The organism is Sinomonas notoginsengisoli (assembly GCF_021554725.1).
Taxonomy (GTDB): Bacteria; Actinomycetota; Actinomycetes; order Actinomycetales; family Micrococcaceae; genus Sinomonas; species Sinomonas notoginsengisoli.
Window position 1 is genome coordinate 115,343 of sequence record NZ_JAIZDP010000005.1, and the last position, 55,676, is coordinate 171,018.

Here is a 55,676-nt window from a genome sequence, read left to right on the forward strand (position 1 = left end):
CCGTGTTCTCGAGGCCTGCCGCGAGGCGGGCCTCGGGCTCCGGGTGCACGGGAACCAACTCGGGCCCGGGGCCGGGGTGCGGCTTGCCGTGGAGGTCGGTGCCGCGAGTGTTGACCACGTGAACTTCCTTCAGGACGCCGATGTCGAGGCCCTCGCCGGCACGTGGGCGGGCTGGACCGGGGCCGCCGCGCCAGATTCGGTGGACACGGCCGGGACGGTCGCGACGGTCCTGCCTGCCTGCGACCTCTCGACCCGCGCACCGCTTGCACCCGCCCGCCGCCTGCTTGACGCCGGGGTGCAGATCGCGATCGCGTCCAACTGCAACCCGGGCACGAGCTACACGAGCGCTGTGGACTTCTGCGTCACCACCGCAGTCCTGCAGATGGGACTCTCGGTCCAGGAAGCGGTCCGGGCCGCGACGTTCGGGGGCGCCCTCGCCCTACGGCGGCATGTGGGGACTGACGAGGACGAGCGGCGGGCGGTGGGGTCTATCGCCGTCGGCCATCGTGCGGACCTCCACCTCCTCGACGCTCCTTCGGCCACCCACCTCGCCTACCGCCCCGGTATGCCCCTCACGCACGCGGTGTGGCGCGCTGGGGACCGGGTGCGGTGATCCGGCCGCGGACCAGCTCCTCGAAGGTCGCCTCGAGGACGGTTCCCGCCGTGGTCCGCGGCGTCCGCGAGCCAACCCTAGGGCAGGCTGAGAGCGGCGGCCGGGCGCGGCAGGCAAGATAGACGCATGCCGCAAGAACGCGCCGTCGCCCGTTCCCCCTCCCGCGCGCGGTGGGGTGCCCAGCTCCTGATTGTCCTAGGCCTCTCGCTCGGGCAGTCCGCGGTGTACTCGGTAATCCAGCTGCTCGACAAGGCCACCCGGGCGCCCCTCTCGCAGGGGACCAGCACGCTCAACCGGTCGCTGAGCTCGCGCGAATACTTCGACCTCGCGTACCAGCTCCTCGACATCCTGTTCGCGCTCGTGCCGGTGGCGCTCGTCCTGTATTTCGTCTGGGACGCGTCGGCGCGCATCCGGCGCCCCGTGCTCTGGACCACGCCGTTCGGCCGCCTCGGGTTCAACCTCGCACGGCCTGGACGCGACTGGCTCTGGGGCGCGGGCCTCTTCCTCGCGGTCGGCATTCCGTCGCTCGGGCTGTACTGGGCCGGGCGCGCGCTCGGGATCACCACTGCGATTATTCCCAGTGGGCTCGACCAGTACTGGTGGACCGTGCCGGTGCTCATCGTCTCTGCGGTGCGCCACGCCGTGGTCGAGGAGGTCATCGTTGTGGCGTTCATGCTCGGGTGGCTGCGCCGGCTCGGGTGGGGCGTCCCTGCGGCAATTGCTGCGAGCGCCCTCCTGCGCGGGAGCTATCACCTGTACCAGGGGATCGGGCCGTTCGTGGGCAACGCCGTGATGGGTGTGGTCTTCGCGCTCGTGTACCGGAAGTACGGGCGGGTGATGCCGCTCGTGATCGCCCACGCGCTGCTGGACATCGCCGCATTCGTCGGCTTCAGCGTCGCGGGCAAGGCGATGGGCCTGGGGTAGAAGGTGGCCAGAGAGCGCACGGCAAGATGCCAGAGACCCCGCACCTCTTGGTCGGGTGCGGGGTCTCTGGGCGCCCCTTTCGGGCTCCCTGGTCAGATGGTGACGGCGCCGCCTGCGGTCTGGAACGTCACGGACATGATGCCGGGGGTGCCCTTGGGGGAGACCCACTCGACCTCGACGTCCTCGAGCGGCTTCTCCACCGGCTCCCCGAGCCATTCGGTCACGCGCTCGGCAGACCCGGCGATGGTCAGCTTGCTCATGCGTACGGTGCCGGGGTACGCGTTGGACGGGTGGAGGGACGGATCGCCCTCCCACTTGAGCATGTAGGGCACTTGGGGATCCGCGATGAGTCCGAGGATGCCGATCTGCTTCCATACGAGCTCGCGCCCGTCCGGGAACTTGCGGTTGCCGGGCACGGCATGGCGGCCGAGGCGCTCCTCGAACGGCGCGAGGTCCTCGACCTCGACGCACCAGCCCATCCACCCGCCGCCCGCCGCGCTTCGGGCACGCACCGCCTGCCCGAACGGTGCCTTGTCCGACGCCGGGTGGTCCAGGACCTCGACAACCTCGAGGTAGTGGTGGTCCGTGAGGGGAATGATCATGTTGCGGGTACCGAACCGCGGGTGGACCCCGCCCTTGACTGCCTCGACACTGAGGGCATTGGCGATCCGCTCCGTGGTGGCCAGCAGACCGTCCGCTTCGCAGGCATAAGAAACATGGTCCATACGCATGGAAGTCATGGTGCCACGTTGTGATGGGCGCCTCAGCTTAGGGTTACCTAACCGAGGGTCGGTGCCTAGCCGCGGTGCTCACGTTGGCGTGGTCGGCTCTACGGCACGACCTGGATGTAGCCCATCATGCCGTGGTCCTCGTGGGCCGCGATGTGGCAATGGAACATCCACCGGCCGGGGTAGTCCGTGAACGCCTGGCGCAGGACGACTGTGCCGGGGACGCCGTTGACGGCGTGCGGCACCACCACGGTGTCCTGGCGATGGATGGATGCTGGCGCGGCGCCGTTGACACTCATCACCTGGAACGCGTTGCTGTGCATGTGGAACGGGTGGTCCTCGCCGGTGACGTTGGTGACGGTCCATTCCTCGACGGTGCCGAGCTTCGCCGCGAGGTCGAAGGTCGGGGAATCCATGCCGAACTGCTTGCCGTTGATGAAGAACTGCGAGGTGGACTCCTCCTCGGACAGCACGACCCGGCGCCTCTGGGCGATCGGGGCGCCTGCGAGGTCGGGCTGGGCACCGGCGATCCGGACGTCGGCGGCGGGCAGGGAGGCCGTCGGCGCGCCGCCGATGTCGAGCCGCGCCAGCTGGGTGTCCGGGTACTGGTCGCCGCCTGGACCGTTGCTGTACGCGAGCGTGCGCAGCACGGCCGAGCCGGCAGTCTGGGAGGCCGTGACGAGGACGTCGAAGCGCTTGCCCGGGGGCAGCAGGAGCTCGGTGGCGTCAGCCGAGACGGGGAGCGGGTTGCCGTCCTCGGCGACCACGGAGAACCGGTAGCCGTCCAGCCGGAGGCGGTAGAAGATGTCCGCTCCGAGGTTCGCCACGCGCCACAGTTCGGTCTCTCCCGGCCGCAGGGAGAGGACGGGCCGGAGTTGACCGTTGACGAGTCGCACAGTGTCCGCGTTCGAGTCGATGGAGGTGTTCGCCGTGTTCTGGACGATCTTCCCCGCGACGTCGATCTGCGCGTCCTTGAGCGCGATCACCCGCTCGGGGACGTCACGCAGCCCGCCGGGCAGGCCGGTGCGCGAGTCTCCTATGACGATCGCGCCCGAGAGGCCGGCGAGGATCTGGTTCTCGGTATCGGCGGGCATGAAGCCGGGCGTCGCGTGCGAGTGGCCGTTCGCCACAGCGTTCGGGTTGGGGCAGGAGGTGCTCATCGCGTGTGAGTGGTACCAGTACGTGCCCTGAGGATGGTCGGCCGGGATGCTCAGCCGGTAGGTGTAGGCGGCGCCGGGCGGGATGCAGACCATCGGATTGTCAGAGCTTCCCTCTGGCGAGACGTGGAGCCCGTGGAAGTGCAGGTTCGTCGCGGTCTGGAGCCGGTTGCGGACGGTGATCGACGCGGTGGTGCCGGGGTCGAGCCGCAGCGTGGGCGCGACGATGGCCCCGGCGTACGAAGCGCCCCACACGTCCTTGCCCGAGATCGAGAACCGGGTCTTCGCAGGGTCGAGCGTGACCTCCACGCCGGCGGACGCCTCGATGACCGGCGGCTCCGTCAGCGGCGCGCCGGGGGCCATGCCCCGCTCCTGCTCGGCTGCCGTGAGGGCCTGCGGTGGTGTCGCGATGGCGGCCACCGTACCGCCCGCTGCTAGAACGACCGCGAGCGTGCCGGCGGCGAGAAGGCGCCGTCGGCTCCGGGGACGGGGGAGGACGGCACGCGGCATGGTGAGCTCCAGACTGGAATAGCTAACGGAAACATTCCGATATTAGCTTTGCCTAACCTGAGCATTGGCTGTGTTTACTCCACGTTTGCCTAACTCACGGGGAACTCCCAGTCAACAAGCCGCAGAAAAGCGGAGCGGCCACGTCCCCGCGTCAGCGCGCGAGCGGCAGCGAGACCTCCATCGTGGTCCCCTCCGCCCCGGTCGAGGCAATGCGCACAGAGCCGCCATTGCGGACGGCGATGTCGCGCACGAGCGCGAGACCCAGCCCGAAGCTGCGCTGCCCGCCCGGGGCCTCGCTCCCAGCCCCCGCGTACCGCTCGAACACCCGTTCCGGTGCTGGTCCCGCGATCCCCGGGCCTGTGTCTGCGACGGTGAGGACCGCCGTCGTCCCTCCCGAGCCGATGGTGACGCCCATCGTGACCCGCCCGCCGGCAAGGGTGTACTTGAGCGCATTGTCGGCAAGCGCCACGATCACGCGCCGCAGGGCGGCGGGCGCGACGGCGACCGGCACCGCCTCGCCTGAGTCCTCACAGCTCAGGGCGATGTCCCGCTCACGGGCGATCACGGTGAGGTCGGCCACGACGTCGCGCGCGAGGGCCGTGAGATCCGTGGGCGTCTCGGGGACATCCGGTCCGCCGGAGATGCCGTGGAGGAGGTCTTCGATGATCGCGGCAAGTTTCGCGGAATCCGCACGGAGCTCGGCGAGAACTGCTGCGGCTTCACTGTCCTTGGCGAGGCGCCGCTGGGCGAGCTGGATGCGCGTGTCGATCACCGTCAGCGGCGTGCGCAGCTCGTGGCTCGCGTCCTGGACGAAGGAGCGCTGGAGCGCAAGCGACTCCCCGAGCGGCTTGACCGCCTGCCGCGCGATCAGCACTCCCACTGTCCCCGCGAGCGCGATCCCGAGCACGCCGCCGACCACAAGCGCGCCGAACACGTCGACGGAGTCCAGCACAATCTGCGGCTGGCTGCGCTCGAGGTGCGCGATCATCTCGGCCGGCTGGGACTTGGCCCAGACGAACAGCGCCGCTGCCGCGAGCAGGAGTACGACGACGACCGCCACGGCCGCCGCGATCTGCAGCCCGACCCGCAGGGCAGCCCGCCTGAGGGCCAGCTCGTCCGAGTTGAGAGGCCGCCGCGCTCGGGCTGTCCCGCGCACTGTGCGCCACCGCGGCGTCATTCGAGCCCGCCCAGCTGGTAGCCGAGGCCGTGCACGGTCCTGATCACGCCCCGGTCCGTCTTCTTCCTGAGGTAGTGCACGTAAGTGTCCACGACACCGGGGGTGTCTGCGGGATCGAATACCGAGCCGAGGAGCTCGGCGCGGGAGTGGACGCGCGCAGGGTCCGCGGCGAGGCGGGCCAGAAGGGCCGATTCGGCCGCGGAAAGTTCAACCCGGTGCCCGTAGGGCGAGGTGAGGACGCGCGTTCCCGGGTCGAGGTCCCACGAGCCGACTGCGAGCAGTGCCGAGGTGCCCTCGCCCTCCCGCCGCTCGTAGGTCCGCGTGAGCGCACGGAGCCGTGCGGCGAGCTCCTCGGAGTCGAAGGGCTTGACGAGGTAGTCGTTGGCTCCGGCGTCGAGGCCCTCGACCTTGTCCGGGACGCTCCCGAGCGCGGTGAGCAGCAGGATCGGCGCCGTCAGGCCCTTGGCCCGCACCGACTTCACGAGCGAGACCCCGTCCAGGCCGGGGAGCCCGCGGTCCACGACGAGCGCGTCCCACTCCTGCGCCAGGGCCAGCTCGAGCCCCTCCCGGCCATCCGCGGCGAGCGCCACGTCGAAGTCGTCCTCGAGGAGCGCGGCCACGAGCGGGCCGAGCTGCGGGTCGTCCTCAATGAGCAGCACGCGCCGCCTGGTCGGGGGCTCCGTGGGGTCCATGGCTGCCATTGTGCCAACTCGCCTCCGGAAAGCGACTCCCAGTCTCGCCCCAGAGCGCGGGCCCGAGGGGTGGGCACGAGCGTGGAGCGGATCAGCGAGGGTAGCTATCGACCTCGGCTGGGCCGCGTTCGTCATCGTCGACCCGCGCAGGGGCCGGCTGCGGCTGTCCTGTCAGCGATGCCTTGCGGCGCCGGCGCAGGATCTCGATGCCGATCGGGATGACGGAGGCAGCGACGATGAGCACCGACAGGATGTCGATGTTCTGCGCGATGACATCGACGTGCCCGAGCCACACGCCGAGCAGGGTGATGGACACCGACCAGGCGACTCCGCCAAGCACGTTCCAGCCAAGGAACTTCCGGTACGGGTAGTGGGCCATGCCCGCGACGAGCGGCACATACGTGCGCACGATCGGCACGAACCGGGCCAGCACGAGGGCGCGCCCGCCGTACCGGCCGAAGAACTCCTCGGCGCTTGCCAGGTGGCTGAGCTTGAGGACCTTTGCGTCCTCGCGGAACCAGCGCTTCCCCACGAACTTGCCGAGCAGGTACCCGGCCTGGTCTCCTGCAACGGCGGCGATGGCCACGACCAGGATGAGCACCGGGAGGCTGAGGCCGAGTTGGGCGTGCAGGAGCCCCACGGTGAACAGCAGGGAGTCGCCGGGCAGGAATGGGAAGAGCAGCCCGGACTCGATGAAGACCAGGAGGGCAACCACGCCGAGGACCCAGGGCCCGGCACCGATCAGGAGGGAGGTTGGATCGAGCATAGGGGTGTCAGCGGCTTTCGAGACGGGTGATGAAGGGCAGCTTCGCGAGCATGGGCGGCGCGAACCGGTTCCAGAGTCCGGACCACAGGAGGATTCCCGCGATCGAGGCGGGGAACGAGGCGATGACGTCCATCGGGTAGTGCACGCCCACGTAGACGCGCGTCCACGCGACAAAGGCCGAGACGATCAGGCCCACTACGAGGATCCACGTTCCGGCGCGCGTGTGCCGGAAGAGGAAGTACAGCGCGATGGTCAGCGACACGGCGAAGCACACATGTCCGCTGGGAAAGCTGTTGGGGTCCATGTCCGGGGAGAGGGGGTTCGCGAGCAGGCTCGAATCCGGGCGATGGCGGTGGATCACGTATTTGAACAGCAGGCTGTAGACCCAGCCGAAACCGGTGATGCTCACTACGGCGAGCGCGTCCACGGGCGTGCGGCGCACCGCCCAGAGGACCACGAGCAGGAGCACGAGGATCACGATCGCGCCGCGTGGGCCGAGGATCTGCTCGATCGCCAGCGCAACCGCATTGAACCAGCCGACGTGCTGATTGCTCATCCACTGGTCGATGGCGAGCTCGGAGTTGGTGTAGGGCGTCGTCGTGGCGGCGAGTCCGATGGCGAGCAGCACGACACTCAGGATGACGGGCACCGCGATCCAATGCCTGAGCGTGGGCAGGCGCAGAAGCCCGCTGCGGGCCGGCAGGTGGGCCCAGGCCCTAGGCCTGGAGGTCGCATAGTCCGAGGTGGTCATGTGCCTATGGTGCGCCCCTGGGTCTAAGACGGTTCTAAGAATCACGCCGTGTCTCGGCCGTTACCCGCTACCGGTACGAGCGTGCCGATTCCTGCATCCTTCGTGACTTGACTCACGAGAATGTTCCGCGCAAGCTGTGAAGCGGAACGTTCGTGCCGTTTCGAGCGGAACAGGGTTGCGGTCCGGCTCCTGGGGAAGCGAGGAATCCGTATGGAGCTCCTGAGTCGAGCCATCGCCGCTGAGGTGAGGCAACGGCGTCGTGCGCTCGGGCTGACGCAGCAGGACCTGGCCGAGCTCGCGGGCGTGAGCGAGCGGTTCGTCCGCTTCGTCGAGCAGGCCAAGCCAAGCGTCCAGCTCGACGCGCTTGAATCGGTGCTCGGCGCCCTCGGCCTCGAGCTTCGGGTCGCGGCCCGCGGAGGGAGGCCATGACCCGGCACCGGACCGCGGATGTGTACAAGGGCGGGGTCCTCGCCGCCCGGCTCGAGCGGTTCGAGGGCGGCACCCGCTTTACATACCTGCCCGCCTACGTCGCCTCGGGCGGAGAGCCCGTGGCCTCGACGCTCCCGATCACCACCCGACCCGTCGTCACTGGTGCCGGCGCGGTCCCGGCATTCTTCACCGGCCTGCTCCCCGAGGGGCGCCGGCTCGCTTCCCTGCGGCGCGCCGTGAAGACGAGCGCCGATGACGAGTTGGGGCTCCTCATGGCTGCCGGCTCGGACCCTGTGGGCGACGTTCAGATCGTCCCCCACGGCGAACTCCTGGCGGGCTTGGGCGGCGAGGGGGGCGGGGACGCCCAGAGCGGTGGCGACCAGCACGCCGTTGTGCTCGACGCCCGCCGCACCCCGGACTTCGCCGCGCTCGTCGACGACCCCTTGCTCGTGGACCCCAAGGCGCTCGCCGGCGTGCAGGACAAGGTGAGCGCCGGCATGATCTCCCTTCCGGCAGCCCAGTCCGGGCGGCGGTACATCCTCAAGCTCAACGCTCCCGAGTTCCCCCACGTGGTCGAGAACGAGCACCTCATGTACCGGTACGCGGCCAGGCTGCGCATTCCGGTGTGCCGGGTCAAGCTCGTGCGGGACGTCGCGGGCCGCGCCGGGCTGCTCGTCGAGCGGTTCGACCGGCCGCCGCAGGCCGAGGGAAGGGCGGTGTCCCGTCTCGCCGTCGAGGACGGCTCGCAGTTGCTCGGCCTGTATCCCGCGGACAAGTACAACGTCAGCTATGAGGAACTGTGCCGCGCGGTGGCCGCCCACTGCGCCGCGCCGCTGCCCGCGCTGCGCAGCCTCGCGCTCCAGGGTGCCTTCGCGTGGCTGACCGGCAACGGGGACCTCCACGCGAAGAACGTCTCAGTGGTGCAAGGGCTTGCCGTGCCGGGGGAGTGGGGGATTGCCCCTGTGTATGACATCCCCTCGACCGTCCCGTACGGCGACAAATCCCTGGCCCTGCCGCTCGGGGGCAAGCGCACGGGGATCTCGCGGCGCCACTTCTTGGGTTGGGTTCGGGAGCTCGGCCTCCCCTCCCGGGCAGCAGAGGGGGTGCTCGCCTCGGCCCTGCGGGCTTCCGGGCCGCTGCTGGAGGACCTTTCCGCGCACGACGGCGGCCCCTCGCCCTTCCTTCCCGGTGTCACCCGGGCGTGGGTCAAGGAACTGCGGCATCGTCGGCGGCTCATGGAGGGCTGAGGCGGGGCGTTGTTCACAGTCGGTCACACTCTTGGCTGCCGGGCTTGGCCCACCCTTACACTCGCCAATAGGTCATGAGTGCCAGCGCCAAACCCCGGTTTGCTGGCCGGCAACCCTCCGCCGCGGTGGGGTGCCCCGGGTGAAGACCTGGACCGGCGAGAGCCGCCGGTCAAGCGCAGCGCAAAGGAGCTTGCTATGTCCAGCAATCCCCAATGGTCCTTCGAGACTCGCCAGATCCATGTCGGCCAGACTCCGGACTCCGAGTCGGGCGCCCGTGCCCTCCCGATCTACCAGACCACCTCGTTCGTGTTCCCGAGCGCCGAGAGCGCCGCAGCACGCTTTGCCCTCGCCGAGCTTGAGCCCATCTACACCCGGATCGGCAATCCGACCCAGGACGCGGTTGAGCAGCGCATCGCCAGCCTCGAGGGTGGCCTCGCCGGGCTGCTGCTCTCCTCGGGCCAGGCCGCCACCACGTACTCGATCCTCAACGTCGCAGAGTCGGGGGACCACGTCGTCGCCTCCGCCGCGCTCTACGGGGGCACGTACAACCTGCTCAAGCACACCTTCGCGAAGTTCGGCGTCGAGGTCACCTTCGTCCAGGACCCGGACAGCCTCGAGGAGTGGACGTCCGCCGTTCGGCCGAACACGAAGGCCTTCTTCGCCGAATCGATCTCCAATCCGCGCCAGAACGTGCTCGACATCGAGGCTGTCGCGGTGATCGCCCACGGGGCCGGCGTGCCCCTCATCATCGACAACACAGTGGCGACCCCCTACCTCCTGAACCCGCTCGCGCATGGTGCGGACGTCGTCGTGCATTCCGCGACCAAGTACCTCGGCGGGCATGGGACGGCGATCGCAGGTGTCATCGTCGACGGCGGCACGTTCGACTACGCCCAGGATCCCGCGCGCTTCCCGGGATTCAACACTCCGGACGAGAGCTACAACGGTCTCGTGTTCGCGCGCGACCTCGGGGTCACCGGGATCCTCGGTGCGAACCTGGCATACATCCTCAAGGCCCGCGTTCAGCTCTTGCGCGACCTCGGCTCGGCCGTGTCCCCGTTCAACGCCTTCCTCATCGCGCAGGGCATCGAGACGCTCTCCCTGCGGGTGGAGCGGCACGTCGAGAACGCACAGAAGGTCGCCGAATGGCTCGAGGCGCGTTCTGACGTCGAGTCGGTCGCCTACGCGGGCCTCGAGTCCAGCCCGTGGTACGCCCTCGGCAAGAAGTACGCCCCGAAGGGCGCAGGCGCCATTGTCTCGTTCGAGTTGGGCAGCGTCGAGGCGGGCAAGGCTTTCGTGGACGCCCTCACCCTCCACTCCCACGTGGCGAACATCGGTGACGTCCGCTCGCTCGTCATCCACCCGGCGTCCACCACTCATTCGCAGCTGAGCGAGGACCAGCAGCGCGCCGCGGGCGTGACCCCGGGCCTCGTACGCCTGGCTGTCGGGCTCGAGAATATCGCGGACATCCTCGCCGACCTCGAGACGGGATTTGCCGCAGCGGGCACGGTGCCGCAGCACACGGAGGGTGCTGGCGCTGTCGCGGAGGCCGTCGCGTGACGATGGTGCGCAGTTCTGGGATCGGCAGCACCGCGCCTGAGAAGGACGGCGAGCGGACGATGCCCGGACCGAACGGCGGCAGGGGCCAGGACGGCGTCGTCCGCACCGTCGCGGTCGGTGCACTCCAGCTGGAAGGCGGCGGGGCCCTGCCCGAGGTGGAGCTCGCGTACGAGACGTGGGGGACGCTCAACGGGGACGCCAGCAACGCCGTTCTCATCCAGCACGCGCTCACTGGCGACACCCACGTTGCCCAGGGCGACGGCGACGAGCCCGGTTGGTGGGATGCCCTCGTGGGCCCGGGCAAGCCGGTGGACACGGAGAAGTACTTCGTTGTCGCGGCCAACATGATCGGCGGCTGCTACGGTTCGACCGGCCCGAGCACCCTCGACCCCGAGGGCGTTCCGTGGGGTTCGCGCTTTCCGTTCGTGACCATCCGCGACTCCGTCCGTGCGGAGGCCAGGCTCGCCGACCGGCTGGGGATCCGCCGCTGGCACGCCGTGCTCGGCGGCTCCATGGGCGGTGCCCGCGCGCTGGAATGGGCCGCGACTTATCCGGACCGGGTGAGGCACTGCGTCGTCGTCGCCATCGGCGGTTACTCCACTGCCGAGCAGATCGCGCTCGCACAGGCCCAGCTGCTGGCCATCCGCCAGGACCCCGCCCACAACGGCGGCGACTACTACGGAGGCCCCGTCCCTGCGGCGGGCCTGGGGCTTGCACGGCGCATAGCGCACATCTCCTACCGCTCGGAGCCCGAGCTCAGCTTCCGGTTCGGCCGGCGAGGCCAAGGCGCAGAGAACCCCCTCGAAGCACCGGGAGCTGCCGCTGAGCGCGGGCGCTACCAGGTGGAGAGCTATCTCGACCACCAGGCCGGCAAGCTCGTGGGCCGCTTCGACGCGAACAGCTACGTCGTACTCACCGAGGCCCTCATGAGCCACGATGTGGGCCGCGGCCGCGGGGGGATGGAACGCGCACTCGCGGGGACCAAGGCGGAATTCTTCATCGCCTCGGTCAACTCCGACCGCCTCTACTTCCCCGAGCAGAGCGACGAGCTTGCGCGCGCCCTCCCCGGCGAGGTCCCCGTCCACTCGATCGATGCCAAGATCGGGCACGACGGGTTCCTCACCGAGATCGGCCAACTTGGCGGCGAACTGCGCAGGCGGGTCTTCACGCTCTAGGCGTGCCCCATCCGGCACTCCTCATGCGGCGGGGGGTCAACCGCGCATGATCTCGCTCCGGGCCTTCATGTACTCCTCGAGCGATATCTTCTGCTCCGAGAACTTCTGATCCAGCTCCGCGAGCTTCCTCGCGCGGTAGCCCTGCGGTGCGTCGTCGGGCGCTCCCGGGAGGGTCGGGGACCACGCCGACTGGTCCGGCGACGCGGCCTGCGGCGCCTGCCCTGGCGCCTGCCGAGGTGGAGCCGGCTGGTCCTGCGGGGCAGGCTGGCCGGGGAAACCCGGCGGGAGCGGTTGCTGCCACCACAGCGTCGGGGGATCTTGGGGCGTGGCGGTGTGGCTCTCAGGGAGCTGTTGCGGAGGCGGTGCGTCGGGATACTGGCTGCCGGGGTACTGTCCGCTCTGCGGGGATCGGCCCGGGTACTGCCCGTACTCGTCGCGCCTGCCCGGCGGGTACGGCGGCCGGCCGCCCCGCTGCCCGGACTGGCTCATCCTTCGGAGGACGAAGGGGACAACCCAACCGAGAACGATGAACCACATGAACCAGCTGTTCATCAGTCCAGCCTACGCGCCGCGCATGAGTGGACGCTGGACGTCAGCTGGGTTCCCCCGAGCCCAAGGGGGCGCCCGCGCCGAAGACGGGCTCCGCCGTCGGACGCTTCGCCAGGACGCCGTCGCCGCTCGACTTGTGCCGAAGCCTTCGGATCACCCACGGGACGAAGAACTCCCGAGCCCACACGAGGTCTTCCGCCCGCGCGGCACGCCAGCTGCGCGCAGGCATCGGGCTGGGTTCCATGGGCGTGAGCCCGTGCTTCACATTGAGGGCCTCAAGCGCCATGATCGCGATCGTGTGGTGGCCCAGCGGCGAGAAATGGAGCCGGTCCGTGTCCCACATCCGCGCATCCGAGAGTTGGCGGAGCCCCCACATGTCCGCGATCACGGCGTCGTGCCGCGCGGCGACCACTCTCAGATTCTCGTTGTAGATGGCCACCTTGCCCCGGATGGCCGCAAGGACCGGGGTTGAGCCGACGTCCGGGCCGTTGAAGAGCAGTACGGTGGCCCCTGCGTCCGCGAGACGGCCAACGGCGTCGTCGAGCCTGACGGCGAGGGCGTCCGGATCGCTTCCCGGCCGCAGCAGGTTGTTGCCGCCCGCGGAGACCGAGACGAGGTCCGGGAGCAGCTCGAGGGCCGGTTCGAGCTGCTCGTCGAGGATCTTCCCGAGGAGGCGCCCCCGGATGGCGAGGTTGGCATAGGCGAAGTCCTCGGAGCCGTGGGCCAGTTCCTCGGCCACGCGGTCGGCCCAGCCGCGGTGGCGGCCCGGGTGCCGAGGGTCTGGGTCGCCGATCCCTTCGGTGAATGAGTCCCCGATGGCCACGTACCGGTGCCATGGGTGACGGTGCCCTTCGGGGAGGTCCGCCTCCGAACGGGTCGTCGGAGTCATGTCGCTCACGAGACCATTATGCGCCGCACAGCATATCTTGTTCTACTCGAAGGTAACATGAATTGAGTTTCAGTTTTCTCTTCCCTTGTCCGCTTCGGCTGAATAGCGTGGCGCCATGCTCTTCGATGGCATCACCTCGCGACGCGTCCCCACGGCCCGCTATGACGCCCAGATTCTCGAGCGAGCCTCGGATTCGCCGGGCGCCGCAGACGCCCCGGCGGTCGTCTTCGTCCACGGCAACGTTTCCTCGTCCCTATTCTGGCAGCAGGCGATGCTCGATCTCCCGCCCGGCTTTCGGGCGGTGGCCGTCGACCTGCGCGGCTTCGGGGGCAGCGAAGTCCTGCCGGTCGATGCGCGCCGGGGCCTTTCGGACTACAGCGATGACCTCGCTGCCGTGGTCGAAACGCTCGGCCTCGGGGTGCCGCACCTGGTCGGGTGGAGCATGGGCGGGGGCGTCGTATTGCAGTACGCCCTGGACCATCCGGTGCTCTCGATGACGCTCCAAGCACCGGTCTCACCGTACGGCTTCGGAGGGACCGCTGGGCTTGACGGCCGACGCCTGACGGAGGACGACGCCGGCACGGGGGCCGGGGGAGTGAACCCCGACTTCGTTGCCAGGCTGAAGGCCAAGGACACCTCGGCCGATGCGCCGACCTCGCCCCGCTCCGTCTACCGTGCAGCCTATGTCCACCCGGGCTTCGAGTCGCCCCATGAGGATGTCTGGGTCGCCTCGATGCTGACCACAGCGATCGGCGACGGAAACTACCCGGGCACGTCCGCGGCGTCGTCCTCATGGCCAGGATTCGCCCCCGGCGATTCTGGAGTGCTCAACTCCATGTCGCCGGGCCACCTCGACCTCTCAGGCATCGTTGACCTGCCGGACAAGCCTCCGGTCGTGTGGATCCACGGGGACGCCGACGCGATCGTCTCGGATGCTTCGATGGCGGACCTGAACTACCTAGGGCAGCTCGGCGTGGTCCCCGGGTGGCCGGGCGAGGAGATGGCCCCGCCGCAGCCGATGGTCGCCCAGACACGTCACGTCCTCGAGGCGTACCGGGCGGCGGGCGGGGCCGTGACCGAGGTGGAGCTCCCGGGCTGCGGGCACTCGCCGCACCTCGAGTTCCCGGAGGCGTTCAACGAGGCGCTCCACGGTCTCCTTGGCGGATGAAGCCGTAGATTACTTGATACTTCAACTATGTGGAACAATGGGTCTATGACAGACGCCGCGACCCACGCCCAGCGAGCCAACTACCCGGCCCACTACCCCGAGCACTACGCGCTCTGGAACCGGCCTGAGGACGAGCGGGCGGGCACGCCGCTCATCGTCCTGTTCCATGGCTATGGTTCCAATGAGGCCGACCTCATGGGCCTTGCCCCGTACTTCCCGGAGCAGTTCACCGTGGCCTCCCTGCGCGCGCCTCAGGTCCTGGCCCCGGGCGCGTACCAGTGGTTCCCCCTCATGGCAGCCCAGGACTTCACGATGGACTCCGTCGAGGCCGCGACTGAGTATGTCCTCGCGTGGCTCGATGGAGTCCGCTCGCAGCACACCTCGGTCACCGTCCTCGGATTCTCCATGGGCATGGCGATGGCGACCTCGCTCGTGCGCCGCCGCCCCGCCGACTTCGCCGCGGTGGTCGGCCTCTCCGGGTTCGCAATCGACCCCGTCGCAGCGGGGGAGGAGGACTACGCCTACTTCCGCGACTCCGAGCTCGACGCCGCCCTGCCGATGTTCTGGGGCCGTGACCAGGCCGACCCCATCATCACTCCGGACAAGGTCGAGTACACGATCGGGTGGGTCCGCGGACATGTCGATCTGACCAAGGTCACGTACCCCGGGATCGGCCACAGCATCAGCGGCCCCGAGATCGCGCACGTCAAGGAGTTCCTCGAACTCACGGTGGCAAAGGGCTGAACGTCCTCGAGGGCGGTCAGGGGCGCCGGACCAGCCGGACTGTCTGCCCGTTCACCTCGACGACGTCGCCGACGATGAGCTGGCGCCCGCGCCTTTCCTCGATGTCCCCATTGACCTTGACGAGGCCATTGCGGATGAGGTCCGCGGCCTCCACGCCGTCCTCCACGAGCGAGGCCAGCTTGAGCAGCTGCCCGAGCCGGATGGTGCCCTCCCGGACCTCGACGTCCTGCGAGTCGGAGGAGGAGCCAGATGCGGCAGGTGATTCGCGGCGCGTCATGGTGCAACTCTAGGCTAGGCCCGCGACCCGCACCCGCCGACTGCCCGTGCCTCTGGGCCTCGCGGCCGCCATAGCGGCAGGCCTCGCCCTTCCGGCACAGGGCCGCATCAACGGGGCGCTCGGGATGCGGCTGGGCGATGCCTTCGCGGCCGCCCTCACGAGCTTCGGAACGGGACTCGTGCTCATGCTCGTCGCAGCCGCGGTCCTGCCTTCCGCGCGCTCCGGCGTCCGTGAGATCCTGCCTGCCGTCCGCGAGGGCCGCATCCCCTGGTGGTACGTCGGGGCGGGCTTCCTCGGGGCACTCTTCGTCCTCGCCCAGACCACCGCAGTCGGAATCCTCGGGATCGCGGTGTTCACGGTCGCCGTCGTGACCGGCCAGACCGTGAGCGGCCTGCTCGTGGACCGCGTCGGCTTCGCCCAGGGGCGACGCCGCCCGCTCACCGGGATGCGCGTGATCGCGACCGTGCTGACGCTCGCCGCCGTGGCCCTCGCGGTGGCCCCGAAGTTCGTCGTCTCCGACGCCGCGGCCCTCCTCGCCCTGATCCTCCTTCCGGTGCTCGCGGGCTTCTTCCAGAGCTTCTCCTCGGCGATGAACGGCGCGAGCGCCCTGGCGTACCGCAGCCCGCTCACAGCCACCCTTGTGAACTTCATCTCCGGGACGGCCGCCCTCGCGGTGGCCTGGGGCATCACGATCGCCGCCGGCGGGAGCGGCAGCACACTGCCCTCGGCACCCGCCGACGCGTGGCTGTACGCGGGCGGCGCGCTCGGCGTCGCGTACATCGCGCTCACGGCCGTGCTCGTGCGGCACCTCGGCGTCCTGGTCACGGGTCTTGGCGTGATCGCCGGCCAGCTCCTCGGATCCCTCGCGCTGGATGCGCTGGTCCCCGTCGCGGGAAGCGCCGTCGCCCTCCCCACCGTGGTCGGCACCCTCGCGACGCTTGCGGCGATGGTCCTGGCGACGTTGCCCTGGAACCGTGCCCAGCTCCGCGGGCGCTGACCACGCGCCGTCGTGCGTCGCCACGTGAGCAGCCCCTGCCGCCCGCCGGTAGTCTTAGAAGCGCATACCTTGAGGACCGCACCCAGCGGCCTGACTCTCTGGAGGAAACCCTTGGCACCGAAGACCCCACTGGACTCGATCGTCTCCCTGGCCAAGCGCCGCGGATTCGTCTTCCAGGCGGGTGAGATCTACGGAGGCTCCCGCTCCGCCTGGGACTACGGCCCCCTCGGCGTGGAGCTCAAGGAGAACATCAAGGAGCAGTGGTGGCAGACCTTTGTCCGCGGCCGCGAGGACATGGTGGGCCTGGATTCCTCCGTCATCCTGCCCAAGCAGGTCTGGGAGGCCTCGGGGCACGTGGCGACGTTCACCGACCCGCTCGTCGAGTGCCTACAGTGCCACAAGCGGCACCGGCAGGACCACCTGATCGAGGCGTATGTGGCCAAGAAGGGGCGCCAGCCGGAGAACGGCATGGAGTCGATCACCTGCCCTGACTGCGGCACCACCGGCAAGTGGACCGAGCCGCAGATGTTCTCGGGCCTCATGAAGACCTTCCTCGGTCCCGTGGACAACGCCGATGGCCTCCATTACATGCGCCCGGAAACGGCCCAGGGCATCTTCGTCAACTTCAACAACGTGCTCACCACCAGCCGCAAGAAGCCGCCGTTCGGCATCGGCCAGATCGGCAAGGCGTTCCGCAACGAGATCACCCCCGGCAACTTCATCTTCCGCACGCGTGAATTCGAACAGATGGAGATCGAGTTCTTCACCGCACCGGCCGACGCGCACGAGTGGTTCAAGCACTGGGTGGACGCGTGCTGGAACTGGTTCGTCGATCTGGGCATCGATCCGGAGAACATGCGCAAGTTCGACGTCCCCGAGGACGAGCGCGCCCACTACTCCGCCGGCACGATCGACATCGAGTACCGCTTCGGATTCCAGGGGAACGAGTGGGGCGAGCTCATGGGCATCGCCAACCGCACTGACTTCGACCTCTCGAGCCATTCGAAGGCCTCCGGCCACGAACTCGCCTACTTCAACCAGGCCAGCAACGAGCGGTACATCCCGTACGTCATCGAGCCGTCGTTCGGCCTGACCCGGTCCATGATGGCCTTCCTCGTGGACGCCTACACCGAGGACGAGGCCCCCAATACGAAGGGCGGCGTGGACAAGCGCACCGTGCTCCGCCTCGACCCGCGAATCGCGCCCGTCAAGGCTGCGGTGCTGCCGCTGTCCCGCAATGAGGACCTCTCGCCGAAGGCACGGGACCTCGGTGCCGAGCTGCGCAAGCATTGGAACATCGAGTTCGACGACGCCGGCGCGATCGGCCGGCGCTACCGCCGCCAGGATGAGATCGGCACCCCGTTCTGCATCACGGTGGACTTCGACACGCTCGAGGATCAGGCAGTGACGATCCGCGAACGGGACACGATGTCCCAGGACCGCGTCTCCCTCGACAAGGTCTCGGGCTACCTGTTCGAGCGCCTCGGAAAGTAGGACCTCCGTGGCCCAGCTGACCTACCGGCCCTGGCGCGAGGGCGACGACCGGACGCTCCTCGAGCTGTGGGGCGATGCCGAGGGCGCAGCTGCCGAACAGTTCCGTGGGGCGTTCGCGCCGGACGCGGATGGCGTAGCAGCGCACGACGGCGCGGCCTCGGCCGCCGCACCCGGCTCGACCCAGGTGTGGCGCCGGTGCATCGTGGCGGAGGATCAGGGCATTCCTGTCGCGGCAGCCGTCGTGTACCGGGCGGTCCTCCACCCGCAGCGGTTATGGGCGTACGTCGAAGTGGCGCGCGACCATCGTCGAGCCGGAGTCGGCAGCGAGCTGCTGCGCAGGCTGCGTGCGGCGGCAGCCTCAGCTCCCGACGAGGCGACCGGCGGAGGGGTGAAGCTCCGCACCAAGGTCACCGAGGGCACGCCGGGAAAAGCGTTCGCCGAGGATGCCGGGTTCGCCCTGCTCCAACGCTCCCGAGAGGTCCTCGTGAAGCCGGGGGTCCTGAAGCTGCCCGTGCTCGGCGACGGTACCGATGCCGGCGATTCCTCGCCCCTTGTGGAGGACCTGGCGACCGGCTCGGTCGAGCTGAGCGACGCCGTCGGCCGCTATTACGCCCAGGTCCATGCGTGGGACCCCCCTGCGCCGATCAGCGTAGGGCGTGCCCAGCAGCTCTTCCTCTCCGATGCGGCGGGCGCCCACGGAGCCGTCGTGCTCCGAGCGCCCGCAGTGAGCGCGTTCGGGGCCGGTGCGACGCCGTCACGGAAGAAGGGGCGGCTGAGGGCATTCGCTGTGAGCTACGCCGGACCGGCGAGCGCCGCGGCCGAGCAGCCGAGCGAAGTGCTGCTAGGCCATGACGTGCGCCTCACGCCTGACGACGCACAGGACGCCGTGCGGGGCCTCCTCGCGCTCATCGCGTACCAGCACCCTGTCCGGCTTGAGATCGATGATTCCATGACAGCGCTCCGTGCCACGGTCGATCCGCTCCTCGCATCGGGGTCCGCCGAGCAGATCGGGCCGGCTATCCTGACCCTTGGGGACTGACCGGTGCGCGCCGGGGGAGGGGTCGCGCCGTGGGTCGCAGGAGCAGGGCGATGGACGTGAGGTGCCGCTGAAGGCGGTCTAGCGTGCGGCCTCACATCTTGTCGCGCTCAGGCCGCAGCCCGTTGACGGCGTCCCTGGCATCCCAGATATCCCGTTCCGCCTCCGTCGGTGCGCCGCCGCCGAACTTCGCCGGGACCCACCAGGCGCCAGCCGGATGGCCAAGCGGGAAGTCGAGGACCGCGACGTCGACCGCATCCTGCAGCGCTCTCTGGAGGCGGCGCGCGGCGTCTGCGGGATCGGCGGCGGCAGAGAGGTCCACCGGCGCGCCGAAATGTGTACGGATGGGTGCCCTCCAGAGGTCGGCAAGTGAGCCGCTGCCGCGCTCCGGCGTTGTCCCATGCCCGCGGGTCGTGATGCGGTGCCCGCCCCAGACGCCCACCGGGATGAGCGGGACGCCGGTCTGCTGCGCCATGCGCACCGCTCCCGTATGGCAGCGCCGCACGGTGAAGCTTCGGCTCACGCCGGCCTCCGGGAAGAGGGCAATGCTCCAGCCCGCATCCAGTGCCCTGAGCGATGCGGACAGGCTCGCGTGGTTCGGCCTGCCCACGACCGCCAGGCCCCCGCATGCCGTGATCGCGGCGCCCAGCAGGCGGCTCCGGTAAGGGCGCGGGCCCACGAGAAACCGCAAGCGGTCCTGCCTCCTCTCCCACCACAGCAGCGCCACGGCCACGAAGTCGAGATAGCCGAAGTGCGTGATCGCGAGGACAACCTGGCCGGGCGGAACGCCCTCAAGACCGGTGGGGAGTACCTCGACCCGGAACAGGTCCTTCAGCCCCGTGAAGGCCCGGCGCGCAGCATCGTAGAGCCACAGGCTGCCGGGCTGCAGTGCTCGCGGCCTGCGCTCGGGCCGGAGACGGCGGCCGTCGCCTAGGGTGGCCATACGCCCACCCTATCGTCGGTGCCGACCTTCTGTGCTGTTGACCCAGAGCTAGCGATTGGCCTTTTGTCGACGGGTTATCCACATAGGGGAGTATTGGGCTCCCGGGCCGTGTGCAGGCCTGCGTACCGTCTGGAACGGGCATCCGAGGAGGCGCCCGAGGCACGGGATAAGGGAGTTCGGTATGGGAAAGGCCCAGCGCAACCGCGCGCGGTCCACGGGGAACGTGATGCGAGGAGTCGGCGAGCGGCCGCGGGGGAGCACTCGTCCTCCGGATGAGCCGGGCGACCCGCACCTGCCCGAGTTCAGCGTCCGGCAGGCGGATGCACTCAGACGCCATTGCGCGGACGCGGTGCGCAGTCTCGGGTTCCGGGCGAAGGACCTGGGCACGCACATCGCGGTCATGGGCGGTCCCTTCACGGGAGCAGGCGCGCAGCTCGGGTTCCGAGCTATCGCGACAGAGGCGCGTCAGCTCCCTGAGTCAGAGTGGGGCGCAATGGCAGAGGCGATCGTGAGGCAGGTCATCGGGGCGGCAGTCCAGGGGAGCACCGCGCCTGGGAGCATCGGATATGCCGGCCCGGCCCTCCGAGAGCGGCTCTTCCCACGGTTCGTCGCCCCGGACCGGATGCCGCCTCACCAGCTCATCGAGGACTACACGTACGCGAAGGATGTCGCAGGCCTGCCGCTCATCATGGCGATCCGACGCGAGCAGGCGTCCATGCTCCTCTCAGACGTCCACCTGGCCAAAGCAGGAGGGCTCGAGGCAGCATGGGACGCCGCCGAGGAGAATCTTTTCTCGGCTGGCCTCGGTGAGGCCCAGGCCTTCATGAAGGACGGGACGGCCGTGCTCCTCCTCGAGTCCGAGCACCCGCAGCAGGCCTCATGGCTGGCCTATCCGGAGCGGCTCATGGAGCATTTCGGCATCGAGCCGGGCCCGCTCGGGGTCTTCTTCGGCGTACCGGCTCTGAGGATGATCACGTTCAGCGTCATCGAGGAGAGCATGACGCTCAACGGGGTTGAGTCCATGCTCGAGCTCAACTCCATCCTCGGTCAGGACGAACTCGCGCCCCTGAGCCCGCACGTCTACTGGTGGCGCCCTGGTGATCCCGTGCGTCCCGCGACGTCGTTCGAGGACGGGCACCTGACCCTCACGCTCCCGCAGACCACCACGGAGAGGACGGCTGGTGCCGGCGGCAACGCGGAGGAGGCAGCCTGAGCCCCCGGTGTGGCTGCCCATGCTCGATTTGCGCTGTTTGACACAATGGAACGGTGACTGCTGTGCCAACCGTCCTTCCTCACGCGCCCTCGGCGGCCTCCGCTGCGGAGCCCGTGCGGCTTGAGCTGCCGCCCCTGAAGCTGGGTCGGCTCATGATCGACACACCCGTGGTGCTCGCGCCGATGGCCGGCATCACCAACACCGCGTTCCGGCGGCTCTGCCGTGAGTTCGGAGGCGGCTTGTACGTCTCCGAGATGGTCACGTCGCGGGCGCTCGTCGAGCGGCATCCCGAGTCGCTGAGGATCATCAGGCATGACCCGGACGAGGCGGTGCGATCGGTCCAGCTCTATGGTGTGGACCCGCTGACGGTGGGTCAGGCCGTGCGCATGCTTGTCGAGGAGGACCGGGCGGACCACATTGACCTCAACTTTGGCTGCCCTGTGCCCAAGGTCACCAGACGCGGCGGTGGCTCAGCCCTGCCGTGGAAGACGGACCTCTTCACCCAGATCGTCCGGACTGCGGTCCGCGAGGCGGACAGGGGCGGCGTCCCGCTGACCATCAAGATGCGCAAGGGGATCGACGAGGATCACCTCACCTACCTCGACGCAGGGCTGATCGCGAGGGACGCAGGTGTCGCTGCAGTAGCACTGCATGGCCGCACGGCCGCCCAGTTCTACTCGGGCACCGCCGACTGGAGCGCTATCGCGCGGCTCCGCGAGGCCCTGCCGGATATCCCGGTGCTCGGCAACGGGGACATCTGGAGCGCCGAGGACGCTGTGCGCATGGTGAGCGAGACGGGAGTGGATGGCGTCGTCGTCGGGCGCGGATGCCAGGGTCGCCCGTGGCTGTTCGGCGACCTGCAGGCGGCGTTCGAGGGCCGCGCGGACCGTATCCGCCCTCGTCTGGGCCAGGTGGGCGAGGCGTTCTTCCGCCACGCGCAGCTCCTCGTCGAGTACTTCGAGGAAGAGGGCAAGGCGCTGCGCGACATCCGCAAGCACGTGGCCTGGTATTTCAAGGGATACGCGGTGGGCGGGGAACTACGGGCGCGCCTCGCGCAGGTCAACACGCTCGAGGAGCTGGCGGGCTTGCTCGACCTCCTGGACTCCGACGCACCGTACCCGGGCGTCGAAGCCGAGGGTCCACGCGGCAGGGCAGGATCGCCCAAGAGGCCTGCCCTTCCACACCGGTGGCTCGAGAGCCGTTCGATGAATGACTCGCAGAGCAGGGACATCGCCGCCGCCGAGCTGGACGTGTCCGGTGGCTGAGGCTGTCGCGGAAGACACTCGCGGGTACTCCGAACAGGATTGCAGCCGCTGGGTGGTCGAGCCGCCCAAGAAGTCGTACCGCAGCGACTTCGAGCGGGACAGGGCGCGCGTACTGCATTCGTCGGCGCTACGGAGGCTTGGAGCGAAGACACAGGTCGTGGCCCCGGATACCGACGACTTCGTTCGGACCCGGCTCACCCATTCACTGGAGGTCGCGCAGGTGGGCCGGGAGCTCGGGAGGGTGCTCGGCTGCGACCCGGACGTCGTAGACGCGGCGTGCCTGAGCCACGACCTCGGCCATCCGCCCTTCGGCCACAATGGCGAGAGCGCGTTGAATGACATCGCCCACGCGATCGGCGGTTTCGAGGGCAATGCCCAGACCCTCCGCCTGCTCACGAGGCTCGAGCCGAAGGTCCTCGACCGTGACGGTCACCCGGCCGGCCTCAATCTCACTCGTGCCAGCCTCGACGCCTCGTGCAAGTACCCCTGGACGGCAGTCGACGCGCCGCTCATCCACGGACACCGCACGAGCAAGTTCGGTGCCTACGAGGATGACCTGCCGATCTTCTCGTGGATCCGCGGCGGCGCACCCTCGGGACGTTCGTGCATCGAGGCCCAGGTCATGGACCTATCCGATGACATCGCCTACTCGGTGCACGATGTGGAGGACGCGATCGTGGCCGGCAAATTCCAGCTGCGCTGGATGGAGAACTCAGACCATCGGGCCCGCGTGGTGGGCTACACACAGCAGTGGTACCTCCCGCACAGCGAGCCCGCCGAGATCGACGCCGCCCTTGCGCGCCTCGAGGCCACTCCCATATGGGTGCGCGAGGCGGATGGCTCGCGTCGCGCGATGGCAGCCCTGAAGAACATGACGAGCCAGCTCATCGGCCGCTTCTGCGACAGCGCGCTCACCCTGACCCGGGCAGCGTACGGAGCGGCTCCCCTCACCCGCTACGCAGGCGAGATCATGGTGCCCGAGGAGACGGTCATGGAGATCGCGGTGATGAAGGGGCTCGCGACCACCTTCGTCATGACCACGGACCACCGTCAGCCGATCTACGAGCGCCAGCGCGAAGTCCTCCACGCGCTCGTGACCGCTCTAAGCGCCACCGGCGACCGCCACCTCGACCCCATGTTCGCTGCCGACTGGCGCGCCGCCGAAGATGACGCCGGGCGGCGGCGCGTCGTCGTCGACCAGGTGGCCTCCCTCACGGATGCATCGGCCCTCGCGTGGTACGAGAGGCTCGTGGGCAGCCTCCCGAGCCTCTGGTGAGCCCGATGCCCGGTGCAGTGGGGGGACTAAGGTGGGTCGAGTGGCCGGCCTGATCAAACCTGAGGACATCGCGGAGGTCCGCGCCCGCACGGACATCAGGGAGGTCGTCGAGGGCTATGTGACCCTCAAGAGTGCCGGCATCGGCTCGTGGAAGGGCCTCTGCCCCTTCCACGATGAGCGCTCTCCCTCGTTCCACGTACGGCCCCATGTGGGCACCTACCACTGCTTCGGCTGCGGTGAGAGCGGCGACGTCATCAGCTTCGTGATGAAGATGGACCATACCGGCTTCGCCGAGACGGTCGAGAAGCTCGCTGCACGCATTGGCTACGAGCTCCGCTACGAGGACGGCGCCGGCCCGCGCCGCGAGGAGGTCGGCCGCAGGCAGCGGCTCCTGGACGCGCACAAGATCGCCGCAGAGTTCTTCCAATCCCAGCTCCTCGCACCGGCGGCCGCCGCAGGCCGGCAGTTTCTGTTCGAGCGGGGCTTCGAGCGGCATGTCGCCGAGCAGTTCGGCGTGGGATTCGCCCCGCAGGGCTGGGACAGCCTGCTCAAGCATCTGCGGACCAAGGGCTTCCGGGATGAGGAGCTCAGGCTCACAGGGATGTTCTCCGAGGGCAACCGAGGCCTGTACGACCGGTTCCGGGGGCGGCTCATCTGGCCCATCCGCGATATTGCGGGGGACGTCATCGGGTTCGGTGCACGCCGCCTCTTCGACGACGACCAAGGGCCCAAGTACCTCAACACCCCGGAGACGGCGCTGTACAAGAAGTCGCAGGTGCTCTACGGGATCGACATCGCGAAGCGCAATATCGCCAAGAAGCGCCAGCTCGTCGTGGTGGAGGGCTACACGGACGTCATGGCGTGCCACCTCGCAGGCATCGACACGGCAGTGGCCTCGTGCGGCACGGCGTTCGGTGCCGAGCACATCAAGATCGCCCGCCGCCTCCTTTCCGATGACGGGACCGGGGGAGAGGTCGTCTTCACTTTTGACGGCGATGCCGCTGGCCAGAAGGCCGCGCTGAAGGCGTTCGAGGAGGACCAGAGGTTCGTCGCCCAGACGTACGTCTCTGTGGAGCCGAGCGGCATGGACCCCTGCGAGCTGCGTCAGCACCGCGGCGACGCGGCCGTCCGCCAGCTCATTGAGACGCGCCGCCCCCTCTTCGAGTTCGCGATCCAGGCAACTCTGCGCAAGCACAACCTCGAGTCAGTCGAGGGTCGTGTCTCGGCGCTGCGCGAGGCCGCTCCCGTCGTGGCACAGATCCGCGACCATGCGATCCGCCCCGCCTACACACGGGAGCTTGCGAAATGGCTGGGGGTGCCCCTCGAAGACGTCGCATGGGCCGTCGCGTCCGCCGGGAAGAGAGCGTCGTCGTCCGGGTCGCCGTGGACTCCCCAGCAGGGGCGCCACGAGAAGTCGTCGCGGTCGGCGCACGACGCCGACGGGCCGGCTCCCGCTCCCTTCTCGCCCCCCGCGTGGACGCCGGACCCGCGCGATCCGGTGGCTGTCATGGAGCGCCAAGCGCTCGAAGTGGTCCTCCAGCAGCCGCAGATGGTCCGAGACGGGTCGTGGACGGAATTCGCTGCGGCCCGATTTGCTGCGCCCGCCCACTCGGCCCTCCATTCCGCCCTTGTCGCGGCCGGACGCCCTGCCGCTCAGGAGGCCACGGCGGCCTGGATCGAGCGTGTGCGCCACGAGCTTCCCGAGCCGCTGCGGCCGCTTTTGGCGGAACTCGCGGTCACGCCCCTTCCCGCCACCACGGAAGAGTCCCTCGAGCGGTACTGTCGGGACATCCTGGCTGGGCTCGCCGAGCTGCAGATCACGGCCCAGAAGGCCGAGATGATGGGCCAGCTGCAGCGGCTCGACCCGGCCGCTTCGCCCGAGGAGTTCCAGCGGCTCAATCGCGGCCTGATGGAGCTCGAACTGCGCCGCCGCGCCCTGCGCTCAGAGGACTGATTCGGTCTCGCCGACCCGATTTCTCGTCCGGGCTCGGGCCCTGATAGGGTGGGACCCGCTGCAATCCCCCGTAGCTCAATTGGCAGAGCATTCGACTGTTAATCGAAGGGTTACTGGTTCGAGTCCAGTCGGGGGAGCAATGTGCAGTCGGTCCCCCGTAGCTCAATTGGCAGAGCATTCGACTGTTAATCGAAGGGTTACTGGTTCGAGTCCAGTCGGGGGAGCATTCGTGCGATTGCCCCTGTTCCAGGGCGTTCGGCCCCGCTGAGTCGGGGCCCTTGTCGTCTTATCATGAACCTATGTCCGAGCCGTCGGCATCCGCTCCGACCGGCCTTCCCGCCGGGTGGACGCGCTACGAGGGTCCCCTGCTGACCATCTGGCGTGCCCGATTCGAGGGTGTCTACGGCGAGGGGTCGGCGACCGGATTCAACGACGGAATGTTCGTGCGGGACCAGCGCCGCCCTATCGCGCAGTGGGTCAATTTCGCCCTGCGCTCCGCCCTGCTCGTGGCCCCCGAGACGCCTGGCGGGTGGCCGGTCCAACGCTTCGCGATCTACTACGCGCCTCCGCGGCAGGGCTTCCAGACGATCCGTACCGAACGCCACGAGTGGCTCCCGCGCGGCCCCCGAGGATCCACGACAGACGCTGACGCGTTCAGCGCGGCCGTCACTGCGGCGGAGCAGTTCCTGCAGGTCGAGGCCACGTTCGGCGCGCTCGGCACAGGGACTCCCTCGTCGCCCTGACTGCAGATCACCGCTGCGCAGGTGCGCTGTGCGGCAACGGGCCCTTCCGACGACTGGATGGTAGTTTGGTCACGGATTGCGCCTCGCGCGTTCCGGACCGACAGGAAGGGACCCGACGACGATGAGTGGACGCCACAGCATGCCGGACAACCGGCGGCCCAAGCTGGCTGCTCTGCCGGACCTGGTAGGCCAGGCGGCTCGGCTCGCACCGCGCCAGCTGAACGATGAGCTCACGCTCGCCAAGATCGAGCTCAAAGCGCGGGGGGTCCAGGCAGGCATCGGTGCAGGCCTCTTCGGCGTCGCCCTCGTTTTCCTCGGCCTCCTCGTGATCGCGCTCGTCGTGGCAGCCATCCTCGGGCTGGCCACCGTGATGCCCGGATGGCTCGCCGCCCTGATCGTGAGCGCAGCCTTCCTCGTGATCCTCGCGATCGCGGCGTTCATCGGCATGCGCTGGGTCAAAAAGGCCATGCCGCTCATGCCGGCCGACGCCATTCGTGGAGTGCGCCATGATATTGGGGTCGTGACCGAAGGCCGTAATTTCGACCCGCGCCTGCTCGATCCGTCGACCATCCAGTACAAGCGCGCTCAGGCTACGAAGGAAGCCGAGAAGGCGAGGGCGAAGCTGGAGAAGGACGCGGGAGACCGTGCCCGCGGCAAAGTCAAGCTGCCGCCGCCGTCGGAGGCGGAGCTGCGTGAGCGGCTCGAGAAGCGCCGGGAGCATCTTCTGGATGTGAGGGAGGGGCTGGCCGCCGAGATGGACCTCAAGCGGCAGGCGGGCTACCTTGCCAACGACCTCAAGTCGAGCGTCGCGGGGGGTGCGAGCCGCGTCCCCTTCGCCAGGACGGGCACGACGGCGGGCAGCGGCCTGGGTTCCCACAGCATCGATGCTGGGGGCGCGGGGCGCGGCGCGGACGCGGCGGAGATGCTCAAGGAACGCTGGGCACCCCTTGCGGTGTTCTCCGTCTCGGCCACGGCATTCGTCGTCTTCCTGCGCAAGCTGGTGAAGAGCTGAGCGGCCCAGAGGCGCTCACGTGAATAGCGGTACTCTGCCCGAGAGCGAACGGGAGTCACGGCTGTGCCGAGGGCATGCGGTGCGGCGACGATGAGGATGTTCAATGCCGGAGCGCGGCCTGGCAACGAGCGGGCCGAGACGAGCGCCGTCCTCACCATGCCCAACGTCATCACGGTCCTGAGGTTCCTCGGCGTACCTCTCTTCATGTGGCTCGTCCTGGCCCAGAAGGAGTACGGCTGGGCGGTGGCCGTCCTCGCCATCATGGGCAGCACCGACTGGGTGGACGGCTACGTGGCCCGACGTCTCGGCCAGGTCTCGGCGCTCGGCCGGGTCCTCGACCCCGCGGCTGACCGGCTGGCTCTCATCGCAGTCGCCCTGACGCTCGTCCTGGGGGGCGTTGTCCAGTGGTGGTACCTCGCCGCGCTGCTCGTCCCCGATCTCGTCCTCGGTACCGCCTCCATGTTCTACTTCCGCAGCCACCCGGATCTCCCGGTATCGAAGATCGGCAAGGTCCGCACCGCGTTCCTGCTCATCGGCACTCCGCTGCTGGTGCTGTCGAAGCTGTCCGTCCCGGGCGCCGCAGGCTACTCGGCCGCGGCCTGGGCGCTTCTCATCCTGGGTCTCATCGGGCATTGGATTGCCGCGGTGAACTACTTCCGGGCCATTGTGGCCAAGGGGCGCCCTGTCCGTGAGACGAGGCTCGGGGACAACGGCAGGGGAGGCGGCCGCTGATGGTGTGGTTCGCTGTCCTGCTTGCCGTGCTCGGCGCATTCTTCCTCGCGATCGGTGCGCAGCGGCAGGGAAGTGCCGTCAAGGCCGACATGGGCGGCCTCGCCCTGAGCTCCCGGGGCTTCGTGCGACTGCTCAGGAACCCGCGGTGGATACTCGGGCTGTCGCTGCTCGTGGCCGGAATGCTGTGCAACACGATCGCCCTCGTCTCGGCGCCGTTGACTGTCATCCAGCCGATCGGGGCGATCGCGCTCGTGATCACCACGGTGGTGAACTCGAGGGACCAGGGCATCACGATCAACCGCGCCACCGTCGTGGCCATCAGCGCGTGCGTGACGGGCTCGGCCCTTTTCGTGCTGCTGGCGGTCAACGCAACCGTGGAGAACCACCACGTTGGGCCCGAGGAGGAGCTCACCATCGTCCTCCTGTTGGCCCTCGCCGTCGGGGTGCTCGGAGGGCTCGCCGTCATGTTCCGCCATCGGCTGAGCGCGTTCGTCTTCATCCTCGGCGCGGGCGTGTTGTTCGGCTTCGTCGCCGTCCTGACGCGCATCATCGGGCGCGACCTCCTCGCCTCGAACGGGCAATTCCTGCTCAATGTCCAGTGGTATTCCGTTGTCGCGATCGTCGCTGCCGGAGCGCTCGGGTCATGGTTCGTCCAGAACGCCTACTCGTCGGGCCCCCCCGACCTCGTCATCGCCGGCCTGACGGTGATCGATCCGATCGTCGGCATTGCGATTGGCATCACCATCCTCGGCGAGCTGCGTCCCGACGTGCCGCCTGTGCTCGCCGTTGCCATGGCCACGGCCGCCGTCATTGCTATCGTGGGGGTCATTGCCCTGTCCCGGCACCACCCGGAGGTCGCGAAGCGGAAGAAGGACGCCGCCCGCGAGCTCCTTGGAGGATCCGGGCCCGATGCACGTTCCCACACCGGCGGCTGATCCATTCCGAGCAGGCCGCTGTGCACGCGGACCGGAACCGCCGGTCCGCCCGACCAGGAGAGCTCGTGACTACGCCTGAACCCGAGACGGACCTGACCAGCAAGCCACTGACTATCCTCATCGGTGCCGACACCTATCCGCCCCACGTCAACGGCGCCGCGCAGTTCGGGTACCGGCTCGCCAAGGGCATGACCGCCCGGGGACACCATGTGCACGTTGCCGCCGTTCGTTCCGACAAGGGAAAGAGCTTCACCGAGGTGCGCCCGGAGGCCATCGTCCACCGCCTCCGTTCCCACTCGGTGCCGACCCACGAGTACTGGCGCATAGTGCTCCCCTGGGAGGTCAAGAAGGAGATCGCGCTCCTGTTCGACCACGTCCAGCCCGACGTGGTGCACATCCAGAGCCACTACATGATCGGCGAGCACGTCCTGTACGAGGCGGTCAAGCGAGGCATCCGGGTGGTCGCGACCAACCATTTCATGCCGGAGAACCTCAACCCCTTCCTGCCGTTCCCGCAGTGGTTCTTGAACATCGTGGGCCGGCAGTCATGGAAGGACATGGGCAAGGTCATGGGCAAGGCGGATGTGGTCACGACGCCGACGCCGCTCGCCGCCCAGGCCATGCGCGACCATGCATTCCTCAGCGAGGTCCTGCCGCTCTCCAACGGGATCGACGTCGCCGCGTACGAGCCTCGGCCGGACGAGGTCATCGAGAGGAATCCCTACCCGACGGTGCTGTTCGCGGGACGGCTCGCGGAGGAAAAGCACGTGGACGTGCTCATCGAGGCGATCGCGAAGATGCCGGCCGAGCTCAATGCCCACCTCGAAATCGTCGGCGGGGGAGAGGTGCGCCCGGCGCTCGAGAGGCTCGTGGACAGCCTGGGCGTGCGCAGCCGGGTTCGCTTCCTGGGACTCGCACCGGACGACGAGCTGCGCCGTGCCTACCTCCGCGCGGACCTGTTCTGCATGCCCGGCACGGCCGAGCTCCAGTCCCTTGTCACGCTCGAGGCAATGAGCGCGTCCACGCCGGTGGTCCTCGCGAACGCGATGGCCCTCCCGCACCTTGTGGCCGACGGCGAGAACGGCTATCTCTTCCGGCCCAATGACAGCGACGACCTGGCGGCCAAGATCACTGCGGTCCTCAGCCTGCCGGCACAGGAGCGCGCCCGCATGGGGGCCGAGAGTCATCGCATGGTCCAGAAGCACGGCATCAAGGCCACGATGGATACGTTCGAGGCGCTCTACCGCGGCGCCGATGCAGGCCCCGAGTCCCTGTAGGGTCCTGCGCACGACGCCGGCCGCTCGCCTCGCGTGCGCCCCACCCCGTGCGCTCGTCTACGATGGTGGAGACCCAGGTGCGGTCCGGTCCCTCGCGGGGCACGTAGCGCGCCCTATGGGGCCTTAGCTCAGCCGGTTAGAGCAGGGGACTCATAATCCCTTGGTCGTGGGTTCAAGTCCCACAGGCCCTACCCACCCGAAGGGGCCGGATCCGTCACGGATCCGGCCCCTTCCGCTGCATCGGCGCTCAAGAGTTGCCCTGCGCGGAACGGGGCGATAAGTTACTGTCCAGTAGTTACTGACGGGTAACAAATCTTCCAGGAGCGTCCCTATGTCCCAGCGCACGTCCAGCAACGGATCCCTGCCCTACGCCGACGGCGACTTCTACTCGTTCGAAGCCCTGCTCTCCGACAAGGAGCGAGACCGCCTGCATGAGGTCCGCGCCTGGCTGGACCGCGAAGTGAGGCCCATCGCCACCGAGTGCTGGAACCGGGCCGAGTTCCCGCACGATCTCGTGCCCAAGCTCGCGGAGCTCGACGTCATGAGCCCAGTGCGCCGGCAAGGCCACTCGAACCTCCTCGCGGGACTCCTCCACGCCGAGTTCACGCGGGCAGATGCGTCTATCGCCACGTTCATGGGCGTGCACGACGGGCTCTTCACCGGCTCGCTCGAGCTCCTCGCCTCCCAGGAGCAGAAGGCCGCGTGGCTGCCCGAGGCGTACGCACTCGAGAAGATCGGTGCGTTCGGCCTCACCGAGCCCCTCGGCGGCTCCGACGTGGCCGGCGGCACCCGGACGACCGCGCGGCGCGACGGGGACGTCTGGGTCCTGAATGGGGCGAAGCGCTGGATCGGGAACGCCACCTTCTCAGACTGGGTCGTGGTCTTCGCACGGGATGAGGCGGACAACCAGGTCAAGGGCTTCCTTGTGGACACGAGCCTGCCGGGCTATCGCGCCACGAGGATCGAGAACAAGATCGCCCTTCGTACCGTGCAGAACGCCGACATCACCCTAGAGAACGTCAGGGTGCCCGCCGACTTCAAGCTCGCACACGCCAACAGCTTCAAGGACACCAACAAGGTCCTCAAGGTGACGCGGCTCGCTGTCGCCTGGCAGGCTGTGGGCCAGCAGCTGGCAGCGTTCGATGTGGCGCGCCGTTACGCCGTGGAGCGCGAGCAGTTCGGCCGCCCGATCGCATCCTTCCAGCTCGTCCAGAACCAGCTCGTGACGATGCTCGGCAACTCCGTCAGCTCCATGGGGATGATGGTGCGCCTCGCCCAGCTCGAGGACGCCGGGCAGGCGCGTGACGAGCAGTCTGCCCTTGCCAAGGCCTTCACCACGGCGCGTATGCGCGAGAGCGTGGCGATCGGGCGCGCCCTCCTCGGAGGGAACGGCATCGTGACCGACTACGGCATGGCGAAGGTCTTCGCCGATGCCGAGGCCATCTACTCCTACGAAGGCACTCACGAGATCAACACCCTCGTCGCCGGCCGTGCCATCACGGGCATATCGGCCATCGCGTGAGAGGTGCTCAGGGTAAGAAGTGCTCACGGCGGACCCGACCACGGCAAGAGCACCGAGGGCCTGCGGTCCTCGATGAACGCGAGCGGGTCGACGTAGTCCTCGCCCCTGCGTACGCCCCAGTGCAGGCAGCGGGCTGTGCCGCAATGGCTGGCATCCGCCCCGAGCGGGGGCGGCGCGAGCGAGCCGATGGGTTCGCCCTTGGTCGCAGCCGCACCCACCGGGAGAAGGGCAGACACGGGCTCAAAACTGCTGCGCAGCCCGTTCTCGTGGTCAACCGTGACCACGGGACGGTCCACGACCCAGCCGCTGAACACCACCGTGCCGGCCTGAGGTGACAGGACCGGTGAGCCGGGTTCCGCATCTAGGTCCACACCCCGGTGTCCCGAGAGCCACGGCCGCTTCGGCGCGTCGAACGGGCGCACGACGGCGGGCCTCGGCTCGAGCGGCCACGTCCACCCGTGTCCGGGCGGGCGTTCCGCCGAGGAGGACTGTGCCGACGCCGGACCCGCACTCCCGGCGGCCAGTGCGGACAGCGCGAGCACGCCGCACAGGATGACGAGCATCAGGATCCGGCGCGGAGCGGTCATGCCCCCAGCGTCGGCGGTGGCGAGCCGCCCCGACAAGGCGACGTCGCCGCTATGTGGACAACGCGCCGTCGTGCGCGCCTCGGTGGGACGCTGTGGAGAGAGCGTTGGCGCGGAGAGCGCCCGCCCAGACGCTCCCCTGTAGTACCGCGCCCCTGTAGTACACTGGGAACCGCGGCTTTTCGAGCCTCCTTTGCTGTGCCAGAATCCGTGGTCCGCCACGCCGGCGCCCGCAGGGAGGGGCGGGAAGCCGACTCCGCGCATCCAGCGCTCGTCCCGTCGACTGCCCAAGCTCAGGCTGGGCCGCGTCGGAATGGGCACTGCCCGCCCATCGGTCCGCACAGCGGTCGGGCGGGGAGGGGATGCCAGGGACGCACGGCCGCCCGGCCGTCGTCGTCAACAACCGTCAACTATGGCAGGGGCAAGGGCCACCACGGATGGCCCTCGTAGCAAGACCTGCCGGAAGGAGCGTCGGCATGCCCGTCGTTACCATGCGCCAGCTGCTCGACAGCGGTGTCCACTTCGGCCACCAGACCCGCCGCTGGAATCCCAAGATGAAGCGCTTCATCCTCACCGAGCGCAACGGCATCTACATCATCGACCTCCAGCAGTCGCTGTCTTTCATCGACCGCGCCTTCGAGTTCGTCAAGGCCACGGTCGCCCACGGCGGTACCGTGCTCTTCGTCGGCACCAAGAAGCAGGCCCAGGAGGCCATCGCCGAGCAGGCCACGCGCGTCGGCCAGCCGTACGTGAACCACCGCTGGCTGGGCGGCATGCTCACCAACTTCTCCACGGTCGCCAAGCGGATCCAGCGTCTCAAGGAGCTTGAGGAGATCGACTTCGAGGACGTGGCCGGTTCGGGCCGCACCAAGAAGGAGCTCCTCATCCTCCAGCGCGAGAAGGACAAGCTCGAGAAGACCCTCGGCGGCATCCGGAACCTCTCCCGGACCCCGTCACTCCTCTGGGTCGTGGACACCAAGAAGGAGCACCTCGCGGTCGACGAGGCCAAGAAGCTCGGCATCCCGGTCGTGGCGATCCTCGACACGAACTGCGATCCCGACGAGGTCGACTTCCCGATCCCGGGCAACGACGACGCGATCCGCTCCGTGAACCTCCTGACCCGCGTCGTGGCCGACGCCGTGGCCGAGGGCCTCATCGCCCGCCAGAACCGCGGTTCGGGTTCCGAGGGTGCGCAGGCCGAGCCGCTGGCCGAGTGGGAGCGCGAGCTCCTCGAGGGCCAGCAGGCCGAGGCGGCCGCTGAGACTCCGGCCCAGGCCCCCGCTGAGGCTCCGGCCCAGGCCCCCGCTGAGGCTCCGGCCCAGGCCCCTGCTGAGGCTGCGGCCGAGGCTGAGGCTTCGGCAGCGGCTCCTGCCGAGGCTGAGGCTCCTGCCGAAGCTGCTGCCGAAGCCCCTACCGAGTCCGCCGAGTAACTCGACTCAAGATCTCGCCGGGACCGGACAGGCGCCCGGGGACCGTCGCGAGGATGGTTCTCCCTTGCACGAGGGGGAGCCATCCTCGCGGCCGGAAGAGAACTGCAGAACAACGACAGAGGGGTTCACATGGCGAACTACACCGCCGCTGACATCAAGGCCCTGCGCGAGCGCACGGGCGCCGGCATGATGGACGTCAAGAAGGCTCTCGACGAGGCCAACGGGGACGCCGAGAAGGCCATCGAGATCATCCGCATCAAGGGCCTCAAGGGCGCGACCAAGCGCGAGGGCCGCTCGACCGCCGAGGGCCTCGTGGCCGCGAAGGTCGAGAATGGCGTCGGCGTCATGGTCGAGGTCAACTGCGAGACCGACTTCGTCGCCAAGTCCGCCAAGTTCATCGAGCTCGCCGACAAGGTGCTCGCGACCGCTGTCGCCTCGGGCGCCTCCGACCTCGAGGCGCTCCTGGGCGCCGACGTCGACGGCAAGCCGCTGAGCGAGTTCGTCGTCGAGGAAGGCGCTGTCCTCGGCGAGAAGGTCGTCGTCCGCCGCCTCGCCCGCATCGAGGGCAAGACCGTCGACGCCTACCTCCACAAGACGTCCAAGGACCTCCCGGCCCAGGTCGGCGTCCTCTTCGCCGTGGACGGCGAAGGCGAGGCCGCCCAGGCCGCAGCCCACGACGTCGCGGTGCACGTGGCCGCCATGGCGCCTAACTACCTCCGCCGTGAGGATGTCCCGGCCGATCTCGTCGAGTCCGAGCGTCGCATCGCCGAGGAGACCGCGAAGGCCGAGGGCAAGCCGGAGGCAGCCTTGACGAAGATCGTCGAGGGTCGCGTGACCGGCTTCTACAAGGGCGAGGTCCTCCTCGACCAGGCGTTCGCCAAGGATGCCAAGAAGTCCGTCGGCAAGGTCCTCACCGAGGCAGGGGTCGAGGCGACGGCGTTCGCCCGCTTCCGCGTCGGAGCCTAGCACTACCCGAAGGGGCGGCCACCTGGCGTGGCCGCCCCTTTGCTGTGACCAGATGCAGGGGCGGCTACTCTAGACGCAGGCTCCCGCACACACGCATGACCCGAGGGGACACACCTATGGAATCCGTACAGACCGCCGACCCCGCCGACCCCTCAGACCTCACCGCATTCGCCCCGGACCCCGTCAGCGCACCCGAGCACAGGCGCCGAGTCCTGCTGAAGCTCTCGGGCGAGGTGTTCGGCGGCGGCACGCTCGGGGTCGACCCGGCCACCGTGCGTGGGGTCGCCGAGCAGATCGCTGCGGCCGTCGACGACGTCGAGATCGCCATCGTCGTGGGCGGCGGCAACTTCTTCCGCGGCGCCGAACTCTCCCTCTCCGGAATGGACCGCTCGCGCGCGGACTACATGGGAATGCTCGGCACAGTCATGAACTGCCTGGCGCTCCAGGACTTCCTCGAGCAGGCAGGCGTGGAGACCCGAGTCCAGAGCGCCATCACGATGGGCCAGATCGCGGAGGCCTACATTCCACGCCGGGCCATTCGCCACATGGAGAAGGGCCGGGTCGTGATCTTCGGTGCCGGGGCTGGGCTGCCGTACTTCTCGACCGACACGGTGGCGGCGCAGCGCGCACTCGAAGTGCATGCCGACGTCGTGCTCATGGCCAAGAGCGGGGTGGACGGCGTGTACACCGCGGACCCCAAGAAGGATCCCAGCGCCCAGAAGCTTGAGCACCTCACGTACGATGAGGCACTGCGGCGGGACATCCGGGTCATGGACCAGACCGCCATGACCATGTGCAAGGACAACCGCCTCGAGATGGTCGTGTTCGGCATGGAGGGCAAGGGCAACGTCACGAAGGCGATCCGCGGCGACCGCCTCGGCACGCGTGTGACCGTCTGAGGGCGCAGCACATGCGGCTAGGATGTTCCTAGTCCCGCGGCCCCGGCCGGGCGCCCGGCGCGGCCAGCTGCGTCGGCCGGTCCAGAACTACGAAGCTTCAACGAAGCCCACAAGGAGTGCGACGTGATCGAAGAGACCCTGCTCGAGGCCACCGACAAGATGGAGAAGGCCGTCGAGGTGGCCAAGGAGGACTTCGCGTCGATTCGGACGGGCCGCGCCAACCCCGCACTGTACGCCAAGGTGATGGTGGACTACTACGGCACCCCCACGCCGCTCCAGCAGCTCGCCTCGTTCCAGGTCTCCGATGCTCGCACCATCCTCATCACGCCGTATGACAAGAGCGCCCTGCGCGACGTCGAGAAGGCGCTGAGCGATTCTGAGGTGGGCGCCAACCCGTCCAACGACGGCAACGTGATCCGGGTTGTCCTGCCTGAGCTCACGCAAGAGCGCCGCAAGGAGTACGTGAAGGTCGTCAAGGGCAAGGGCGAGGACGCGAAGGTCTCGATCCGCAGCATCCGCCGCAAGGCGAAGGAGTCGCTCGACAAGCTCGTCAAGGACGGCGAGGTCGGAGAGGACGACGGCGCGCGGGGCGAGAAGGAGCTCGACTCCCTGACCAAGAAGCACGTCGAGGCCGTTGACGAGCTGGTCAAGCGCAAGGAAGCCGAGCTTCTCGAAGTCTGATGAGCACGCCCCAGCCCGACGTGCCGCATACGGGAGGCGAATCCCCGAGCGCCCCGGCGCCGGGGGAGGCCGGTCCCGGTCAACGCCGAGACCGCAGGTCCCCGGGGTCCTCGCGGGTTGGCCGCAACCTACCCGCCGCGATCTCAGTAGGGCTCTCCCTGCTCGCGGTGCTCCTGGCCGGGCTCTTCCTGTGGCCGATGGGCTTCGTGCTCATCGCGGTGGCCGCGGCGATCCTCGGCGTGTGGGAGGTGTTCCGGGCCCTCGAGGCCCACGGCACCCGAGTTCCCGTCGTGCCGATCCTCGGCGCGGCGGTCGCGATTCCCGCGACGGCGTACTTCGCCGGCCAGGAGGCCCAGCTGTTCGCGCTCCTGGCCAGCTGCGCGGCGGTGCTGCTCTGGCAGAGCCTCGAGCACCCCGACGGCGCCGCCAGGAGCGTCTTCGCCGGGGTGTTCCTGGTCCTGTGGGTCCCGTTCCTGATCGGCTACGCCGTCCTGCCGCTCCACGCTTCCGCATCGCCACCGGGCCTCGGGCTGTGGCCCGGCGGGACGGTACCCTCCGCGACGCTCGAGCTCGTGCTCACGCTCCTGCTGGTCGTGGCCAACGACACGTTCGGCTACATCGTCGGAGCGAGCCTGGGCAAGCATCCGATGGCCCCGAAGATCAGCCCCAAGAAGTCGTGGGAGGGTTTCGCGGGGTCGGTGGCGGGAGCGATGGTCGTTGGCGTGCTGGGCGCGGTCTTCCTGCTCGGGCGGCCCTGGTGGGTAGGTGTCGTGCTCGCAGTCGTCATGGTCGGCGCGGCGACTGCGGGAGACCTCGCCGAGTCGATGGTCAAGCGCGAGCTCGGCATCAAGGACATGAGCAGTATCCTCCCGGGGCACGGTGGCATGATGGACCGGCTGGACTCGATACTGTTCGCGACGCCCGCCGCCTACCTCGTCTTCAATCTCCTGGCGGGTACTTAGCTGTGGTCTAAGGCTTGGAGGCGTCGATGATCGACTTTCGGATGGATGAGAGGACGCGTACACGTGGCCCACACTGAGGACAGCGCTGCGGCAGGATTCGACCGAGTAGGACGCGGCGACCTGGGCTACAGCCCCAAACAGGTGGAGAAGTTTCTCAGCGCGGCCCGGGCCTACCTCGAGGATCCGTCGGTACCGACCGTGACGAGCCACCAGGTCCGCACGGTCTCATTCGACGCCGTACGCGGCGGTTACGACGCGAACGAGGTCGACGCCGCGCTGGACCGTCTCGAGGACGCGTTCGCGCGCCGCGAGCGGGACGACCTCATCCAGCGCTCGGGCGAGGATGCTTGGCTGCGGGAGATCGGCCAGCTCGCCGGGGTCCTCCGCGGCCGCCTCGTACGGCCGGACGGAGAGCGGTTCCGCCGTCCGTCCAGTCAGAAGGCCCCCAGCTACCACGTCCAGGACGTCGATTCGCTGTGCGTGCGTCTCCTCGAGTACCTCGAGCATGGCTCGCCACTGCGCGCGGATGAGGTCCGCACCGCCGTCTTCCGTACCGTCAGCGGGCCGGAGGGCTACGAGGAGACCCAGGTGGACGCCTTCCTTGACCGGGTTGTCGAGCTCATGGCAGCGATCGACTGACGCACGAGCGCGCGCGGCGTCCTCAGTCCCGCGGTTCGGGCGAGTGCAGCCGCACGAGGAAGCGGTCTGCGCCGCGCGGCACTGTCCCGCCGCTGGCCCGCGAGACGAGCAACATCGCCGCGAAGGCGAGCGGGACGGTCCACGCGGCCGGCTGGGCGCACGCCACTGCCAGGAAGGAGTGCTGGACCGCTTCTCCCAACGCTCCCGAGGCAATCAGGGCGGACGCGATGAGCGCCCCACCGCACGCGAGGGCGCCCGCGACCATCCCGGCGACCGCCCCCGCGGGCGTCAGCCCGCGCCACCATATGCCCAGCACGAGGAGGGGGCAGATGGTCGATGCAGTGAACGCGAACACGAGCCCGACGCTCCCAGCAAGGGCTTGAGGGCCGACCCCGAGCGCCAACGAGAAGGGCACGAGTGCCGACAGGGCGGCTGAGACGCGGAATCCCCGCACACTCCCGCTGAACAGCTCCTGGCTGATCACGCCCGCAACGGAGACCAGCAGCCCGGAAGTCGTCGAGAGGAAGGCAGCCATCGCTCCTGCGAGCACGAGGGCGGAGAGCGCGGTGCCGAGCGGTCCGGCCAAGAGGCGCTCTGGCAGGAGGATCGCGAGGGCGTCGCCTTGGCTTGCCAGGTCAGGCGCTGCGAGACGGCCGATCGCGCCGAAGGCGGTCGGGAACAGGTAGAACACGGACAGCAGGCCCAGCACGATCACGGTCGTCCGGCGGGCGGTCCGGCCGTCCGGGTTGGTGTAGAAGCGTACGAGGACATGCGGCAGCCCGAGCGTCCCGAAGAGCAGGGCGAGCAGCAGCGAGAAGGTGCGGTATCCGCCGTCGGGCGCCCCCAGTGAGCCCGCAGGAAGCTCGGGTCCGGATCCTGCCGTGACGGCTCCGGCGAGGTCAGGGACGCCGCGCCCTGCGAGGAGCAGGACCAGGAACACGGCCGGAACGGCGAGGGAAGCGAGCTTGAGCCAGAACTGGAAGGCTTGGACGAAGGTGATCGACCGCATTCCGCCAAGCATGACGGCGAGAACGACGACGACGATCACGGCCGCCGAGCCGGCCCAGCCGGGCAGTCCGGTGGTGATCCGGACCGCCAGGGCCGCCCCCTGCAGCTGCGGGATGATGTACAGCCATCCGATGAGGATCACCAGGACGCTCGTGGTGCGGCGGGCGGCCAGCGATCCGAGCCTCGCGGCGGTGAAGTCCGGTATCGTGTAGGCCCCTGAGCGCCGCAGAGGGGCGGCGACGAACAGCAGCAGCATGAGGAATCCCGCCGTGTACCCCACCGGGTACCAGAGGGCGTTGGAGCCGCTGATCATGATGAGGCCGGCGACCCCGAGGAAGCTTGCCGCGGAGAGGTACTCGCCGCCGATAGCCGAGGCGTTCCACCAGGGTGGCACGGTGCGGGAGGCGACGTAGAAGTCGCCGGTGGTGCGCGAGATCCGCAGCCCGTAGAACCCGACGAGGACGGTGGCAACCGCTACGACGACGAGCGCCGTCAGGCCGATCGCCGGGGTCACGGACGATCCCTCAGAAGGTCCGCGTACCGCTGCTCGTTGCGTGTCGCCGCCCGGTAGTAGGCGATGGCAGCGACCACCGCGGCGGGGTAGGGCAGGACGCCGATGAGCAGCCACCCCAGTGGGACCCCTGGCAGCCAGGGAAGGTCTCCGCCGAGCTCGGACAGGGCCCAGAGGGCTGCCACGGCAGTGAGGAAGGCGCCGGCGACGAGGGCCGCGAGGCGCAGCTGGGAGCGCAGGAGCGAGCGCAGGACCACGGTTCCGAGCTCCGACTGCTCAGCAACCTCCCGCGAGAGCGACGGGGTGCGCGGGGCGCGGGCCGCGCTGGAGAGCGGGGCAGTCACGCGCACGCGCTTCGACCGGTCGACGCGGCGCTCGCCGCCGCCCTCCATCAAGGCGCGGCTCCGTACGCGGCAGTGCGTCTCATGGCAGCGGGCGGATCCGGTTCGCTGCGAGCCGTTCGCGCAGTCCTGGCAGGAGACGCCTGCTGACGGGCAGCTCGCTCCCGCCGGCGAGGACCGAGGGCTGGGGGCCGCCGAGCCGCAGCTGCTGGACCGCGTCCATGGCCACGAGATACGAGCGGTGGATGCGCACGAACCCGGCGGGACCCCACTGCCGTTCCAAGTCCGTGAGCGGGACCCGCACCAAATACGAGCCCTCGGGGGTGTGCAGGCGCGCGTAGTCGCCCTGAGCCTGGACGAAGGCGACGTCATCCCGGCGGATCATGCGCGTCACGCCGCCCTGCTCCACGGTGATCACCTCGGGTGCCGTTTCCGTGGCGGCCCCGCGGCTGCCCTCGCGTGCCTCGGCGATCCGCCCGACGCAGCGTTCGAGGCGCTCGGGCCGGACAGGCTTGAGGAGGTAGTCGACCGCGGCGAGGTCGAAGGCCTCAAGGGCGTGGTCCTCGTCCGCGGTGACGAACACGACCGCGGGCGGCGCCGCGAAGCGGGCGATGACCCGGGCGAGCTCGAGGCCGGTGAGCCCGGGCATGTGGATGTCCAGGAAGATCGCGTCGACGTCCTCGCGCTCGAGGATCTTCAGCGCCTCGGTTCCCGAGGTGGCCGTGTGGACCGCACCGATGCGGTCGTCCCGGCCCAGGAGATACGAGAGCTCCTGGACCGCGGGAAGCTCGTCGTCGACGACGAGGGCGGTGATCATGCGCCTCAGTTTACTGGCGGAAGCACGTCATGCTGAGGCTGCGACTTGGGAATGCGCATGGTGACGAGCGTGCCTTCCCCGGGGGCGGTCTCCACGACGAGGCCATGGTCGTCGCCGTAGACCTGGCGGAGCCTCGCGTCGACGTTGCGGAGGCCCACGTGGACCCCACCGGCATGGCCCGCGAGGACTTCGCGCAGCCGCTCTGGGTCCATGCCTGCGCCGTCATCCTCGATCCGGACGATTGCCTCGTGGGTGCTGTCCTCGGCGGTGATGCTGATGCGGCCCGCGCCCTCGCGGGCTTCGAGACCGTGCCGCACGGCGTTCTCGACGAGGGGCTGCAGGCTCAGGAACGGAATCAGGATGCCGAGCACCTCGGGCGCGATGCGCAGGCTCACCTGGAGCCGTTCGCCGAACCGCGCCCGTTCGAGGAGGAGGTACTGGTCGATGCTCCTGAGCTCCTCCGCCAGCGTGGTGAAGTCGCCGTGCCGGCGGAACGAGTACCGCGTGAAGTCGGCGAACTCGACCACGAGCTCCCTGGCCCGCGCGGGGTCGGTGAGGATGTACGAGGCGATCGCGTTGAGCGAGTTGTAGATGAAGTGCGGGCTGATCTGGGCCCGCAGCGCCCGCACCTCCGCCTCCATGAGCAGAGTGCGCGAGCGGTCCAGCTCGGCCAGCTCGGCCTGGGTTGCGACCCACTCGGCCACCTCGCCTGTCGCACGGACGAGCCCCGCTCCGGCCGAGGGAGAGAAGGCGATGACGGTGCCGATCACGCGCGCCCCTGCGCGGACCGGCGCGATGACGGCTCCGCGCAGCCGGCACTCCGGCTCGGTGCAGCCCGTCTCAGCACACTCCAGCTCGGATTCGTCCGCCACACGGGCCCGGCCCTGTGCGAGGGTCGTGGCCGCAAGCGCCATGGCCGTTCCTGCGTGGGCCGGACTCTCCCCGTCCCATGCGAGCAGCCGGGAGTCGTCCGTGAGGGCAAGCGCGGGCGCGCCGAGCATCGAGCGGAGATGGTGGGCGGCCTTCGCCGCACCGGCTGGCTCGAGGCCGCCCCGCAGGTACCGCCCTGCCTGCGCCGCTGAGTGCAGGATCGTGTAGCTGGCGCGCTCGGCATCGCTGCCGAAGTCCCGCCGAGAGCTCCACATCCTCCAGGCACCTGCCCCCACGGCCACCCCCGTCACGAGCACCAGGGCAAGGACGGCGAAGGTGAGGACGTCAGGCGGCATGCTGACAGGCTAACGGCAGGGGGCGGCGTCGTGTCAGGGCGTGCCGCTCGGCGTGGGTTGCGCGCCGTTCGGCGCAGGGAGACGTCCGTTCAGCGACGGGGTGCCCTGAGCGCTGGAACTTGCGCCTTGCGGACCGCGAGAGTGATGTGCATCACTCATTCGCCGGGGTAGGGCCCGGCACGTTACGGAGGACCCATGGCCAACGACGCCTCCCGGGACGCGACGGCCGCCTCGGCCGCGCACCCGGACTTCCAGCTGGTCCAGGCCAGTGAAGAGTTCCGCGAACTGCGCAAGAGCCACCGCAGCTTCGTGTTCCCGATCGCCGGAGCGTTCCTGCTCTGGTACTTCCTGTACGTTCTGCTCGCCGACTATGCGCACGACTTCATGTCGATCAAGCTGTTCGGCAACATCACAGTGGGCCTCGTGCTCGGCCTGCTCCAGTTCGTGAGCACCTTCGGGATTACCGCGTGGTACGTCCACCATGCCAACAAGAACCTCGATCCGGCTGCCGAGGCGATCCGCGGCGAGATCGAGCAGCACGACTTCGATGGGGCCGCATCCCGCCGCGATGCCGATGGGAGCGCCCGATGAACCTCGCCGCCAACCTCCAGAGCACCACGTGGCTCAACATGACGATCTTCGGCGTGTTCGTGGCCGTCACGATCGTGATCGTGCTCCGTGCGAGCAAGAACAACAAGACCGCCGCCGACTACTACGCGGGCGGACGCTCGTTCACCGGCGGCCAGAACGGCACGGCGATCGCAGGAGACTACCTCTCCGCGGCCTCATTCCTCGGCATCACGGGCGCGATCGCGGTCAATGGCTATGACGGATTCCTCTACTCGATCGGGTTCCTCGTGGCGTGGCTTGTCGCACTCCTGCTCGTCGCCGAGCTCCTGCGCAACACCGGCAAGTTCACCATGGCGGACGTCCTCTCGTTCCGGCTGCGGGAGAAGCCGGTGCGCATCGCGGCCGCGATCTCGACCCTCGCCGTGTGCTTCTTCTACCTCTTGGCCCAGATGGCCGGAGCCGGCGCACTCATCGCGCTCCTCCTGGGCATCTCGGACTGGGCGGGCCAGGCGATCGTCATCACCGTGGTCGGCGCCCTCATGATCACGTACGTGCTCCTCGGCGGGATGAAGGGCACCACCTGGGTGCAGATCATCAAGGCCGTCCTGCTCATCATCGGCGCGTTCGCCATGACCATCTGGGTCCTCGCAATCAACGGCTTCAACCTCTCGGCCCTGCTGGGCAGCGCTGTCGAGACGGCCGGTGCGGGCGGCGAGAAGCTCCTCAACCCGGGCCTGCAGTACGGCAAGAGCGATACGTCCAAGCTCGACTTCGTCTCCCTCGGCCTGGCCCTCGTGCTCGGCACTGCCGCCCTGCCGCACGTGCTCATGCGCTTCTACACCGTTCCCACGGCCAAGGAGGCCCGCAAGTCAGTCGTGTGGGCCATCTGGCTCATCGGCGCGTTCTACCTCTTCACCCTCGTGCTCGGCTACGGCGCGGCTGCCCTCATCGGCGCGGACGCGATCAAGGCCGCTCCCGGCGGTGTGAACTCGGCTGCCCCGCTGCTGGCCTTCCAGCTCGGCGGCCCGCTGCTTCTGGGATTCATCTCGGCGGTCGCATTCGCCACGATCCTCGCGGTTGTTGCCGGCCTGACGATCACCGCCGCGGCCTCGTTCGCCCACGACATCTATGCGAACGTCCTCGCCAAGGGCAAGACCACCCCGGCCTCCGAGGTCAAGGTGGCACGGCGCACCGTGGTCGTGATCGGCATCTTCGCGATCGTCGGCGGCATCTTCGCCAACGGCCAGAACGTCGCCTTCCTGGTGGCGCTCGCGTTCGCGGTGGCTGCCTCGGCCAACCTGCCCACGATCCTCTTCTCGCTCTTCTGGAAGAAGTTCACCACCAAGGGTGCGCTCTGGAGCATCTACGGCGGGCTCTCCTCGGCGATCCTGCTTATCGCGTTCTCCCCGGTGGTCTCGGGTTCGAAGACCTCGATGATCCCGAGTGCGAACTTCGCCTGGTTCCCGCTCAGCAATCCCGGCATCGTCTCGATCCCGCTCGCGTTCTTCCTCGGCTGGCTCGGAACGGTCCTGGAGAAGCGCAGCGAGAATGGTGTCAAGCAGGCCGAGATGGAGGTCCGGTCCCTCACGGGCATCGGCGCCGAGAAGGCGGTCACGCACTGACCGACGTCAGCTAGGCCTCCGCGGTAGCGCGCTGGCGTAGCTGCGCACGACGCCGGGCGGCGGCTCCCAGCCGGGGGCCGCCGCCCGCTGTGGTTCCCGCCCCGGCCGGTTCCGGCGCTGCGCAGGCGGGCCGGGCGGCGTCGTGCGCCAGTCCCCGCCGATCCCCAAGCGTGGCCGGTGGCGTCAGGCGGGCGGCCGGGGGCCTCTGGCGAGGAGGGGATCCATCCTGAACGGGATCAGGTCGCCCATGGCGAGGGCAGTGTCCGTCCGCTCGACCCCCTCCACCGCGAGGATCTTGCCGTTGATCCGGAAGAGGTCTTCGGCGTCCACGGCGACCACCCGCAAAAGCAGGTCTGCCGTGCCCGTGAGCCCGTGGCCCTCAAGGACCTCCGGAATCTGGGCGAGTTGGGCCGTGATCTCCGACAGCTTGCGCTGCTGCACGTGGACGGTGATGAACGCCAGGAGTGGGTAACCCAAGGAAGTGGGGTTGATACGCCTGTCGAACGCGAGGAACGCGTGGCCCGCCTCGAGGCGGGCCAGCCGGGCCTGCACCGTGTTGCGGGAGAGACCCAGCTCTTGGGCGAGGGCGACGACAGTGCGCCGCGGATCATGCGTGAGGGCCCGCAGAATCCGGGCGTCGGTGGCGTCCACGACGTGCATGCTGCGCAGACTAGCACGCCAGGCGGGCTCCGTTCTGGGCATCCTGATCACTTTTTCAGGGATTGGTTGTACCCCCTGTGCCTTGTGAGTATGGTCACATTAACCCGGCGGCCTACAGGCCTCCCGAGACCAGAGAGGGATGCGAACCACAGTGTCCACTTACCAGATGTTGACTGGCGACGACGGCTCGCCGATCCAGCTTCTCTCGCCCACCGGCGAACGCCGACACCATGAGCGGTACGACCGCCTCATCGAGGACATCGATCGCGGCGCGCTGGTGGCGCTCTACGAAGACATGGTGGTGGCGCGGCGCATCGACGCCGAGGGCACCGCGCTCCAACGCCAGGGCCAATTGGGCCTGTGGCCCCCGTTCGTCGGCCAGGAGGCGGCCCAGATCGGGTCCGCCCACGCGATCCGCAGCGACGACTTCATCTTCGCCAGCTATCGGGAGATCGCCGTGGCCTACGTGCGCGGGATCCCCGCTCCCGATCTCATGAAGCAGTGGCGCGGCACAGCGAACGCCGGTTGGGACCCGTCCACCTTCAACATGGCCCCCACCCAGGTGGTCATCGGGGCCCAGACGCTGCACGCGGTCGGATACGCGATGGGCGTGCAGTTCGACGGCGCGGAGACCGCCGTCATCACCTACTTCGGCGACGGCGCGACGAGCCAGGGCGACGTGAACGAGTCCATGGTCTTCGCCGCGAGCTTCCAGGCGCCCGTTGTCTTCTTCTGCCAGAACAACCACTGGGCGATCTCGGAGCCGGTGGGCCTGCAGGCACACGTTCCGATCGGCCTGCGCGCCCCCGGCTTCGGGATCCCCAGTGTGCGGGTTGACGGCAACGACGTGCTCGCGTGCCTCGCTGTAACCCGCGAGGCCCTCCAGCGCGCACGTTCTGGAAACGGCCCCTCCTACATCGAGGCCGTGACCTACCGCATGGGGGCGCACACCACGGCGGACGATCCGACGCGGTACAGGGACGCGAACGAGCTCGAGGACTGGAGGAGCCGGGATCCTATCAGCCGCCTCGAGGCGCACCTCGCCGACCTCGGCTTCCTCGACGACGCCCTCCGCGGGCGGGTGGCCGAGAAGGCTGACGCGGTGGCAGCCTCGCTCCGCGAGGCGACGATCAACATGCCGGAGCCCGAACCGCAGGAACTTCTCGAGCACGTCTACGCCGGTCCGCATCCGATCCTCGACCGGCAGTTGGACTACCTCCAGCGCTACCATGCGGGATTCGCGGACGATGCGGCCCACTCCGCAGGCACGCACGCTGAGGGAGGCCACTGATGTCTGACATGACGTTCGCGAAGGCCATCAATTCCGGCCTGCGCAAGGCGATGGAGCGGGACCCGAAGGTCGTGCTCATGGGAGAGGACATCGGCAGGCTGGGCGGGGTCTTCCGCATCACCGACGGACTCCAGAAGGACTTCGGGTCCCACCGCGTCATCGACACGCCCCTCGCCGAGTCCGGGATCATGGGCACGGCGATCGGCATGGCGTTTCGCGGTTACCGCCCGGTGGTCGAGATCCAGTTCGACGGCTTCGTGTACCCGGCGTTCGACCAGATCGTCGCCCAGGTGGCCAAGCTCCACTACCGCACGCGCGGCGCGGTGAAGGTGCCGATCACGCTGCGCCTTCCGTTCGGGGGCGGGATCGGCTCCCCGGAGCACCACTCGGAGTCGCCGGAGGCGTATTTCGCGCACACGGCCGGCCTCCGCGTGGTCACACCGTCCAACCCCCAGGACGCCTACACGATGATCCAGGAGGCGATCGCGTGCGATGACCCCGTGGTGTTCCTCGAGCCGAAGCGCCGGTACCACGACAAGGGCAGCGTGGACGAGGACCTCGTGCCCGACTCGAGCGCCCTCGCGATGGGCTCGGCGCGCGTGGCTGCGGAGGGCTCCGATGTGACCCTCGTGGCCTACGGGCCGATGGTGCGCATCTGCCTCGACGCCGCCGTCGCCGCCGCGGACGAGGGCGTCTCGGTCGAAGTCATCGACCTCCGGTCCCTCTCGCCCGTGGACTACGGGCCCCTCGAGAGGTCGGTGAAGAAGACCGGTCGCCTCGTCGTTGCCCATGAGGCATCGAGGACCCTCGGCCTCGGAGCCGAGCTCGCCGCCGAGATCACCGAGCGCTGCTTCTACCACCTCGAGCACGCGCCCGTGCGTGTCACCGGCTTCGACGTGCCGTACCCGCCGTCCAAGCTCGAGTTCCACCACCTGCCGGATCTCGACCGGGTCCTGGATGGCGTGGACCGCGCGCTGGACCGCCCCAATTCGATGAGCGGCACCGAGGAAGACGCATGAGCGCGGCAGCCGTGGACCCGACGCCGGAGACCGTGACCCGCACGTTCCTGCTGCCCGACCTCGGCGAGGGCCTCACCGAGTCCGAGATCGTCGCGTGGCGTGTCTCGGTGGGTGACGCGGTCACCCTGAACCAGGTGATCGGTGAGGTGGAGACGGCCAAGGCTGTCGTGGAGCTTCCCAGCCCTTACACCGGCAGGGTCACGGCTCTGCTCGCCGAGCCTGGCGATGTGGTGGCCGTCGGTGCGCCGGTCGCCGAGTTCGAGGTAGCGGACGACGCCGCCCGGCCGCCCACCGCGTCCGGGCCGCCATCCGACGTGGGAACCGCCAAGGCCGCCAGCGCGCCATCACAGCGGCAGGCGACGCTTGTGGGCTATGGCGCGATGCCGGAGAGCGGCGCCCGGCCAGCCCGCCGCGCCCGCGCATGGGCGGGTGCCGAGCCGCGGGTGGTCGAGGGCGGCGGAGGGGCGCGGACCCGCGACGCGTCAGCGGAGCGTCAGTCCTCGGCGGCTGCCGAGCGCCCCCGATCCACGCCTCCCGTGCGCAAGCTCGCGAAGGACCTCGGCGTGGACCTCGCCGCGGTCAGCGGTTCGGGCGTGCGAGGGCTTATCACCCGGGCTGACGTGCTCGCCTCGAGTGGAAGCCTTTCCGCCCCCGAGGCAGCGCCCCCGGCGGGTGCCCCGACCGCGTTGGAGGGGGGCGGCGTCGCGCGCGAGACACGAACGCCGATCAAGGGGGTGCGCAAGGCCACCGCGGCGGCCATGGTCGCGAGCGCCTTCACTGCTCCGCACGCGAGCGAGTTCCTCACCGTCGACGTCACGCCGGCGATGGAGCTGATCGGCCGGCTCACGTCCAACAGGGCGTTCGCCGGGCTCAAGGTCACTCCGCTCACGCTTGTGGCGAAGGCACTGCTGATCGCGCTCACTCGGAACCCGACGCTCAACTCCCGTTGGGACGAGGACGCACAGGAGATCGTGCAGTACCACTACGTGAATTTGGGGATCGCGGCCGCGACGCCGCGCGGGCTCATCGTGCCGAACCTCAAGGACGCGCAGGACCTCTCGCTCGCCGGGCTCGCCGAAGCGATCGCGCAGCTCGCGCAGACGGCGAGGGACGGCCACACGAACCAGACGGAGCTTTCTGGGGGCACCATCTCGATCACCAACATCGGAGTGTTCGGCATCGACGCCGGGACCCCAATCCTCAGCCCCGGCGAGGCGGCGATCCTCGCGATGGGCCAGGTACGGCGGCTCCCGTGGGAGCACGCCGGGGAGGTCGCGCTGCGACAGGTGATGACGCTCTCGCTCTCGTTCGACCATCGCCTTGTGGACGGAGAGCAGGCCTCACGGTTCCTCGCCGACGTGGGGGCCATACTGGCCGATCCGGGGATGGTCCTCACCATGGTCTGAGGCGGTCGAAGACCCCGAAACGCTCCGCTCGAGATCCTCAAAGCCTCCCGCTACGGCACGGGACGTCGATGCATCCGTGCCTGGAGCAAGTAGTGCGGCTCCAAATACGAGTACCAAAGTCACTTGCCTGCCTCTGCACCGCCTATATGCTCACCCGTAGTGAACCGCTTTCGCGCGGGCGGACTGGGGGAGGGAGCTCGAAGATGGGGCGGACTGCACAGGGTCGGGCAGGGAAAACATCACGGCGCGGTACCCCGGGTGCTAGGGGGCGGTCCATCCGCAGCTCTTGGCGCCCGGGGTCCTTGCTGCTGGCTGCGGTGCTCGCGCTCGTCGCGCTGCTCGTCGGCCAGGCAGCCTCGGGTGACGTCGGGACGATCGCCGTCGGCCCGATGCGCACAGCGTGGGACAACAATGAGCCTGCGCTGACCCCATCCTCGGTGGGATCCTCGACGTTCGGCAAGCTCTTCTCCACGGCCGTGGACGGGCAGGTCTATGCGCAGCCCCTCGTGGTCGGCGGGACCGTTATCGCGGCCACCGAGAATAATCAGGTCTACGGACTCGACGGGACCACCGGCGCAGTCGCATGGCAGCGCTCCCTGGGGCCCTCTTGGCCGGCGTCGATGGTGGGCTGCGGTGACCTCGTGCCGAACATCGGTGTCACGTCGACACCGGTCTACGATCCGGCGACCGGCAGCGTCTTGCTCATGGCGAAGACGAATGACGGAGCGAGTCCTCAGCTCCCTCATTGGTACATGCATTCGCTCGACGTCACCACGGGTGCGGAGCGTGCGGGCTTCCCCGTGCTCATCGACGGTGCTCCGACCAACGACCCCACCAGACCCTTCAACGCGATGACCGAGATGCAGCGTCCCGCGCTGCTTCTCCTGGGCGGTGTGGTGTACGCGGCCTTCGGTGGACACTGTGACTACAGCCCCTATGTCGGGTATGTCGTGGGCGTGTCCACGAGCGGACGTCAAACGACGATGTGGGCGACGGAATCGGGTACGAGCAACGCAGGTGGCGGCATCTGGCAGTCTGGCGGCGGACTGGCCTCGGACGGCCCTGGTCAGATCCTGTTCACCTCCGGGAACGGCATTGCGCCGCCTCCCGGTCCGGGCACAACGCCGCCGACCACGCTCGCCGAGTCGGTGGTCCGGCTGAACGTGGGCAGCGACGGCAATCTCACTGCGACTGACTTCTTCAGCCCGGCGAACAACGCGAGGCTCAACACCGATGATGCGGATCTCGGCTCCGGCAGCCCCTTGGCGATCCCCGACGGCTACGGCACACCGGCGCACCCTCACCTCGCCACCCAGGTCGGGAAAGCTGGGCAGGTGTACCTTCTGGACCGTGACCATCTGGGCGGCATGGCCCAGGGAGCTGGCGGAACCGATGCGGTGCTTGACAAGGCTGGTCCCTACAACGGGGTGTGGGGCCGTCAGGCGTTCCTCGGCACGAGCCAGGGCGGATATCTCTACCAAGTAGAGAGCAGCGGGTACCTGCGCGCGTTCCGGGTCGTCCCGGGCAGCACGGGAGGGGTGAGCCTGGCCGCCGTCGGAACGTCCACGGGCACCTTCGGCTTTTCCTCGGGTTCGCCTGTTGTCACCTCGACTGGGACCGACGGATCATCCGCCCTCGTGTGGGTGGTGTACGCGGCCAATGGCAGTGGATCCAGCGCGGAGCTCCGAGCCTACCGGGCGATCCCGGACGCTACCGGCGCCCTTCAGCAGGTCTTCGCGGCTCCGATCGGAACCGCGGCCAAGTTCTCGTCGGTTGCCACGGACGGGGGCCACGTGTACGTCGGAACGCGTGACGGCCATGTCTACGGCTTCGGGTCACCAACCCACGCTGCCGTCGGCGCCACAGGTACCGACCTCGGCCAGGCCCAGGTCGGAGCCGTCGGCGGCGGCACCGTCACCGTCACCGCAGCGCGCCCGGTGACGATCACCGCGATTACCTCGGCCGCACCGTTCGGAATTTCGCCTGCCCCCGCGCTGCCCGTGACGCTGCCTGCAGGTGGGACACTTGCCGTTCCGGTCACCTTCTCGCCGACCGTCGCCGGACAGGCGAACGGCAACCTCTCGGTGACGACCTCGGACGGCGAAACAGACCTCTTGGGCGTCCACGCGATCGGGACCAAGGACGGCCTCGGCGCCACGCCGTCCGCCATGACCTTCACCGACGTGCCGACGCAGTCGATCAGCCGCCATACCGTCAACATCGTCAACACGGGCACAACGGTCGTCACGATTACGGGCGTAGCTCAGCCGGCGACCAGTAGCCTCACCGTCGACCCAAGCACCCTTCCGGCCGTGGGACAGCAGATACAGCCGCTTGCGTCTGTCCCGGTCTCGGTCAGCTACAGCCCCACCACCACGGCCGCGGTCAGCGATTCGCTCGTCGTGACCAGCAACCTTGGCGGCGTCACAGTGCCCATCACCGCTACAGCTGTATCGGGAGCATCGCACCTTCAATTGCCGGCGTCGCTGGACTTCGGTGACGTCCCCGTCGGTGCCTCCTCGACCCGCTCCTTCCAGATCAAGAACACGGGCAACATCCCACTCACCATTACTAAGGCGAAGGCGCCCCTCGGGGTGTTCTCGACGACGACTCCTCTTGCTGAAGGGCTTGTCCTGCCAGCCGGCCAGTCGGTCTACCAGAGCGTCACCTTCACCCCGACAGCGGCCGGCCAGGCAGGAACCACAGGCACCTACTACCTGATCACGTCCGATGACGGGCAGGGAGCCCTCGAGGTCATGCTGACCGGCAACGGAGTCGACGACCCGATCGCGATCAAGGCACAGCAGGTCGGCGGAGGCAATCTCTGGTCGGCCCTCGGTGTTGCGACCTCTGCGGAGTACACCGTCGGTGTTGGCAAGTGCCAGGACTACCAGCGGGGCGTGATCTGCTGGTCGCCGGCGACGGGTGCGCACGAGGTGCACGGCGGGATCTACCTGCAGTACGCGGACGCGGGGGGCGCGGGTGGCTTCCTCGGCTTCCCGACGACCGATGAGCAGGGGACATCCGACGGTGTCGGGCGGTTCAACGACTTCTCGGGGTCGAGCGGGTCCTCGATCTACTGGACGCCGTCGACGGGGGCGCACGAGGTGCACGGGGGGATCCGCGCCACATGGATGTCGGCTGGCGGGGCGCTGGGCTTCATGGGCTATCCGACGACTGATGAGCTGGGCACGGGCGATGGCGTGGGGCGGTTCAACGACTTCACGGGGTCGAGTGGGTCCTCGATCTACTGGTCGCAGTCGACCGGGGCGCACGAGGTGCACGGGGGGATCCGCGCCACATGGATGTCGGCTGGCGGGGCGCTGGGCTTCATGGGCTATCCGACGACTGATGAGCTGGGCACGGGCGATGGCGTGGGGCGGTTCAACGACTTTGCGGGCTCGAGCGGGTCGTCCATCTACTGGGCCCCCTCGTCAGGGGCGCACGAGGTGCACGGCGGCATCCGCGCCAAATGGCTGCAGCTGGGCGGTGCTCTCAGCTTCATGGGGTACCCCACCACGGACGAGCTGGGAACGGCCGACGGCGTGGGCCGCTACAACCACTTCACCGGCTCCAGCGGGTCGTCCATCTTCTGGTCACCGTCGACCGGTGCCCATGAGGTGCACGGTGGGATCCGCGAACAGTGGGCCGCAATGAACTGGGAGCGCGGCCAGCTGGGCTACCCGATCAGTGACGAGTACGCCGTCCCCGGCGGCCGGGAATCGGACTTCCAGGGGGGCAGGCTCATCTGGTACCCGTGGTCAGGAGTGGTGGTCGGCTAGCGTCCTCGGGCTCACGGGCCATCGGGAGCCTTCGCCACCGCGAGCGCGACGGAGGCCATTGCCGTAAGCAGGGCCCGTGCGGACGCCGCTGCGACCCGCCCCCCATGCCGGCGCACTGAGTGGGGCGTGGAGTTGATGAGGCCGAAGACCGCCTGTGCCCGCAGCCGCAGCTCGGCTGCGCTTTCTCCCGGGTGTAGCGTCCGCAGCGTGCCTACCCACACGTCCACGTAGGCGAGCTGGAGGGCGCGTACGCGCTCACGGTCCTCCTCTGCAAGCGAGGGGAGGTCTCGGTCCTGGACGCGGATCACGTCCGGTCGCCGCAGTGCGAAATCGACGTGGAAGTCCACGAGCGCACGGAGGCGGGCACCCTCGTCGTGCTCCGCTGCCGCCACCCGCTCGCCTCCGGCGAGGAGCTCCTCGCTGACCCCCACGAGGAGGGCCCCGAGCACGGCCTGCTTGCCGGCGAAGTGGCGGTAGATCGCTGGCCCGCTCACACCTGCCGCAGCGCCGAGGTCCTCGAGGGACACTCCTGCGAAGCCCTGGGCGGCGAAGAGGCCCGCGGCGGCGTCGAGGATGGCCTGCCGGCGCTCGGCCTTTGCTTTGACCCGGTGAGTGGATGGCTCGCCCATGTCCCTCCCATGCTGGACATCAAAGTTAGTCCACATTAACTTAGATCTTAGTTAGCCACCACTAACTGGAGTGGTGTCCTCTCAGCTCCCTGGAGGCCGGATGGAGAACGTGGCCCTCTTCGCCAAGGTCCTCGTGGCCAATCGTGGCGAGATCGCCTGTCGGGTGATCCGGACGCTCCGCCGGCTCGGGATCGCCTCGGTGGCGGTCTACAGTGATGCCGACGCCGGCGCCCGCCATGTCCGCGAGGCCGATGAGGCGGTGCGCATCGGTCCCGCCCTGGCGGCGCAGAGCTACTTGAGCATCCCGGCCATTGTGGAGGCGTGCTGCGCCACCGGTGCCGAGGCCGTCCACCCCGGCTACGGGTTCCTGAGCGAGAACCAGGCCTTCGGCCGGGCGCTGGCAGCGGCGGGCATCGTTTTCGTGGGGCCCGGGGTCGAGGCGCTGACCGTGATGGGGGACAAGATCCGGGCCAAGAACCATGTCGCCCGGTACGGGGTGCCTGTGATCCCGGGGGTGTCCGAGCCGGGGCTGACGGACGAGGAGCTGGCCGCGAGGGCCGATGGCGTGGGGTACCCGCTGCTGATCAAGCCCTCCGCCGGGGGCGGCGGGAAGGGCATGCACGCGGTGGAGTCCGCCGCGGGCCTGCCCACGGCCTTGGCCACTGCCCGCCGCGTTGCCACTGCCGCGTTCGGGGATGACACGCTCCTGCTTGAGCGGCTCATCCGGTCCCCGCGCCACATCGAGGTCCAGGTCCTGGCCGACATGCACGGGAACACCATTCACCTGGGCGAGCGCGAGTGCTCTCTGCAGCGCCGGCACCAGAAGGTCATCGAGGAGGCCCCCTCGCCCCTGCTGGACGCGCAGACCCGGGCCCGGATCGGGGCGGCCGCCTGCGAGGCGGCCCGCTCGGTCGGGTACGTGGGTGCCGGCACGGTGGAGTTCCTCGTCTCGGACGAGGCGCCCCAGGAGTTCTTCTTCATGGAGATGAACACCCGCCTGCAGGTGGAGCACCCGGTCACGGAGATGGTCACCGGGGTCGACCTGGTCGAGCAGCAGCTGCGCATCGCGGCAGGGGAGCCCCTGCGACTGGCCCAGGAGGATATCCGCCTGGAGGGCCACGCGGTCGAGGCCCGCGTCTACGCCGAGGTCCCCGGCCGGGGCTTCCTCCCGGCCACCGGCCGGATCGAGCTCCTGCACGAGCCGGGCTCGCTGGAGGCCGCGCATGACGGCGGTGTGAGGGTTCGCGTCGACAGCTCCCTCGAAGCCGGCCTCACCATCGGATCCGACTACGACCCCATGCTGTCCAAATGCATCGCATGGGGCCGCGACCGGGCCGAGGCCCTCGGGGCCCTCGACGCCGCGCTCGCCGAGTACACCGTCCTGGGTGTCGCCACCAACATCGAGTACCTCCGCCTCCTCCTCGCGGATCCGGACGTCCAGGCCGGCCACCTCGACACCACCCTCATCGAGCGCCGGCTCGGCGGGCTCGAGTTCCGGGAGCCGGGCGAGGGCGAGTACGTCGCCGCCGCACTGCTCGCCCTCGACGGGCGCCACGCTGGGACGCACGACGGCGCGCACCAGCCGCGAGCGGCCGGCGCACCTGCGCCGGGACCATGGGGCCTAGATTCGTGGCGCCTCGGATCGCCCGCCGCACTCCGGGTGACGCTCGGAACACCGGACGGCGGAGTCGCGACCGTGCACGTGGCGGCGGCCGCCGGTGCCGTGGCGCGTGAGATCGCGGCGAGCGGACCGCCCGAACCGTGGGCCGCCGTCGTGCGGGTGGAGACGGGCTCAGGCGAGGGTGCGGTCCGCGGACCCGAGCGGAAGGCGAGCCTGCGGCGGGAGGGCGCGGACGCCGTCGTGCTCGATCTCGCCGCAGGCGATGGCAGTGCCGAGCAGCGCCGCTTCGCGTGGGTGCTCAGCACGGACGGCGTGGGGGAGGGGACCGTGTTCCTCGGCGACGGCGGATGGTCCGTCCCACTGCCGGTCCTGGACCGAGCGGAGAGGCTCAAGCGGGTCCGGGCCACCATGCACCGGCACGACGGTGAAGCGGACCCCGATGTCCGCACACCCATGCCGGGGACGGTGGTCTCGGTGGCCGTTGAGCAGGGCCAGAGCGTCGAGGCCGGCCAGCCGCTAGTCTCGGTCGAGGCGATGAAGATGGAACACCAGCTCGTCGCGGCCCTGCCGGGCACGGTGCAGCTCCACGTCGCCGCGGGCGCTCTGGTCAAGGCGGACCAGGTCGTCGCCACCGTCAACCCCCACGAAGCCCCACTGCACGAAGCCACCACAGAGGACTGAACCATGGACTTCCAGCTCGCCGACGAGTACCAGGAGCTCTCCGACACCGTCCGAGAGTTCGCCGACGAGGTTGTGGCGCCCGTGTCCGGGAAGCACGACGAGGAGCACAGCTTCCCGTATGAGGTGATCGCCCAGATGGGCGAGATGGGCCTGTTCGGCCTCCCCTTCCCGGAAGAGTACGGCGGCATGGGCGGTGACTACTTTGCACTTTCCTTGGCCCTCGAGCAGCTCGGGCGCGTGGACCAGTCTGTCGCGATCACCCTCGAGGCAGGCGTCTCGCTCGGTGCGATGCCGATCCACCGCTTCGGGACCCAGCAGCAGAAGGAGGATCTCCTTCCGGACCTCGCCGCCGGCCGTGCGCTGGCCGGGTTCGGTCTCACGGAACCCGGGGCGGGCTCCGACGCCGGCGGCACCAAGACCGCCGCCCGTCTCGAGGAGACCACCCAGGGGCGCGAGTGGGTCATCAACGGCTCCAAGGAATTCATCACGAACTCGGGGACGGACATCACGAAGTTCGTGACGGTGACCGCAGTGACCGGCATCGAGAACCGCGGTGACGGAAGCCAGCGCAAGGAG

Annotated in this window: 52 protein-coding genes, 3 tRNA genes and 1 riboswitch (2 of these 56 running past the window's edge); of the genes, 38 read left to right on the forward strand and 17 right to left on the reverse strand. The window is 69.0% G+C overall.

Annotation, left to right across the window (positions count from 1 at the left end; translation table 11 throughout):
- Together LF262_RS10475 and LF262_RS10480 are read left to right on the forward strand one after the other, a co-directional pair.
- A protein-coding gene (locus LF262_RS10475; RefSeq protein WP_235780289.1) for an amidohydrolase family protein crosses the window boundary here: on the forward strand, positions 1-613 show its 3' end. Its footprint begins 650 nt before the window's first position; 613 of the gene's 1,263 nt are visible here — the last part of the coding sequence; the start codon falls outside the window, past its left edge; the stop codon is at positions 611-613.
- A gap of 126 nt (positions 614-739) precedes the next feature.
- Positions 740-1,537, forward strand: coding sequence for a CPBP family intramembrane glutamic endopeptidase (locus LF262_RS10480; RefSeq protein WP_235780290.1), 798 nt, complete (start codon positions 740-742; stop codon positions 1,535-1,537).
- Between the two features lie 92 nt (positions 1,538-1,629).
- Here LF262_RS10480 and LF262_RS10485 read toward each other — a convergent pair whose 3' ends face one another.
- From LF262_RS10485 to LF262_RS10510, 6 genes are all read right to left on the reverse strand, one after another.
- Positions 1,630-2,268 carry a VOC family protein gene (locus LF262_RS10485; RefSeq protein ID WP_235780441.1) on the reverse strand — a complete coding sequence of 213 codons (639 nt, stop codon included), beginning with the start codon at positions 2,266-2,268 and terminating at the stop codon, positions 1,630-1,632.
- Between the two features lie 98 nt (positions 2,269-2,366).
- Positions 2,367-3,932 (reverse strand): multicopper oxidase family protein, encoded by a 1,566-nt coding sequence (locus tag LF262_RS10490; RefSeq protein ID WP_235780291.1) that lies wholly within the window; start codon positions 3,930-3,932, stop codon positions 2,367-2,369.
- A 151-nt stretch (positions 3,933-4,083) separates the two neighbouring features.
- Complete coding sequence (locus LF262_RS10495; RefSeq protein WP_235780292.1) at positions 4,084-5,109, reverse strand: sensor histidine kinase; 1,026 nt, start codon at positions 5,107-5,109, stop codon at positions 4,084-4,086.
- Positions 5,106-5,801: a response regulator transcription factor gene (locus LF262_RS10500; RefSeq protein ID WP_235780293.1), complete on the reverse strand. Its 696-nt coding sequence runs from the start codon at positions 5,799-5,801 to the stop codon at positions 5,106-5,108. The genes LF262_RS10495 and LF262_RS10500 overlap by 4 nt, the downstream gene beginning before the upstream one ends.
- Positions 5,802-5,892: 91 nt before the next feature.
- On the reverse strand, positions 5,893-6,567 hold the full coding sequence (locus LF262_RS10505) for a DedA family protein (protein ID WP_235780295.1): 675 nt from the start codon (positions 6,565-6,567) through the stop codon (positions 5,893-5,895).
- Between the two features lie 7 nt (positions 6,568-6,574).
- Positions 6,575-7,318, reverse strand: a complete 744-nt coding sequence (locus LF262_RS10510; RefSeq protein WP_235780296.1) for a phosphatase PAP2 family protein — start codon at positions 7,316-7,318, stop codon at positions 6,575-6,577.
- Between the two features lie 210 nt (positions 7,319-7,528).
- Between LF262_RS10510 and LF262_RS10515 the strand changes: the two genes are divergently transcribed.
- The 4 genes from LF262_RS10515 (at position 7,529) to metX (ending at position 11,729) form a co-directional block, all read left to right on the forward strand.
- Positions 7,529-7,747 (forward strand): type II toxin-antitoxin system Y4mF family antitoxin, encoded by a 219-nt coding sequence (locus LF262_RS10515; protein ID WP_235780297.1) that lies wholly within the window; start codon positions 7,529-7,531, stop codon positions 7,745-7,747.
- Positions 7,744-8,994 carry a type II toxin-antitoxin system HipA family toxin gene (locus LF262_RS10520; protein ID WP_235780298.1) on the forward strand — a complete coding sequence of 417 codons (1,251 nt, stop codon included), beginning with the start codon at positions 7,744-7,746 and terminating at the stop codon, positions 8,992-8,994. The genes LF262_RS10515 and LF262_RS10520 overlap by 4 nt, the downstream gene beginning before the upstream one ends.
- A 70-nt stretch (positions 8,995-9,064) precedes the next feature.
- A riboswitch (SAM riboswitch) is annotated at positions 9,065-9,176 on the forward strand.
- 13 nt (positions 9,177-9,189) lie between these two features.
- The gene (locus LF262_RS10525; protein ID WP_235780299.1) at positions 9,190-10,554 is read left to right on the forward strand and encodes a bifunctional o-acetylhomoserine/o-acetylserine sulfhydrylase; all 1,365 of its coding nucleotides are present in this window, start codon (positions 9,190-9,192) and stop codon (positions 10,552-10,554) included.
- Between the two features lie 59 nt (positions 10,555-10,613).
- Positions 10,614-11,729 carry a homoserine O-acetyltransferase MetX gene (gene metX / locus LF262_RS10530; RefSeq protein ID WP_235780442.1) on the forward strand — a complete coding sequence of 372 codons (1,116 nt, stop codon included), beginning with the start codon at positions 10,614-10,616 and terminating at the stop codon, positions 11,727-11,729.
- 36 nt (positions 11,730-11,765) lie between these two features.
- Here metX and LF262_RS10535 read toward each other — a convergent pair whose 3' ends face one another.
- Together LF262_RS10535 and LF262_RS10540 are read right to left on the reverse strand one after the other, a co-directional pair.
- Positions 11,766-12,281: a polyadenylate binding domain-containing protein gene (locus LF262_RS10535; protein WP_235780301.1), complete on the reverse strand. Its 516-nt coding sequence runs from the start codon at positions 12,279-12,281 to the stop codon at positions 11,766-11,768.
- Between the two features lie 40 nt (positions 12,282-12,321).
- Positions 12,322-13,167 carry an SGNH/GDSL hydrolase family protein gene (locus tag LF262_RS10540; RefSeq protein WP_235780443.1) on the reverse strand — a complete coding sequence of 282 codons (846 nt, stop codon included), beginning with the start codon at positions 13,165-13,167 and terminating at the stop codon, positions 12,322-12,324.
- 115 nt (positions 13,168-13,282) lie between these two features.
- On the opposite strand from LF262_RS10540, the gene LF262_RS10545 reads away from it, so the two are divergent.
- Together LF262_RS10545 and LF262_RS10550 are read left to right on the forward strand one after the other, a co-directional pair.
- Complete coding sequence (locus LF262_RS10545; protein ID WP_235780303.1) at positions 13,283-14,335, forward strand: alpha/beta fold hydrolase; 1,053 nt, start codon at positions 13,283-13,285, stop codon at positions 14,333-14,335.
- Between the two features lie 45 nt (positions 14,336-14,380).
- Positions 14,381-15,079, forward strand: a complete 699-nt coding sequence (locus LF262_RS10550; RefSeq protein ID WP_235780305.1) for an alpha/beta hydrolase — start codon at positions 14,381-14,383, stop codon at positions 15,077-15,079.
- Between the two features lie 16 nt (positions 15,080-15,095).
- Here LF262_RS10550 and LF262_RS10555 read toward each other — a convergent pair whose 3' ends face one another.
- Positions 15,096-15,356, reverse strand: coding sequence for an RNA-binding S4 domain-containing protein (locus LF262_RS10555; RefSeq protein WP_235780307.1), 261 nt, complete (start codon positions 15,354-15,356; stop codon positions 15,096-15,098).
- 46 nt (positions 15,357-15,402) lie between these two features.
- Here LF262_RS10555 and LF262_RS10560 point away from each other — a divergent pair, with 46 nt between their 5' ends.
- The 3 genes from LF262_RS10560 to LF262_RS10570 all read left to right on the forward strand — a co-directional run bounded on the left by LF262_RS10560 (position 15,403) and on the right by LF262_RS10570 (position 18,886).
- Positions 15,403-16,353 carry a DMT family transporter gene (locus LF262_RS10560; protein ID WP_235780309.1) on the forward strand — a complete coding sequence of 317 codons (951 nt, stop codon included), beginning with the start codon at positions 15,403-15,405 and terminating at the stop codon, positions 16,351-16,353.
- A 111-nt stretch (positions 16,354-16,464) separates the two neighbouring features.
- The gene (locus tag LF262_RS10565; protein WP_235780312.1) at positions 16,465-17,847 is read left to right on the forward strand and encodes a glycine--tRNA ligase; all 1,383 of its coding nucleotides are present in this window, start codon (positions 16,465-16,467) and stop codon (positions 17,845-17,847) included.
- A gap of 7 nt (positions 17,848-17,854) precedes the next feature.
- Positions 17,855-18,886, forward strand: coding sequence for a GNAT family N-acetyltransferase (locus LF262_RS10570; protein WP_235780314.1), 1,032 nt, complete (start codon positions 17,855-17,857; stop codon positions 18,884-18,886).
- 91 nt (positions 18,887-18,977) lie between these two features.
- Here LF262_RS10570 and LF262_RS10575 read toward each other — a convergent pair whose 3' ends face one another.
- Positions 18,978-19,826 (reverse strand): lysophospholipid acyltransferase family protein, encoded by an 849-nt coding sequence (locus LF262_RS10575; RefSeq protein ID WP_235780316.1) that lies wholly within the window; start codon positions 19,824-19,826, stop codon positions 18,978-18,980.
- Positions 19,827-20,007: 181 nt separating this feature from the next.
- Here LF262_RS10575 and LF262_RS10580 point away from each other — a divergent pair, with 181 nt between their 5' ends.
- The 13 genes from LF262_RS10580 to LF262_RS10640 all read left to right on the forward strand — a co-directional run bounded on the left by LF262_RS10580 (position 20,008) and on the right by LF262_RS10640 (position 31,755).
- A complete protein-coding gene (locus LF262_RS10580; protein WP_235780317.1) occupies positions 20,008-21,039 on the forward strand; it encodes a hypothetical protein in 1,032 nt (343 codons plus the stop codon).
- A 62-nt stretch (positions 21,040-21,101) separates the two neighbouring features.
- Positions 21,102-22,304: a tRNA dihydrouridine synthase DusB gene (dusB, locus tag LF262_RS10585; RefSeq protein WP_372462768.1), complete on the forward strand. Its 1,203-nt coding sequence runs from the start codon at positions 21,102-21,104 to the stop codon at positions 22,302-22,304.
- Positions 22,249-23,580, forward strand: a complete 1,332-nt coding sequence (locus tag LF262_RS10590; RefSeq protein WP_235780318.1) for a deoxyguanosinetriphosphate triphosphohydrolase — start codon at positions 22,249-22,251, stop codon at positions 23,578-23,580. Before dusB ends, LF262_RS10590 begins: the two co-directional genes overlap by 56 nt.
- A gap of 40 nt (positions 23,581-23,620) precedes the next feature.
- On the forward strand, positions 23,621-25,534 hold the full coding sequence (dnaG, locus tag LF262_RS10595) for a DNA primase (protein WP_235780319.1): 1,914 nt from the start codon (positions 23,621-23,623) through the stop codon (positions 25,532-25,534).
- A 64-nt stretch (positions 25,535-25,598) separates the two neighbouring features.
- Positions 25,599-25,671, forward strand: a tRNA-Asn gene (locus LF262_RS10600).
- Positions 25,672-25,685: 14 nt separating this feature from the next.
- A tRNA-Asn gene (locus LF262_RS10605) sits at positions 25,686-25,758 on the forward strand.
- Between the two features lie 75 nt (positions 25,759-25,833).
- Entirely contained in the window at positions 25,834-26,277 is a 444-nt protein-coding gene (locus LF262_RS10610) for a hypothetical protein (protein WP_235780320.1), read from the forward strand.
- A 121-nt stretch (positions 26,278-26,398) separates the two neighbouring features.
- On the forward strand, positions 26,399-27,289 hold the full coding sequence (locus tag LF262_RS10615) for a phage holin family protein (protein ID WP_235780321.1): 891 nt from the start codon (positions 26,399-26,401) through the stop codon (positions 27,287-27,289).
- Between the two features lie 90 nt (positions 27,290-27,379).
- Complete coding sequence (locus LF262_RS10620) at positions 27,380-28,021, forward strand: CDP-alcohol phosphatidyltransferase family protein (protein ID WP_235780322.1); 642 nt, start codon at positions 27,380-27,382, stop codon at positions 28,019-28,021.
- Positions 28,021-28,956 (forward strand): DMT family transporter, encoded by a 936-nt coding sequence (locus LF262_RS10625; protein ID WP_235780323.1) that lies wholly within the window; start codon positions 28,021-28,023, stop codon positions 28,954-28,956. The genes LF262_RS10620 and LF262_RS10625 overlap by 1 nt, the downstream gene beginning before the upstream one ends.
- A gap of 65 nt (positions 28,957-29,021) precedes the next feature.
- Positions 29,022-30,233 carry a glycosyltransferase gene (locus LF262_RS10630; protein ID WP_235780325.1) on the forward strand — a complete coding sequence of 404 codons (1,212 nt, stop codon included), beginning with the start codon at positions 29,022-29,024 and terminating at the stop codon, positions 30,231-30,233.
- A gap of 117 nt (positions 30,234-30,350) precedes the next feature.
- A tRNA-Ile gene (locus LF262_RS10635) sits at positions 30,351-30,424 on the forward strand.
- 140 nt (positions 30,425-30,564) lie between these two features.
- Entirely contained in the window at positions 30,565-31,755 is a 1,191-nt protein-coding gene (locus tag LF262_RS10640; protein WP_235780326.1) for an acyl-CoA dehydrogenase family protein, read from the forward strand.
- A gap of 23 nt (positions 31,756-31,778) precedes the next feature.
- Here LF262_RS10640 and LF262_RS10645 read toward each other — a convergent pair whose 3' ends face one another.
- On the reverse strand, positions 31,779-32,342 hold the full coding sequence (locus tag LF262_RS10645; protein ID WP_235780327.1) for a M23 family metallopeptidase: 564 nt from the start codon (positions 32,340-32,342) through the stop codon (positions 31,779-31,781).
- A 473-nt stretch (positions 32,343-32,815) separates the two neighbouring features.
- Between LF262_RS10645 and rpsB the strand changes: the two genes are divergently transcribed.
- From rpsB to LF262_RS10675, 6 genes are all read left to right on the forward strand, one after another.
- Positions 32,816-33,769 (forward strand): 30S ribosomal protein S2, encoded by a 954-nt coding sequence (rpsB, locus tag LF262_RS10650; RefSeq protein WP_235780328.1) that lies wholly within the window; start codon positions 32,816-32,818, stop codon positions 33,767-33,769.
- Between the two features lie 129 nt (positions 33,770-33,898).
- Complete coding sequence (gene tsf, locus LF262_RS10655) at positions 33,899-34,735, forward strand: translation elongation factor Ts (protein WP_235780329.1); 837 nt, start codon at positions 33,899-33,901, stop codon at positions 34,733-34,735.
- Between the two features lie 116 nt (positions 34,736-34,851).
- Complete coding sequence (gene pyrH / locus LF262_RS10660; protein ID WP_235780330.1) at positions 34,852-35,634, forward strand: UMP kinase; 783 nt, start codon at positions 34,852-34,854, stop codon at positions 35,632-35,634.
- A 123-nt stretch (positions 35,635-35,757) separates the two neighbouring features.
- A complete protein-coding gene (frr, locus tag LF262_RS10665) occupies positions 35,758-36,315 on the forward strand; it encodes a ribosome recycling factor (protein WP_235780331.1) in 558 nt (185 codons plus the stop codon).
- Positions 36,315-37,277 carry a phosphatidate cytidylyltransferase gene (locus LF262_RS10670; RefSeq protein ID WP_235780332.1) on the forward strand — a complete coding sequence of 321 codons (963 nt, stop codon included), beginning with the start codon at positions 36,315-36,317 and terminating at the stop codon, positions 37,275-37,277. The genes frr and LF262_RS10670 overlap by 1 nt, the downstream gene beginning before the upstream one ends.
- A gap of 45 nt (positions 37,278-37,322) precedes the next feature.
- Positions 37,323-37,916 (forward strand): DivIVA domain-containing protein, encoded by a 594-nt coding sequence (locus tag LF262_RS10675; protein ID WP_372462765.1) that lies wholly within the window; start codon positions 37,323-37,325, stop codon positions 37,914-37,916.
- Positions 37,917-37,938: 22 nt separating this feature from the next.
- Here LF262_RS10675 and LF262_RS10680 read toward each other — a convergent pair whose 3' ends face one another.
- Genes LF262_RS10680 through LF262_RS10695 form a run of 4 tightly spaced genes read right to left on the reverse strand, consistent with a single transcriptional unit; the run spans position 37,939 to position 41,819 of the window.
- Positions 37,939-39,438: a sodium/solute symporter gene (locus LF262_RS10680; RefSeq protein ID WP_235780334.1), complete on the reverse strand. Its 1,500-nt coding sequence runs from the start codon at positions 39,436-39,438 to the stop codon at positions 37,939-37,941.
- A complete protein-coding gene (locus tag LF262_RS10685) occupies positions 39,435-39,827 on the reverse strand; it encodes a hypothetical protein (RefSeq protein ID WP_235780335.1) in 393 nt (130 codons plus the stop codon). Before LF262_RS10685 ends, LF262_RS10680 begins: the two co-directional genes overlap by 4 nt.
- Before the next feature lie 31 nt (positions 39,828-39,858).
- On the reverse strand, positions 39,859-40,593 hold the full coding sequence (locus LF262_RS10690) for a LytR/AlgR family response regulator transcription factor (RefSeq protein ID WP_235780336.1): 735 nt from the start codon (positions 40,591-40,593) through the stop codon (positions 39,859-39,861).
- Between the two features lie 5 nt (positions 40,594-40,598).
- Positions 40,599-41,819 (reverse strand): sensor histidine kinase, encoded by a 1,221-nt coding sequence (locus LF262_RS10695; protein ID WP_235780337.1) that lies wholly within the window; start codon positions 41,817-41,819, stop codon positions 40,599-40,601.
- Between the two features lie 195 nt (positions 41,820-42,014).
- On the opposite strand from LF262_RS10695, the gene LF262_RS10700 reads away from it, so the two are divergent.
- Together LF262_RS10700 and LF262_RS10705 are read left to right on the forward strand one after the other, a co-directional pair.
- The gene (locus LF262_RS10700) at positions 42,015-42,410 is read left to right on the forward strand and encodes a DUF485 domain-containing protein (RefSeq protein ID WP_235780338.1); all 396 of its coding nucleotides are present in this window, start codon (positions 42,015-42,017) and stop codon (positions 42,408-42,410) included.
- Complete coding sequence (locus tag LF262_RS10705; protein ID WP_235780339.1) at positions 42,407-44,011, forward strand: monocarboxylic acid transporter; 1,605 nt, start codon at positions 42,407-42,409, stop codon at positions 44,009-44,011. Before LF262_RS10700 ends, LF262_RS10705 begins: the two co-directional genes overlap by 4 nt.
- Before the next feature lie 183 nt (positions 44,012-44,194).
- Here LF262_RS10705 and LF262_RS10710 read toward each other — a convergent pair whose 3' ends face one another.
- Positions 44,195-44,671, reverse strand: coding sequence for an Lrp/AsnC family transcriptional regulator (locus tag LF262_RS10710; protein WP_235780341.1), 477 nt, complete (start codon positions 44,669-44,671; stop codon positions 44,195-44,197).
- Positions 44,672-44,837: 166 nt separating this feature from the next.
- On the opposite strand from LF262_RS10710, the gene pdhA reads away from it, so the two are divergent.
- The 4 genes from pdhA (at position 44,838) to LF262_RS10730 (ending at position 52,169) form a co-directional block, all read left to right on the forward strand.
- The gene (gene pdhA, locus LF262_RS10715; RefSeq protein WP_235780342.1) at positions 44,838-45,962 is read left to right on the forward strand and encodes a pyruvate dehydrogenase (acetyl-transferring) E1 component subunit alpha; all 1,125 of its coding nucleotides are present in this window, start codon (positions 44,838-44,840) and stop codon (positions 45,960-45,962) included.
- The gene (locus LF262_RS10720) at positions 45,962-46,981 is read left to right on the forward strand and encodes an alpha-ketoacid dehydrogenase subunit beta (RefSeq protein WP_235780343.1); all 1,020 of its coding nucleotides are present in this window, start codon (positions 45,962-45,964) and stop codon (positions 46,979-46,981) included. Before pdhA ends, LF262_RS10720 begins: the two co-directional genes overlap by 1 nt.
- Positions 46,978-48,387 (forward strand): dihydrolipoamide acetyltransferase family protein, encoded by a 1,410-nt coding sequence (locus LF262_RS10725; RefSeq protein WP_235780344.1) that lies wholly within the window; start codon positions 46,978-46,980, stop codon positions 48,385-48,387. Before LF262_RS10720 ends, LF262_RS10725 begins: the two co-directional genes overlap by 4 nt.
- Positions 48,388-48,689: 302 nt before the next feature.
- A complete protein-coding gene (locus tag LF262_RS10730; protein ID WP_235780345.1) occupies positions 48,690-52,169 on the forward strand; it encodes an Ig-like domain-containing protein in 3,480 nt (1,159 codons plus the stop codon).
- 11 nt (positions 52,170-52,180) lie between these two features.
- Here the strand turns inward: LF262_RS10730 and LF262_RS10735 are convergent, their stop codons facing one another.
- A complete protein-coding gene (locus LF262_RS10735) occupies positions 52,181-52,798 on the reverse strand; it encodes a TetR/AcrR family transcriptional regulator (protein ID WP_235780346.1) in 618 nt (205 codons plus the stop codon).
- A 100-nt stretch (positions 52,799-52,898) separates the two neighbouring features.
- On the opposite strand from LF262_RS10735, the gene LF262_RS10740 reads away from it, so the two are divergent.
- Together LF262_RS10740 and LF262_RS10745 are read left to right on the forward strand one after the other, a co-directional pair.
- On the forward strand, positions 52,899-55,100 hold the full coding sequence (locus LF262_RS10740; RefSeq protein ID WP_235780348.1) for an acetyl/propionyl/methylcrotonyl-CoA carboxylase subunit alpha: 2,202 nt from the start codon (positions 52,899-52,901) through the stop codon (positions 55,098-55,100).
- 3 nt (positions 55,101-55,103) lie between these two features.
- On the forward strand, positions 55,104-55,676 hold the start of the coding sequence (locus tag LF262_RS10745) for an acyl-CoA dehydrogenase family protein (protein WP_235780350.1). The gene runs 600 nt beyond the window's last position; 573 of the gene's 1,173 nt are visible here — the first part of the coding sequence; its start codon is at positions 55,104-55,106; its stop codon lies off the right edge, out of view.

What these genes read in the sequence shown, in the direction of transcription:
- LF262_RS10480 (WP_235780290.1), top strand. Translation starts at nt 740, where the DNA reads ATGCCGCAAGAACGCGCCGTCGCCCGTTCCCCCTCCCGCGCGCGGTGG.
- LF262_RS10485 (WP_235780441.1), bottom strand. Translation starts at nt 2,268, where the DNA reads ATGCGTATGGACCATGTTTCTTATGCCTGCGAAGCGGACGGTCTGCTG.
- LF262_RS10490 (WP_235780291.1), bottom strand. Translation starts at nt 3,932, where the DNA reads ATGCCGCGTGCCGTCCTCCCCCGTCCCCGGAGCCGACGGCGCCTTCTC.
- LF262_RS10495 (WP_235780292.1), bottom strand. Translation starts at nt 5,109, where the DNA reads ATGACGCCGCGGTGGCGCACAGTGCGCGGGACAGCCCGAGCGCGGCGG.
- LF262_RS10500 (WP_235780293.1), bottom strand. Translation starts at nt 5,801, where the DNA reads ATGGACCCCACGGAGCCCCCGACCAGGCGGCGCGTGCTGCTCATTGAG.
- LF262_RS10505 (WP_235780295.1), bottom strand. Translation starts at nt 6,567, where the DNA reads ATGCTCGATCCAACCTCCCTCCTGATCGGTGCCGGGCCCTGGGTCCTC.
- LF262_RS10510 (WP_235780296.1), bottom strand. Translation starts at nt 7,318, where the DNA reads ATGACCACCTCGGACTATGCGACCTCCAGGCCTAGGGCCTGGGCCCAC.
- LF262_RS10515 (WP_235780297.1), top strand. Translation starts at nt 7,529, where the DNA reads ATGGAGCTCCTGAGTCGAGCCATCGCCGCTGAGGTGAGGCAACGGCGT.
- LF262_RS10520 (WP_235780298.1), top strand. Translation starts at nt 7,744, where the DNA reads ATGACCCGGCACCGGACCGCGGATGTGTACAAGGGCGGGGTCCTCGCC.
- LF262_RS10525 (WP_235780299.1), top strand. Translation starts at nt 9,190, where the DNA reads ATGTCCAGCAATCCCCAATGGTCCTTCGAGACTCGCCAGATCCATGTC.
- metX (WP_235780442.1), top strand. Translation starts at nt 10,614, where the DNA reads ATGCCCGGACCGAACGGCGGCAGGGGCCAGGACGGCGTCGTCCGCACC.
- LF262_RS10535 (WP_235780301.1), bottom strand. Translation starts at nt 12,281, where the DNA reads ATGAACAGCTGGTTCATGTGGTTCATCGTTCTCGGTTGGGTTGTCCCC.
- LF262_RS10540 (WP_235780443.1), bottom strand. Translation starts at nt 13,167, where the DNA reads ATGACTCCGACGACCCGTTCGGAGGCGGACCTCCCCGAAGGGCACCGT.
- LF262_RS10545 (WP_235780303.1), top strand. Translation starts at nt 13,283, where the DNA reads ATGCTCTTCGATGGCATCACCTCGCGACGCGTCCCCACGGCCCGCTAT.
- LF262_RS10550 (WP_235780305.1), top strand. Translation starts at nt 14,381, where the DNA reads ATGACAGACGCCGCGACCCACGCCCAGCGAGCCAACTACCCGGCCCAC.
- LF262_RS10555 (WP_235780307.1), bottom strand. Translation starts at nt 15,356, where the DNA reads ATGACGCGCCGCGAATCACCTGCCGCATCTGGCTCCTCCTCCGACTCG.
- LF262_RS10575 (WP_235780316.1), bottom strand. Translation starts at nt 19,826, where the DNA reads ATGGCCACCCTAGGCGACGGCCGCCGTCTCCGGCCCGAGCGCAGGCCG.
- LF262_RS10580 (WP_235780317.1), top strand. Translation starts at nt 20,008, where the DNA reads ATGGGAAAGGCCCAGCGCAACCGCGCGCGGTCCACGGGGAACGTGATG.
- LF262_RS10590 (WP_235780318.1), top strand. Translation starts at nt 22,249, where the DNA reads ATGACTCGCAGAGCAGGGACATCGCCGCCGCCGAGCTGGACGTGTCCG.
- LF262_RS10610 (WP_235780320.1), top strand. Translation starts at nt 25,834, where the DNA reads ATGTCCGAGCCGTCGGCATCCGCTCCGACCGGCCTTCCCGCCGGGTGG.
- LF262_RS10615 (WP_235780321.1), top strand. Translation starts at nt 26,399, where the DNA reads ATGAGTGGACGCCACAGCATGCCGGACAACCGGCGGCCCAAGCTGGCT.
- LF262_RS10620 (WP_235780322.1), top strand. Translation starts at nt 27,380, where the DNA reads ATGAGGATGTTCAATGCCGGAGCGCGGCCTGGCAACGAGCGGGCCGAG.
- LF262_RS10625 (WP_235780323.1), top strand. Translation starts at nt 28,021, where the DNA reads ATGGTGTGGTTCGCTGTCCTGCTTGCCGTGCTCGGCGCATTCTTCCTC.
- LF262_RS10640 (WP_235780326.1), top strand. Translation starts at nt 30,565, where the DNA reads ATGTCCCAGCGCACGTCCAGCAACGGATCCCTGCCCTACGCCGACGGC.
- LF262_RS10645 (WP_235780327.1), bottom strand. Translation starts at nt 32,342, where the DNA reads ATGACCGCTCCGCGCCGGATCCTGATGCTCGTCATCCTGTGCGGCGTG.
- rpsB (WP_235780328.1), top strand. Translation starts at nt 32,816, where the DNA reads ATGCCCGTCGTTACCATGCGCCAGCTGCTCGACAGCGGTGTCCACTTC.
- tsf (WP_235780329.1), top strand. Translation starts at nt 33,899, where the DNA reads ATGGCGAACTACACCGCCGCTGACATCAAGGCCCTGCGCGAGCGCACG.
- pyrH (WP_235780330.1), top strand. Translation starts at nt 34,852, where the DNA reads ATGGAATCCGTACAGACCGCCGACCCCGCCGACCCCTCAGACCTCACC.
- LF262_RS10670 (WP_235780332.1), top strand. Translation starts at nt 36,315, where the DNA reads ATGAGCACGCCCCAGCCCGACGTGCCGCATACGGGAGGCGAATCCCCG.
- LF262_RS10675 (WP_372462765.1), top strand. Translation starts at nt 37,323, where the DNA reads ATGAGAGGACGCGTACACGTGGCCCACACTGAGGACAGCGCTGCGGCA.
- LF262_RS10685 (WP_235780335.1), bottom strand. Translation starts at nt 39,827, where the DNA reads ATGGAGGGCGGCGGCGAGCGCCGCGTCGACCGGTCGAAGCGCGTGCGC.
- LF262_RS10690 (WP_235780336.1), bottom strand. Translation starts at nt 40,593, where the DNA reads ATGATCACCGCCCTCGTCGTCGACGACGAGCTTCCCGCGGTCCAGGAG.
- LF262_RS10695 (WP_235780337.1), bottom strand. Translation starts at nt 41,819, where the DNA reads ATGCCGCCTGACGTCCTCACCTTCGCCGTCCTTGCCCTGGTGCTCGTG.
- LF262_RS10700 (WP_235780338.1), top strand. Translation starts at nt 42,015, where the DNA reads ATGGCCAACGACGCCTCCCGGGACGCGACGGCCGCCTCGGCCGCGCAC.
- LF262_RS10705 (WP_235780339.1), top strand. Translation starts at nt 42,407, where the DNA reads ATGAACCTCGCCGCCAACCTCCAGAGCACCACGTGGCTCAACATGACG.
- LF262_RS10710 (WP_235780341.1), bottom strand. Translation starts at nt 44,671, where the DNA reads ATGCACGTCGTGGACGCCACCGACGCCCGGATTCTGCGGGCCCTCACG.
- pdhA (WP_235780342.1), top strand. Translation starts at nt 44,838, where the DNA reads ATGTTGACTGGCGACGACGGCTCGCCGATCCAGCTTCTCTCGCCCACC.
- LF262_RS10720 (WP_235780343.1), top strand. Translation starts at nt 45,962, where the DNA reads ATGTCTGACATGACGTTCGCGAAGGCCATCAATTCCGGCCTGCGCAAG.
- LF262_RS10725 (WP_235780344.1), top strand. Translation starts at nt 46,978, where the DNA reads ATGAGCGCGGCAGCCGTGGACCCGACGCCGGAGACCGTGACCCGCACG.
- LF262_RS10735 (WP_235780346.1), bottom strand. Translation starts at nt 52,798, where the DNA reads ATGGGCGAGCCATCCACTCACCGGGTCAAAGCAAAGGCCGAGCGCCGG.
- LF262_RS10740 (WP_235780348.1), top strand. Translation starts at nt 52,899, where the DNA reads ATGGAGAACGTGGCCCTCTTCGCCAAGGTCCTCGTGGCCAATCGTGGC.